52 protein-coding genes and 1 pseudogene (1 of these 53 running past the window's edge) are annotated in these 57,671 nt (G+C 35.2%); 34 read left to right on the forward strand and 19 right to left on the reverse strand.

The window, feature by feature from the left end; genetic code table 11:
- The first annotated feature begins 1,650 nt into the window (after positions 1-1,650).
- The 4 genes from AACZ41_RS11805 (at position 1,651) to AACZ41_RS11820 (ending at position 7,906) form a co-directional block, all read left to right on the forward strand.
- The gene (locus AACZ41_RS11805) at positions 1,651-2,739 is read left to right on the forward strand and encodes a DegT/DnrJ/EryC1/StrS family aminotransferase (protein ID WP_339628788.1); all 1,089 of its coding nucleotides are present in this window, start codon (positions 1,651-1,653) and stop codon (positions 2,737-2,739) included.
- A complete protein-coding gene (locus AACZ41_RS11810) occupies positions 2,736-4,673 on the forward strand; it encodes a nucleoside-diphosphate sugar epimerase/dehydratase (protein WP_339628678.1) in 1,938 nt (645 codons plus the stop codon). The genes AACZ41_RS11805 and AACZ41_RS11810 overlap by 4 nt, the downstream gene beginning before the upstream one ends.
- Positions 4,674-4,700: 27 nt before the next feature.
- The gene (locus tag AACZ41_RS11815; protein WP_339628679.1) at positions 4,701-5,471 is read left to right on the forward strand and encodes a polysaccharide biosynthesis/export family protein; all 771 of its coding nucleotides are present in this window, start codon (positions 4,701-4,703) and stop codon (positions 5,469-5,471) included.
- A gap of 65 nt (positions 5,472-5,536) precedes the next feature.
- Entirely contained in the window at positions 5,537-7,906 is a 2,370-nt protein-coding gene (locus AACZ41_RS11820) for a polysaccharide biosynthesis tyrosine autokinase (RefSeq protein ID WP_339628681.1), read from the forward strand.
- A gap of 6 nt (positions 7,907-7,912) precedes the next feature.
- Here the strand turns inward: AACZ41_RS11820 and AACZ41_RS11825 are convergent, their stop codons facing one another.
- On the reverse strand, positions 7,913-8,653 hold the full coding sequence (locus AACZ41_RS11825; RefSeq protein WP_339628682.1) for a CpsB/CapC family capsule biosynthesis tyrosine phosphatase: 741 nt from the start codon (positions 8,651-8,653) through the stop codon (positions 7,913-7,915).
- Positions 8,654-9,259: 606 nt separating this feature from the next.
- Positions 9,260-10,231, reverse strand: coding sequence for a ribose-phosphate pyrophosphokinase (locus AACZ41_RS11830; RefSeq protein WP_339628683.1), 972 nt, complete (start codon positions 10,229-10,231; stop codon positions 9,260-9,262).
- A gap of 326 nt (positions 10,232-10,557) precedes the next feature.
- On the opposite strand from AACZ41_RS11830, the gene AACZ41_RS11835 reads away from it, so the two are divergent.
- The 6 genes from AACZ41_RS11835 (at position 10,558) to AACZ41_RS11860 (ending at position 17,169) form a co-directional block, all read left to right on the forward strand.
- Positions 10,558-10,938, forward strand: a complete 381-nt coding sequence (locus tag AACZ41_RS11835) for a hypothetical protein (RefSeq protein WP_339628684.1) — start codon at positions 10,558-10,560, stop codon at positions 10,936-10,938.
- A 19-nt stretch (positions 10,939-10,957) separates the two neighbouring features.
- Entirely contained in the window at positions 10,958-12,058 is a 1,101-nt protein-coding gene (locus tag AACZ41_RS11840; RefSeq protein ID WP_339628685.1) for a CapA family protein, read from the forward strand.
- A gap of 149 nt (positions 12,059-12,207) precedes the next feature.
- Positions 12,208-12,771, forward strand: a complete 564-nt coding sequence (locus AACZ41_RS11845; protein ID WP_339628686.1) for a lipid-binding SYLF domain-containing protein — start codon at positions 12,208-12,210, stop codon at positions 12,769-12,771.
- A 366-nt stretch (positions 12,772-13,137) separates the two neighbouring features.
- Positions 13,138-13,719 (forward strand): tRNA-(ms[2]io[6]A)-hydroxylase, encoded by a 582-nt coding sequence (locus AACZ41_RS11850; RefSeq protein WP_339628687.1) that lies wholly within the window; start codon positions 13,138-13,140, stop codon positions 13,717-13,719.
- Positions 13,720-13,938: 219 nt separating this feature from the next.
- Positions 13,939-15,537, forward strand: a complete 1,599-nt coding sequence (locus AACZ41_RS11855) for a sulfatase (protein WP_339628689.1) — start codon at positions 13,939-13,941, stop codon at positions 15,535-15,537.
- A 120-nt stretch (positions 15,538-15,657) separates the two neighbouring features.
- Positions 15,658-17,169, forward strand: coding sequence for an arylsulfatase (locus AACZ41_RS11860; RefSeq protein WP_339628789.1), 1,512 nt, complete (start codon positions 15,658-15,660; stop codon positions 17,167-17,169).
- A 251-nt stretch (positions 17,170-17,420) separates the two neighbouring features.
- Here the strand turns inward: AACZ41_RS11860 and AACZ41_RS11865 are convergent, their stop codons facing one another.
- From AACZ41_RS11865 to AACZ41_RS11900, 8 genes are all read right to left on the reverse strand, one after another.
- Positions 17,421-17,570 carry a hypothetical protein gene (locus AACZ41_RS11865; protein WP_339628690.1) on the reverse strand — a complete coding sequence of 50 codons (150 nt, stop codon included), beginning with the start codon at positions 17,568-17,570 and terminating at the stop codon, positions 17,421-17,423.
- A gap of 11 nt (positions 17,571-17,581) precedes the next feature.
- Positions 17,582-17,941 (reverse strand): helix-turn-helix domain-containing protein, encoded by a 360-nt coding sequence (locus tag AACZ41_RS11870; RefSeq protein WP_339628692.1) that lies wholly within the window; start codon positions 17,939-17,941, stop codon positions 17,582-17,584.
- 4 nt (positions 17,942-17,945) lie between these two features.
- A complete protein-coding gene (locus AACZ41_RS11875; protein WP_339628693.1) occupies positions 17,946-18,242 on the reverse strand; it encodes a type II toxin-antitoxin system HigB family toxin in 297 nt (98 codons plus the stop codon).
- Positions 18,243-18,434: 192 nt separating this feature from the next.
- Entirely contained in the window at positions 18,435-18,890 is a 456-nt protein-coding gene (locus AACZ41_RS11880; protein WP_339628694.1) for a DUF6730 family protein, read from the reverse strand.
- 4 nt (positions 18,891-18,894) lie between these two features.
- Entirely contained in the window at positions 18,895-19,755 is an 861-nt protein-coding gene (locus tag AACZ41_RS11885; protein WP_339628695.1) for a relaxase/mobilization nuclease domain-containing protein, read from the reverse strand.
- Between the two features lie 5 nt (positions 19,756-19,760).
- Positions 19,761-20,057, reverse strand: coding sequence for a mobilization protein MbpA (gene mbpA, locus AACZ41_RS11890; RefSeq protein ID WP_339628697.1), 297 nt, complete (start codon positions 20,055-20,057; stop codon positions 19,761-19,763).
- 274 nt (positions 20,058-20,331) lie between these two features.
- On the reverse strand, positions 20,332-20,619 hold the full coding sequence (locus tag AACZ41_RS11895; RefSeq protein ID WP_339628698.1) for a helix-turn-helix domain-containing protein: 288 nt from the start codon (positions 20,617-20,619) through the stop codon (positions 20,332-20,334).
- A 146-nt stretch (positions 20,620-20,765) separates the two neighbouring features.
- Positions 20,766-21,479, reverse strand: coding sequence for a hypothetical protein (locus AACZ41_RS11900; RefSeq protein WP_339628699.1), 714 nt, complete (start codon positions 21,477-21,479; stop codon positions 20,766-20,768).
- A gap of 519 nt (positions 21,480-21,998) precedes the next feature.
- Here AACZ41_RS11900 and AACZ41_RS11905 point away from each other — a divergent pair.
- From AACZ41_RS11905 to AACZ41_RS11980, 16 genes and pseudogenes are all read left to right on the forward strand, one after another.
- Complete coding sequence (locus tag AACZ41_RS11905) at positions 21,999-22,418, forward strand: hypothetical protein (RefSeq protein WP_339628700.1); 420 nt, start codon at positions 21,999-22,001, stop codon at positions 22,416-22,418.
- Between the two features lie 119 nt (positions 22,419-22,537).
- Positions 22,538-26,299: an efflux RND transporter permease subunit gene (locus AACZ41_RS11910; RefSeq protein WP_339628701.1), complete on the forward strand. Its 3,762-nt coding sequence runs from the start codon at positions 22,538-22,540 to the stop codon at positions 26,297-26,299.
- Entirely contained in the window at positions 26,296-27,513 is a 1,218-nt protein-coding gene (locus AACZ41_RS11915; RefSeq protein WP_339628702.1) for a TolC family protein, read from the forward strand. The genes AACZ41_RS11910 and AACZ41_RS11915 overlap by 4 nt, the downstream gene beginning before the upstream one ends.
- A gap of 2 nt (positions 27,514-27,515) precedes the next feature.
- Positions 27,516-28,082 (forward strand): AraC family transcriptional regulator, encoded by a 567-nt coding sequence (locus tag AACZ41_RS11920; protein WP_339628704.1) that lies wholly within the window; start codon positions 27,516-27,518, stop codon positions 28,080-28,082.
- A gap of 72 nt (positions 28,083-28,154) precedes the next feature.
- Positions 28,155-30,551, forward strand: coding sequence for a multicopper oxidase domain-containing protein (locus AACZ41_RS11925; protein WP_339628705.1), 2,397 nt, complete (start codon positions 28,155-28,157; stop codon positions 30,549-30,551).
- 3 nt (positions 30,552-30,554) lie between these two features.
- Positions 30,555-31,847, forward strand: coding sequence for an APC family permease (locus AACZ41_RS11930; RefSeq protein WP_339628706.1), 1,293 nt, complete (start codon positions 30,555-30,557; stop codon positions 31,845-31,847).
- A gap of 58 nt (positions 31,848-31,905) precedes the next feature.
- Entirely contained in the window at positions 31,906-32,433 is a 528-nt protein-coding gene (locus AACZ41_RS11935; RefSeq protein ID WP_339628707.1) for a hypothetical protein, read from the forward strand.
- A gap of 58 nt (positions 32,434-32,491) precedes the next feature.
- Positions 32,492-32,680 (forward strand): SHOCT domain-containing protein, encoded by a 189-nt coding sequence (locus tag AACZ41_RS11940; RefSeq protein WP_339628708.1) that lies wholly within the window; start codon positions 32,492-32,494, stop codon positions 32,678-32,680.
- Positions 32,681-32,684: 4 nt separating this feature from the next.
- A complete protein-coding gene (locus tag AACZ41_RS11945) occupies positions 32,685-33,071 on the forward strand; it encodes a DUF302 domain-containing protein (RefSeq protein ID WP_339628709.1) in 387 nt (128 codons plus the stop codon).
- Between the two features lie 71 nt (positions 33,072-33,142).
- The gene (locus AACZ41_RS11950; protein ID WP_339628712.1) at positions 33,143-33,787 is read left to right on the forward strand and encodes a DUF3347 domain-containing protein; all 645 of its coding nucleotides are present in this window, start codon (positions 33,143-33,145) and stop codon (positions 33,785-33,787) included.
- A pseudogene (locus tag AACZ41_RS11955) lies at positions 33,788-34,244 on the forward strand (heme-binding domain-containing protein).
- Between the two features lie 138 nt (positions 34,245-34,382).
- The gene (locus tag AACZ41_RS11960) at positions 34,383-34,583 is read left to right on the forward strand and encodes a hypothetical protein (RefSeq protein ID WP_339628713.1); all 201 of its coding nucleotides are present in this window, start codon (positions 34,383-34,385) and stop codon (positions 34,581-34,583) included.
- Positions 34,580-37,081 (forward strand): heavy metal translocating P-type ATPase, encoded by a 2,502-nt coding sequence (locus AACZ41_RS11965; protein WP_339628715.1) that lies wholly within the window; start codon positions 34,580-34,582, stop codon positions 37,079-37,081. Before AACZ41_RS11960 ends, AACZ41_RS11965 begins: the two co-directional genes overlap by 4 nt.
- Before the next feature lie 22 nt (positions 37,082-37,103).
- The gene (locus AACZ41_RS11970) at positions 37,104-37,592 is read left to right on the forward strand and encodes a DUF305 domain-containing protein (RefSeq protein ID WP_339628716.1); all 489 of its coding nucleotides are present in this window, start codon (positions 37,104-37,106) and stop codon (positions 37,590-37,592) included.
- 119 nt (positions 37,593-37,711) lie between these two features.
- Positions 37,712-38,509: a hypothetical protein gene (locus AACZ41_RS11975; protein WP_339628717.1), complete on the forward strand. Its 798-nt coding sequence runs from the start codon at positions 37,712-37,714 to the stop codon at positions 38,507-38,509.
- On the forward strand, positions 38,502-40,229 hold the full coding sequence (locus tag AACZ41_RS11980; RefSeq protein ID WP_339628718.1) for an efflux RND transporter periplasmic adaptor subunit: 1,728 nt from the start codon (positions 38,502-38,504) through the stop codon (positions 40,227-40,229). Before AACZ41_RS11975 ends, AACZ41_RS11980 begins: the two co-directional genes overlap by 8 nt.
- On the opposite strand, the gene AACZ41_RS11985 is transcribed toward AACZ41_RS11980, so the two are convergent.
- Together AACZ41_RS11985 and mnmE are read right to left on the reverse strand one after the other, a co-directional pair.
- Positions 40,222-41,355, reverse strand: a complete 1,134-nt coding sequence (locus AACZ41_RS11985; protein WP_339628719.1) for a site-specific integrase — start codon at positions 41,353-41,355, stop codon at positions 40,222-40,224. The two genes, AACZ41_RS11980 and AACZ41_RS11985, sit on opposite strands and share 8 nt — an antisense overlap.
- Positions 41,356-41,538: 183 nt before the next feature.
- Positions 41,539-42,936: a tRNA uridine-5-carboxymethylaminomethyl(34) synthesis GTPase MnmE gene (gene mnmE, locus AACZ41_RS11990; RefSeq protein WP_339628720.1), complete on the reverse strand. Its 1,398-nt coding sequence runs from the start codon at positions 42,934-42,936 to the stop codon at positions 41,539-41,541.
- A gap of 110 nt (positions 42,937-43,046) precedes the next feature.
- Between mnmE and AACZ41_RS11995 the strand changes: the two genes are divergently transcribed.
- Both AACZ41_RS11995 and AACZ41_RS12000 read left to right on the forward strand, forming a co-directional pair.
- Positions 43,047-43,454 carry a hypothetical protein gene (locus tag AACZ41_RS11995; RefSeq protein WP_339628722.1) on the forward strand — a complete coding sequence of 136 codons (408 nt, stop codon included), beginning with the start codon at positions 43,047-43,049 and terminating at the stop codon, positions 43,452-43,454.
- Positions 43,455-43,525: 71 nt separating this feature from the next.
- Positions 43,526-43,891 (forward strand): DUF4870 domain-containing protein, encoded by a 366-nt coding sequence (locus AACZ41_RS12000; protein WP_339628723.1) that lies wholly within the window; start codon positions 43,526-43,528, stop codon positions 43,889-43,891.
- 76 nt (positions 43,892-43,967) lie between these two features.
- Here the strand turns inward: AACZ41_RS12000 and dnaN are convergent, their stop codons facing one another.
- Together dnaN and AACZ41_RS12010 are read right to left on the reverse strand one after the other, a co-directional pair.
- Positions 43,968-45,086: a DNA polymerase III subunit beta gene (gene dnaN, locus AACZ41_RS12005; RefSeq protein WP_079512085.1), complete on the reverse strand. Its 1,119-nt coding sequence runs from the start codon at positions 45,084-45,086 to the stop codon at positions 43,968-43,970.
- Between the two features lie 278 nt (positions 45,087-45,364).
- Positions 45,365-46,195: an SAM-dependent chlorinase/fluorinase gene (locus tag AACZ41_RS12010; RefSeq protein ID WP_339628725.1), complete on the reverse strand. Its 831-nt coding sequence runs from the start codon at positions 46,193-46,195 to the stop codon at positions 45,365-45,367.
- Positions 46,196-46,325: 130 nt separating this feature from the next.
- Between AACZ41_RS12010 and AACZ41_RS12015 the strand changes: the two genes are divergently transcribed.
- Both AACZ41_RS12015 and AACZ41_RS12020 read left to right on the forward strand, forming a co-directional pair.
- Complete coding sequence (locus AACZ41_RS12015) at positions 46,326-47,279, forward strand: PhoH family protein (RefSeq protein ID WP_339628726.1); 954 nt, start codon at positions 46,326-46,328, stop codon at positions 47,277-47,279.
- Between the two features lie 8 nt (positions 47,280-47,287).
- Entirely contained in the window at positions 47,288-48,244 is a 957-nt protein-coding gene (locus AACZ41_RS12020) for a phosphoribosylaminoimidazolesuccinocarboxamide synthase (protein ID WP_339628727.1), read from the forward strand.
- A 2-nt stretch (positions 48,245-48,246) separates the two neighbouring features.
- Here AACZ41_RS12020 and AACZ41_RS12025 read toward each other — a convergent pair whose 3' ends face one another.
- The 3 genes from AACZ41_RS12025 to AACZ41_RS12035 all read right to left on the reverse strand — a co-directional run bounded on the left by AACZ41_RS12025 (position 48,247) and on the right by AACZ41_RS12035 (position 52,338).
- Entirely contained in the window at positions 48,247-48,903 is a 657-nt protein-coding gene (locus AACZ41_RS12025) for a 3'-5' exonuclease (RefSeq protein ID WP_339628728.1), read from the reverse strand.
- A complete protein-coding gene (locus AACZ41_RS12030; RefSeq protein ID WP_339628730.1) occupies positions 48,903-50,822 on the reverse strand; it encodes a DUF294 nucleotidyltransferase-like domain-containing protein in 1,920 nt (639 codons plus the stop codon). Before AACZ41_RS12030 ends, AACZ41_RS12025 begins: the two co-directional genes overlap by 1 nt.
- A gap of 91 nt (positions 50,823-50,913) precedes the next feature.
- Positions 50,914-52,338, reverse strand: coding sequence for an L-serine ammonia-lyase (locus tag AACZ41_RS12035; RefSeq protein ID WP_339628790.1), 1,425 nt, complete (start codon positions 52,336-52,338; stop codon positions 50,914-50,916).
- A 187-nt stretch (positions 52,339-52,525) separates the two neighbouring features.
- Here AACZ41_RS12035 and dnaK point away from each other — a divergent pair, with 187 nt between their 5' ends.
- Complete coding sequence (gene dnaK, locus AACZ41_RS12040) at positions 52,526-54,430, forward strand: molecular chaperone DnaK (RefSeq protein WP_339628731.1); 1,905 nt, start codon at positions 52,526-52,528, stop codon at positions 54,428-54,430.
- A 101-nt stretch (positions 54,431-54,531) separates the two neighbouring features.
- Complete coding sequence (locus AACZ41_RS12045; RefSeq protein ID WP_339628732.1) at positions 54,532-55,458, forward strand: hypothetical protein; 927 nt, start codon at positions 54,532-54,534, stop codon at positions 55,456-55,458.
- Between the two features lie 9 nt (positions 55,459-55,467).
- On the opposite strand, the gene AACZ41_RS12050 is transcribed toward AACZ41_RS12045, so the two are convergent.
- Both AACZ41_RS12050 and AACZ41_RS12055 read right to left on the reverse strand, forming a co-directional pair.
- A complete protein-coding gene (locus AACZ41_RS12050; protein ID WP_339628733.1) occupies positions 55,468-56,025 on the reverse strand; it encodes a GNAT family protein in 558 nt (185 codons plus the stop codon).
- Positions 56,022-56,663 carry an esterase gene (locus AACZ41_RS12055; RefSeq protein ID WP_339628734.1) on the reverse strand — a complete coding sequence of 214 codons (642 nt, stop codon included), beginning with the start codon at positions 56,661-56,663 and terminating at the stop codon, positions 56,022-56,024. The genes AACZ41_RS12050 and AACZ41_RS12055 overlap by 4 nt, the downstream gene beginning before the upstream one ends.
- 66 nt (positions 56,664-56,729) lie before the next feature.
- Here AACZ41_RS12055 and AACZ41_RS12060 point away from each other — a divergent pair, with 66 nt between their 5' ends.
- Together AACZ41_RS12060 and AACZ41_RS12065 are read left to right on the forward strand one after the other, a co-directional pair.
- Complete coding sequence (locus AACZ41_RS12060; protein WP_339628735.1) at positions 56,730-57,152, forward strand: hotdog fold thioesterase; 423 nt, start codon at positions 56,730-56,732, stop codon at positions 57,150-57,152.
- A 1-nt stretch (position 57,153) separates the two neighbouring features.
- Positions 57,154-57,671: the start of a chorismate-binding protein gene (locus AACZ41_RS12065; protein ID WP_339628736.1), read on the forward strand. It continues 595 nt past the right edge of the window; only the first 518 of its 1,113 coding nucleotides appear in the window; the start codon lies at positions 57,154-57,156; the stop codon falls past the right edge of the window.

Below are 57,671 nucleotides of genomic sequence, written 5' to 3' on the forward strand. Positions count from 1 at the left end.
ATTAAGAACAGGGCTCCATTCGCCATCGGTAGATGGAGTTTGGGCGAAAACTAAAGTTGTAAAAGCCGTTATAAGTATCGTTATAAAATAAGATGAAGGGGTAAACGTTTTCATTTTCAAATATTTAATAACAAAGGTAACTTGAAAAGCATTTTAATTATAAAATATTACGTTGAAATTAGACAATTAGTCGTTCTATAGCATTGAAGAAATATTTGGTTTATTGTAGCAGAAATTGGAGGCTTTCATATTTAGGATTTAGCAATTTTCCAACAATTTTAATATTTAAAATGTCATTATTTAAGGTGTTTTGTGGAAATCTTAATTTATTAGGATAATCAGTAGAAAATCATGAAAATCGTGTTGTTGTGATGCTGAATTCATAAATATGTTAAATAGTAGTTGAATTTGATTGAGAGATTTAATTATTTTAAAAAGGCTATTTATTCAATAGCCTTTTTAAGCTATAGGTATACTGTTTTTATTGCATTTTTTTCTGATCAGTCTTCTAAATAAAAATCTAAATAGCATAGATTTTCTATTATTTTCATTGTATTGAAAGTGTATGATCTTGTGGAAAAAAATATTCATTTTTTCTTTAACTAGCAGGAAAATTCTTTACTATTATCAAAAGCTATAGTTTTGACCTGTTCAGTTATTGAAATTCAATATTTAATCGATATTTTTTGATTGATATACTGCTTGTTTGTCAGTACATATTTTTTACATGATTACTTGGGTTTTTATAACTTTACATCATCAAATCTACCTTGACGGCAAAAACTTATAAAAATTATGGGTTGGACTTTTTTAGTGTATTTGCATGATAGCACCCAACATAGTTCGTTAGATTAACTTTTTTTAAGCAAGTAATTGTAAATCAATTACTTGAGAATTTTTTTATTTAGGGTATTTGGCTTCAATTCTAACTGTACTGTATAAATTAAATGTATAATTATTTTTGGATTTAAAGCATAAAAATTTCATCCAACCTTTTTATATTTTACAAGGGAAGGATTTAATTACTTCGTTTACAAGTGTTAATAGGTTGGTTAAATATGTGTATAATGAATATTGAAAACTATTCATTAAGTTTTGTTCAAATTTCTTAAGGCTACTTTCTTTAAAAGTTGAAGAGGTTTGATATCTATAGGTAGAATTGAATTTGAGTTCATTTTTATGGTTACCATTGTACGCTCTTCTAATAAAACTATTTGTTTTTGAGTGGTTTCAACTTAAAAAAACTAGAAATAGAACTTTATGTAAAAGATAAGTTGTATTTTTTTCTATGCTAAACATAAAATTCATTTGAACACGTAAGAAGAATCAAGAATTTGATTTTTTAATTCTCCTATTACATTATCTTTACTTGGCGTAAATAGATAAATTTCAAAAATTAGATTATTGACCTTATTTTTGATTACACATCGTTTAATGTAAAAGGCCATTAGGATTTCAATGATTATAAATTTTTTGAATGTGCAATTATTTGTAGTTAAACGAGTTTTTTAATGATTAAACGAATTAAACTCTTGTTAGGAATAACAATCAATAATCTATGGCTAGTTTAGCCGTAACAATTTAACTTTATATAATATTTTGGGCGTAGAAATTATTCATAAAAATAAAGTTTGGCTATCCTCTCCTCACATGGGAGGTGAGGAACAATCCTTTGTTGCAGAAGCATTTGAGCAAAATTGGATAGCTCCTTTAGGACCTAATGTAGATTCGTTTGAGCATGATTTAGAATCATACCTAGGTAGTGAATCTAAAGTAGCGCTCTTGAGTTCAGGAACAGCAGCAATTCACTTGGGATTGAAATTACTAGGGGTTGAAAGAGGTGATGATGTAATCTGTCAAAGTTTTACGTTTTCTGCATCAGCTAATCCAATCCAATATTTAGGTGCAAACCCTATTTTTGTAGATAGTGAAAAAGATACCTGGAATATTTGCCCAAGTTTATTGGAGAAATGTATTTTGGAAAGAATCGCTTTTGGAAAAAAACCAAAGGCAATTATAGCGGTTCATTTATATGGAATGCCCTATAAAGTGGATTTGATTAACTCGATATCACAAAAGTATAACATACCAATTTTAGAAGATAGTGCAGAAGCCTTAGGAAGCATGTTTAATGGTCAGAATTGTGGGACTTTTGCAGATATTTCAATTCTTTCATTCAATGGCAATAAAATTATAACGACCTCTGGAGGTGGAGCTTTGGTTACAAAAAATGTAGATATTAAATCAAAAGCGGTCTATTTAGCAACTCAAGCGCGAGATAATGCTCCTCATTATCAGCATTCTCAAATTGGTTATAATTACAGAATGAGCAATGTACTGGCAGGTATTGGTAGAGGGCAAATGAAAGTACTTAAGGACAGGGTTGAAGGACGAAGAAAAAACTACTCTACATATACCGAACAATTATCATCATTGACTAATATTGAATTTTTATCTGAACCAAAAGGATATTTTTCTAACAGATGGCTAACGTGTATCTTAACTAAATCTTTTGAAGTAAGAGAAGGTATTCGAAAAGCGTTGGAAGATGAAAATATTGAATCACGCCCATTATGGAAACCAATGCATATGCAGCCTGTTTTTGCTGAAGAATTGAATTATGTTAATGGTGTTTCAGAAGATTTATTTAATAGAGGTTTATGTTTACCTAGTGGAACTAATATTCCCAAGGAGGAATTGTTAAGAACTTCCGATATAATTAAAAAAATAGTAAAATGATACAAAACTATCTAAATAGCAGTTCACAAAGATTTGCATCTAAATGGTTTATTTTAACTATTGATGTTATTCTGTCTTGTATAGCTTTTTTAATTGCCTATTGTATACGTTTTAATTTGTCATTCAATTTTGACGTGTCACGGTTGAAATATCAGATACCTTTAGTCCTAGTTATTTCTATTATTTCATTTTTATTGACAGGTTCATATAAAGGTGTAATAAGACATACAGGTATAAGAGACGTTTATAATATTTTTAACGCCGTTTGCCTTTCGAGTATATTGGTGATTTCTACAATTCTGCTTAATAAAGAATTGAACTTTGTTAGTAATTTAACAATTCCTATATCAATAATCATCATTTATAGTTTATTGAGTTTTATTCAATTAATAGCAGCTAGATACGTTTTTAAGTCTCTATATAATAATCTTACTAATCGTAATTTTAAAACCACTAAGAACATAATGATATATGGAGCAGGTGATGCTGGTATATTAACTTATAATGCAATAACAAATCATACAAAAAGTAAAGTTAGGGTTCTTGGCTACATTGATGATGATATTCAAAAAGCAGGTAAGAACATAAATGGTGTAAAGGTATTTAGTAAGGCAACTTTAGATAAAACCTTTATTTCTAGAAATGGTTTGGATGAAATTATTTTTTCAATTCAAAATATTGAGCAAAAAAAATTAAAAAATTTAGTTGAAAGCTTTGTGGAATTGGATGTTAAAGTAAAAATCGTTCCACCAGTTGAAGATTGGATTAATGGAGAATTGAAGGCTTCTCAAATAAAACAGGTGCAAATTGAAGATCTTTTGGATAGAGCTCCAATTTCTATAAAGAATAGTAAGATTTCTTCTGAATTGACTGATAAGGTAATTATGGTTACTGGTGGGGCTGGTTCTATCGGTAGTGAAATTGTACGTCAAATATGCTCCTATTCTTATAAATCTTTAATTATTATTGACCAAGCAGAGTCAGCTTTATATGATTTGCAACAAGATTTAAAAAGAAATGGCTTTCATAATTTTATTCCTATAGTAGGCGATGTGAGAGATAAAAATAGATTGAATGCCATATTTGAGGAACATAAGCCAAATATAGTTTTTCATGCAGCGGCTTATAAGCATGTGCCATTAATGGAATATAACTCTTATGAAGCAATCAAGGTAAATATTGCAGGTACTAAAACTGTAGCTGATTTATCACTTGTGCATAAAGTTGAGAAATTTGTTTTTGTGTCTACCGATAAAGCTGTAAACCCTACCAATGTTATGGGGGCAAGTAAGCGGATTGCCGAAATGTATATTAGTTGTATGCAGCAGGAAAATAAAACTAAATTTATAATTACTCGTTTTGGAAATGTTTTGGGTTCAAATGGTTCTGTAATTCCTTTATTCAGAAAACAAATTGAGAACGGAGGACCTTTGACGTTAACTCATAAGGATATTACAAGATATTTTATGACTATACCTGAAGCATCTCAACTGGTGTTGGAAGCAGGAGCGATGGGTAAAGGGGGTGAAATATTCATTTTTGACATGGGTGAATCGGTTAAGATATTTGACTTAGCAAAGAATATGATTAAATTATCAGGTCTTAGATATCCAGAGGATATTGATATTAAAATTACAGGACTAAGACCAGGGGAAAAATTATATGAAGAATTATTAGCTAATGGTGAAAATACACTTCCTACTTATCATAAGAAAATAAAAATAAGTAAAGTGAGAGATTTAGAATATTCTTTAGTTCGTTCTAAAATAGATGAGTTATGTATTACCAATATGTTTTTTAATGGAAATACTGTAAAATTAATGAAATTCATAGTGCCAGAATATGTTTCTAAAAATTCAGAGTTATGTGAATTTGATAAGAAATCGCCTGATGGAGAACAAGAAAAAATAAAATTAAAAGTCGTTGAATCTTAAAAATGAGTACATCAAATAATTTTAAATATGTTTAAACTTAAAAGACTTAAATCAATAGTACTAGCTTTAATAGGTATAGTGGTTATTTCGTCATGTGGTTCGAAAAAAGAAGTAGTTTATTTTCAAAATGCTTCGGATTATGAAACTATTGTCAGTGATAACTCCCATAATAATAAATTTAAAATTGACGATGTAATAGGAATTCATGTTTCAACTCTTGATCCAGAACCTAGTATTCCTTTTAACCTATATAGCGGGGCCACCGAAGGTGGAATAAGACCTGAACAGATAGATTACATAATTGATAAGAACGGTGAAATTGATTTTCCTGTTATTGGTAATATTAAATTAGTAGGATTGTCACCAGAGGAAACTAAATCCTTGTTAGTAGAGAAATTGGTGCCATACTTAAAGGATCCTATAATCAATATTAGATTGAGGAATTTTTCTGTTACTGTATTAGGGGAAGTAAGTAGACCGGGAACCTATTTTGTTAATGGTGAACAAATTACAGTTTTAGAAGCATTAGGCCTAGCAAACGATCTTACTATAAAAGGGAAGAGAGACAATGTTTTAGTTATAAGAGATTTTAACGGTACAAAGGTGTATACACGAATAGATTTAACAAAAAAAGAGTCTTTAAATTCACCTGTGTATTATTTAACACAAAATGATGTGGTTTATGTTGAGCCTAATAAATCTGCTATCACAGCATCTGCATTAGATAATAGAGCGTCAATATTAGTTTCCATTGCATCACTTTTAATAACTTCCACTGTTTTAATTCTTACTAGATAATAAATGTAATTTTTGTTAGTTTTCATTATTGCATATACTAATAGAATATAAATTTTAAGTGAGCTATGAAATCACAAGAATCCCTTAATACAAATATTGACTTAAATGATATTATTAAGTCTTATACACGACATACTAAATGGTTTGTTATTTCTGTAATTATTGCCATAATAACTGCATTTATATATATTAGATACGCTACACCAGAATATGCTGTTAAGGCCAAAATACATATTTTAGAAGATAAAAATTCAGGTTCGGAACTTTCTGCTTTTAGTGATTTGGGTCTTTTAGGCGGTGGTAAAAATAATGTAGAAGATGAAATTGAAATTTTCAATTCACGGGCAAATTTTATTGAGATATCAGAAAAATTAAAGCTTAATTTGACTATTACTGAATTGGGTAATGTTAAAAATAGCGAGGTTTATTCTAATAGACCAATTAATATTAGTTTTTTAGAGAGCGATTCTATTATAAATAGAGCAACACTTGATTTTTTTATTGATTTAAATTCGGAAAGCACTTTTGGTTACAGTCTTGAATCGGATGGGGCTGTTAAAATGTTTTCTTTTGGTGAAAATATACCTACAGAAGCGGGGGATATAGTGATTACACCAAATTTAAAGTATCTTAAAAATTATACTAACCAAAAATTTCAAGTTAGCTTAAGACCTATCGTTGCAGTTGCGGAAACATATCAGAAAAAAGTTGTAGCTATTCCAGCTATGGAATTTTCAAATATTATAAATTTATCTTTGAATACGGCTATTAAGCAAAAAGGTATTGATATTCTGAATGAATTAATTTTTGTATATAATCAAAACGCGATTAATGATAAAAAAATAATTGCAGATCGTACTTCTAATTTTATAGATGATAGGATTGACGAAATTTCATCTAATTTGACTTCTGTTGATCAATCAGCCGAGGAATTTAAAACTGAAAAGGGTTTAACCGATATAGCAAGCGAGTCAAACATAGCCCTTAATGTTGGTGCGGCGAATAGGCAAGAATTGGAAAATGCCAGAACCCAAATGAATATTGCGGCAGGTATGAACAGTTATTTGTCGGAAGAGAATGGTTACGAAGTATTACCTTCTAATGTTGGATTAACTGATGGCACTATAGCTAGTACTACTGCAAAATACAATGAATTAGTTCTAGAGAGACAGCGACTTTTAAAGAGTGCAGATGAACAAAATCCGATGATAGTTAATTTGGACCAACAATTGACTGGTCTTAAATCTACCATTAAATCTAGTTTAACTGGTGTAGAAAGAAATCTTGGTATGCAGGTTAATAATCTATCAAGTCAAATGGCTAGGATCAATTCTAAAATATATTCTGCTCCAAAGAATTCTAGGGCTTTAAGAGATATAACTCGAAAACAAGAGACTACCGAATCATTGTATCTTTATCTATTACAAAAAAGAGAAGAGTCTCAAATTACTTTAGCATCTAGTACTGCTAAATCTAAGGTTATAGATAATGCGCACTTAGTTCAGTTAAATCCAATTAGCCCTAAAAAACCCTTAATATATTTAGCTTCTATAATACTTGGGTTTTTGTTACCTTTTTCAGTTATCTATGGAAGGCAGGTTTTGGATAATACTATTTCTAGTAAGACAGAATTAGAAAAAATAATAAGTAATGTGCCAGTTTTAGCGGAATTACCACAAGTTGGTAAAAATGAAGAAAAGTTGGTAATGAAGGATGATAGGTCTGTTCTTAGCGAATCAATGCGAATTTTGAGAACTAATTTAGATTACATTATGAAATCTAAAAAAGGTAGTAAAAATAACGTAATTTTTGTAAGTTCTAGTGTGCCAGGCGAAGGTAAAACATTTGTTGCATCAAACTTATCAATGATTCTTTCTAGCACTGATAAAAAAGTGTTACTTATAGGTGCAGATGTTAGAAACCCAAAGCTTTATACTTTTTTTACGGGTAAGAATGTTGATCAATTAGGAAAGTCTAAGAGGAATATAGACATAGGTCTGACAGAATATTTAATTGATGATTCAATCGATACTAAAAGTATAATTAATACTTTATTAGTACATACGAATACAATTGATTTGATTTATTCAGGTAAAATACCACCTAATCCTTCAGAACTTTTGATGAATGATAGATTTGGGAAATTAATTGAAGAAGTTTCTCTAGATTATGATTATGTAGTAGTGGATACAGCCCCTTTAATGGTTGTTACAGATACTTTATTACTGACAAAGTATTCACATCATCTGCTTTATGTTGTTAGAGCAGGTAGTACTGAGAAAAAAGTTTTAGAATTTCCTATGCAATTAAAAGAAGAAGGGAAAATAAATGGTCTGGCTTTTATTGTAAATGGGGTAAAAGATTCTGATTTAGGTTACGGAGGAAAATATGGTTATGGTTACAGCAAAACCAGTCAAAAATGGTGGAAGTTTTAAGCCATTTTATTTGAAATTATAAATAGTTTTTTCAATTATAGGTTTAATAAGCATCAGTGTTTTTTCATTGATGCTTATTTTTTTTAAAGAATTCAGCTGAGAAATTTTGTGAACATCACTAGCCATAAAATCTATTAAATTATTCTTTAATAACCAATTGGCTGCCTGATTTACTTCTTTACCATAATAATCACTCAAGGACAACATGTTTAATTGAAATAGTAATCCTTTTCCTTTTAGTTTCTTATATTGCTTTACGTGATTATGCAAATACGCATACCTTTCAGGATGAGCAAAAATAGGGAATAGACCAATGTCTGAAATTAATTTTACGGACTCGTTAAAATTAATCGAAGCTTGTAAATAAGACATTTCTATAAGGAGGTAGCTTTTTGAAAGCGGCATAAATTTATGGTCTTCAAGAAGTTTTTCGAACCCAGAATCTATCATATGCTCGGCTGCAACATCAATGTTTACATGGTCTAAATCATTCATTTTCAGCCCGTTTTTAAGTAAAATAAGAGAACTATTTATTGTTGTAGGATTATTAGGATAATAATTTTCCATTATATGCGGCGTACATATAAAATCAGCAACTCCAAATTCACCAAAACATTTTATAAGTTCGATAGACTCATCTACAGTTTTTGCACCATCATCTATACCGGGTAATATATGATTATGAATATCAATGAAACCGTCAAGATGGTCAATTAAAAAATGTTTTTTACTAAAAAAGCTGAACATAAAGTTGATGTGATTTTTATTATTTGCCGATACAGGAATTTTAATCCTATATAAATAAGTAGCTACCGTGATTTGAGGTACAATAAGTCCCGGAAAGTGCACGGAAATTATCAGTACCTAATATTTATGCAAATATAGTGTATAGCTATGGGTTAATTTTTATGGCTATCAAATGAATCTGAACTTAATCTGCACTTCAAATAATTTTGAATCCGTGCTTTAAGCTAACGTTTTTTTATTTTCAATTCCGCCCTGCATCTATCCTAACTCTGACCATACATTCTAAAAATATCTATGTAATTGGTCATAGCCGAAATAGGATACCTAAGGAATCTTAACCTATCGATTATTAAGATTTTATTACAAAATAACGCTTTAGCTTAATTATTGATTTCTAGAAGAATATTAAATAATTCGCTAATGTTCAACATTTTTAAACCTGAACCACTTGAAAGGAAGATTACTTGAAACTAAACAGTTAGCTATAGATATTATAAAAATATGAATCTGTTGACGGTATCATTTGTATTAAACGATTAAATACCTTTTTAATATGATTCATTCGTTCCTTATTGAACTTTATTTTTTATTTAAGGCTCATGACATTTAAAGGGCATTATCCTCCATCAGGTCACTGATAGCTTCTGCGACCAAGGGGGTGACATTGATGATATCGACCTTCTTTTCCATGAGTTCTTTACTCAGTCGTTGCGGAGGAATACTGTTCGTTATCACAATATTATCCAAGGCTGGATTTTTCAGCGTTTCATTAGCTGCAACTGAAAAAATGCCATGTGTGGCCACCGCATAGACTTTTTTAGCCCCGGCTTGTTTACATGCCTTGGCGGCCCTTAGCAGGGTAGTTCCAGTACTAATGAGGTCATCTATAATGATGACGGTTTTGGCACGGACCTCTCCAAAGATCTGTGCTGTTCCCCCAACGACGCCTTCACTACGGGTTTTGTGCATTACGGCCACAGGAATTGGTATTTTTTGTTCTTTTTCGAGGGTTTTCGCAAATGCCATGGCACGTTTTATACCTCCGCTATCTGGGGATAATACCACGGTTTCGGTTTTTTTAAGCAATGGTGTAAAATAGGTCGCAATAAAACCCTTGGCTTCTAGGTGGGTTGTAGGTATCCGGAACGCATTTTCAAAGGCCTGTACATTATGTACATCTAGGGTCACCAACCTATCCGTTCCTAGGGCCTCGAATAAACGGGCAATATATTGGGTGGTAATCGGGTCATGGCTCTTGGTTTTTTTATCTTTTCGGGAATAGCACAAATATGGAGCGATTACCGTAACCGTGGTTGCCCCCGCATCTTTTAACGAACCGATAAAAAACAATACCCGGCACAGTTTGTCATTGACCGTTAGTTGGGGGTCTCCATAGAGGCTGTATATGATAAAGATGTCCTTGTTCCTCACATCTACCAATGACCGTATCTTATGTTCCCCTTCCGAAAAGTCCCGCTCCTCGTGGGCGCTCAAAGTGCCCCCTATAGCTTCTGCGACCATACTGCCAAAAGCTTTACTGGGTTCCAATGCAAAAATCAGGTTTTTGGTAGTGTTCATTAGATTTTATTTGATGTAGTAGCCATGTTTTCCGTGAAATTGAAAAAAACAAAAACACAATACAATGATATTAGTCAGCCGCAATCGATGATCTACATCATTGTAAAAGGGGAATAGGCCTTATAATTTTATTGACATCGTGGTAGGATGGTAAAACACGGTACATGCACAAAAAAAGTCAATTTAAAACAGGGTATTATGGCACACTCCAATACATTTAATTTTAAATATGTACTGACATTATTTTTGGGCATGGGCATAGCGCTTGTACTTTTCTCCCGTAAAAGGGTTGCGGAAAAGACCGGTGAAAAAACATTGAAGAGTCCATGGGTGATGAAGACAAAGTAGCTATAGAAGATGAGAAAATAGTTATTGAAACCGATGAAGGTACCTTTACCACAAATGCAACGGTACATAGTTGGCCCAAGAAAATTTCTGGGGAAGTACCCAAATTTACATACGGTGAAATAACGGCGGTTACTACGCAAGAAATGGAAGGAGACAAGAACCGGGTACTCATTTTTGAAGAGGTGCCCCAAACTGCCCTGAAGCAATATAAGGAGCAGCTGGAGAGCAAAGGTTTTGAAATCAAGTACACGGCCACTGCCGGAACCGGCGGCCATCCCACCTGTGAAAAAGGGAAACTCACCGTGATGGTTATGGTGGGGGATGGGAGTGTTACGCTTACCATTGGTTCACAACAGTGAGAAACTTTAAGAATAGATAATGGCACAAAAAATCACCTTATGTTTCTCTGGCGATGTAATGACGGGGCGTGGTGTTGATCAGATACTGCCGCATCCGAGCAGTCCCGTACTGTATGAATCCTATGTAAAAGATGCACGCCACTATGTGGAACTGGCCGAAAAAGTGAACGGACCCATACCACGCCCCGTAACGTACGACTACCCCTGGGGAGATACGCTAAAGCATATGAAAGATGCGGATGTGCGTATTATAAACCTGGAAACAAGTATCACCTATAGTGAAGCGTATGTGGACAAGGGGATTAACTATCGTATGCACCCCAAAAACATCCCTTGCCTTACCGAAGCAGATATCGATTGTTGTGTATTGGCGAACAACCATGTTATGGATTGGGGTACAGCGGGATTATTGGAGACTCTTGAAACCTTAAAAATGGTCGGAATCGGGTATTCTGGAGCAGGTAGGGACCGTACGGAAGCCAGCGCACCTGCAATTATTGAAATGGGAGGCAATGGCCGCGTGTTGGTGTTTTCCTTCGGTTGTACCTCCAGTGGTATTCTACAGTACTGGAAGGCAACAGAGAACAGCTCTGGGGTCAATGTACTCGATGATTTTTCCATGGAAACCGTGGAGCGCATCAACCAATTGGTCACTACCTACAAACAACCAAATGATGTGGTCGTTGCCTCCATCCACTGGGGCGGTAACTGGGGGTATGAAATTCCGCTTACACATCGGTATTTTGCATATCACCTGATCGACCAGGCACAGATTGATATTATCCACGGACATTCTTCCCATCACTTTTTGGGCATTGAGGTGTATAAACAAAAACCTATACTCTTTGGTTGTGGCGACCTATTGAACGACTATGAGGGCATTAGCGGACACGAATCCTACAAGGCCCAACTGGGGTTCCTATATTTTGTGGAAGTTACCACTACTGGGGAGCTCACTAGCTTGCAACTGGTACCTACGGAAATAAAAAAGCTTCATTTAAAATGGCCCAATAAAAAAGACCGCCGTTGGATGCAAAAGGTCTTGAAGAGGGAGTGTAAGCAGTTTGGTGCCCAGGTGAATTTAGTGGACAATGGTTCTTTCTTTTTAGGCTGGACCTGAAGAATTGGTTACAGTGCTCGACTTTCCGCATGATTTGTATCATTGTGTATTTGCCAAGATGTCCACACATTGCTTTGATTAGACATAACCGACCAGAAAAGGGGGGAACCTAACAAATGCATTATAGGACCACTTATAAAAATACCATTATGAAAACTAAAAAAGCTAAGAGACTTATTTTAAAATATTTGGGTCTCGCCGTATTCCTTTTATACACCGGTAGTTATGCCCAAGAACAGATTGGGGGCTGGGACCCAGAGCTTGAGACAAAGGCATTGGAAACCATAATCCTGTTCAAGGAAAAAGATCCTGGATTGGTGCGTTTTTTTGAGGAAGCCTATGGGTATGCTGTTTTTCCTGGGGTGGGAAAAGGTGCAGTAGGTTTTGGTGGTGCACATGGCTCAGGGGTGGTTTTTGAGTCGGGCGAGCCTATCGGAAAGGCTACTATGACCCAGATTACGGTTGGGTTTCAGTTTGGCGGACAAGCCTATAGCGAGCTTATATTTTTTGAGGATGAAAAGGCAATGAAACGGTTTAAGCGTGGAAAATTCAAATTTGCCGGGCAGGTCTCCGCCGTAGCGATAACTTTAGGTGCCTCCGCAGATGTGGCCTACCAAAACGGTGTTGCAGTAGTTACCATGACTAAGGCTGGCCTAATGTATGAGGCTTCATTAGGGGGACAAAAATTTACCTTCCGACCTAAAAAAGAATAAAACCGAAGCAAGGGATACGCATCGTTCGAGTTTAGTTTTATTTGTAACGATACAGGAATTTTAATCCTATATAAATAAGTAGCTACCCTGATTTGAGGTAAAAAAAAGTCCCGGAAAGTGAACGGAAATAAGCGATACATTAATAATGATTTATGAAATTAACTATTAGACGGTAATTTCTCATAGATATAACTAAATATTATCATCATAATTGTTTTCTGTTAATAATAGAATATATTCATTATACTTTTTATAGATTATGTGACTTTAATTTATAGGGTTTATTTAGATACATGGGCTCTTGATAATAAACTACAAGATTAAGGTTTTACATGGTTGTAACTCTGACTTATTAATAAAATAGCCATGCTGCATTTAAAATTAGCTACAGATCCACGTTGGGTTACTATTGTTGAAAAAAACATAGAAGAAATACTAACGGATCATGCATGGTGTGAACAAAAGGCTGCTACCAATGCGATTACTATTATTACACTTAATTCTGAATACCCCGATTTGGTGACGGATTTGCTTCTTTTAGCTCAAGAAGAATTGGTACACTTTCAAATGGTTCATGATATTATTAAAAAGCGTGGTTACACTTTAGGTAGAGAGCGCAGAGACAGCTACGTTAACGAGCTTTACAAGTTTATGAGCAAAGGTGGCAACAGGCTGCAATCGATGGTAGATAGGCTCTTATTTTCTGCTATGATCGAGGCAAGAAGCTGCGAACGTTTTAAGCTACTTTCAAAAGAAATTAAAGACCCAGAGCTTTCTAAATTTTACAATGATTTAATGATTAGCGAAGCGGGGCATTATACAACCTTTATTGGTTTTGCTCGTAAATACGGTCAACATATAGATGTAGAAAAACGCTGGCAAGAATTGGTGGAATTTGAGGCTGAAGTGATTAAAAATTATGGGAAAGAAGTAACCATACACGGTTGAAAATAAAGTGCTTTTATAATCCGTAAGTTTATAACGATTATGCATTCCTTAAAGAATTTAGTATTGTTATTTGATAGTTATTATTTAATTGGTAACTGAATAGGTTCGGTTGGCTAATCGGGCAGGTAAGGTTAGGAAAGGAAATATGCAAATTTTAATTGAATACTAGAATTTTTTTCCTAGCCAAATCTGTACATATTATCATCAAAATCATAAAGTATGAAATTGTCCTATATCTTTTTAATTACAGTTTTTCTTATTTTTTCATCTTGCCAAACTAAAAAAGAGGAAGATTCTAAAACAGAACAAAAACAAATACCAAATATCGTATTCATTCTAGCAGATGATTTCGGCTTAGAGGATATGAGCTTTGTGGGTAGTCCATATTATGAAACGCCGAATATTGATAAGTTAGCCTCTAGAAGTATGGTATTTACCCAGGGCTATGCAGGAAGTAGGGTATGTAGTCCTTCTAGAGCAACTATTATGACCGGTAAATTTACGGCCCGTCATGGTATTACTAATTGGATTGGAGAGAAGGTTGGAGAAGATTGGCGTACTATGGGAAGGCATGATAAATTATTGCCTGCAGATTATGTACATAATTTATCAAAGGAAGACATTACGCTTGCAGAGGCACTTAAAGATAATGGGTACACAACTTTCTTTGCGGGCAAATGGCATTTAGGTGATGAAGGTTCTTATCCAGAGGATCATGGGTTTCAATTCAACAAAGGAGGATGGGATAAAGGTAGTCCAATGGGGGGCTATTATTCTCCGTTTAATAATCCAAAATTAGAAGACAAGTACGATGGCGAAAATCTTTCTATGCGCCTGTCAAAAGAAACTAATGATTTTATAACAACTCATAAGGATACTCCTTTTTTTGCATTTTTATCTTTTTATGCAGTTCACGGACCCATAGAGACCACGCAAGAAAAATGGAATAAGTATCGGCAAAAAGCCATAGTTAACGGTATTGCCAATGATGGATTTACCATGGAAAAGAAATTACCAATTCGAGTTACACAAGATAACCCTGTATATGCAGGATTGGTTGAAACTATGGATGATGCCATAGGGTTGGTATTAGATAACCTTGAAAATCTTGGATTGGATAAAAATACAATTATCATATTTACATCGGATAATGGTGGTGTTTCTTCAGGCGATGCCTTTTCGACTTCCAACTTACCTTACAGAGGTGGAAAAGGATATCATTGGGAAGGTGGTATTCGTGAACCTTACCTAATTTATGTTCCCAACCAAACATCCAATGGTAAAACAAGTGAATATCCTGTAACTGGCGCAGATTTTTATCCAACAATTTTAGACTATGCGAATATTGAATTAAAGCCTGGGCAACACCAAGATGGAATCAGTTTAAAATCTTTGATAAATGAAGGAACGCAACTACCGGAACGACCTTTATTTTGGCATTACCCACATTATGGAAATCAAGGCGGAGATCCTTCCTCGGTTATTAGGAAAGGAGATTGGAAATTGATTCATTATTATGAAGAAGATATGAATGAATTATATAATTTGATAACAGACCCATATGAAAGCCAAAATCTGGTAGATAGTAATTCTGAATTAACGGAAATTCTATATCTAGAATTGAAGAACTGGCTTATGGAAGTTGGAGCTCAATACCCAGAAAAGGATGAAAAATTTAATGCTGAAAAACGCAAGGAGTACGATAATAAAATAAAAAACGGACTTTTGCCTAAACTGGAAAAAGAACGATTAAAATTTTTAGAAAAAGATTACGAACCCAATAAAAATTGGTGGGGTAGTAAAACTACCAAAGATTAGTTCTTTGTATTGGAACCAATTATTAGAGCTATACATTTACCATACTTATATAAAGATATGAAGCGAATATGTTTGCATTTTAGATTTTTCGTAACTCCTATACTACTGATACTTTTAGTTATGGTAATAGGTTGTAAAAAAACAGATAAAAAGGAAGGGGCATCATTAGAAATGAAAAGACCAAATATCATTATAATCTACGCGGATGATTTAGGCTATGGTGATTTGAGTTCCTACGGTGCTACTGAAATTAGCACTCCAAATATGGATAAACTGGTAAATGAAGGAATAAAGTTTACTAATGGATATGCATCGTCTGCTACTTGCACTCCAAGCAGATATGCTCTTCTAACAGGTGTCTATCCTTGGAGGAACAAAAATGCTAAAATCCTTCCGGGTACTGCCCCGTTATTAATAGACACGACCCAGATGACGGTAGCTAAATTATTAAAGCAAAATGGCTACAAAACAGGTATTGTTGGTAAGTGGCATTTAGGCCTAGGTAATGGTCAAGTAGATTGGAACGGTCATATAACACCCGGCCCTAATGAAGTAGGATTTGACTACAGCTATATTATGGCTGCTACACAGGATCGTGTACCCACAGTATATATTCAGAATGGGAGAGTTGAGAATCTTGATCCCAATGACTCAATTGAAGTTAATTATGATGAAAATTATGATGGACAACCAACTGGTAAGGACAGTCCTGAACTTTTAAGGATGAATTGGCATCATGGGCATAACAATACAATTGTAAATGGTATTCCCCGTATAGGTTTTATGAAAGGTGGAGATTCAGCCAAATGGATAGATGAGGAAATGGCGCCACAATTTTTAGAAAAGGCCAAAAATTTTGTAACCACCAATAAAGACCAGCCCTTCTTTTTATATTATGCTTTACAACAGCCTCATGTGCCACGAACGCCAGCACCAGAGTTTTTCGGGAAGTCTGGAATGGGGCCAAGAGGTGACGTAATTTTAGAAGCGGATTGGTGTATTGGTCAACTTTATGCTACGTTAGAGGAACAAGGTCTTCTAAAAAATACACTAATCATTTTTACAAGTGATAATGGTCCGGTATTAAATGACGGATACTACGATGATGCCGTAGAGAAAATTGGAAATCACACACCATCGGGACCTTTAAGAGGTGGTAAATACAGTCTTTTTGAAGCTGGGACAAGGGTGCCTTTTGCTACCTACTGGAAGGGAACTATAACGCCAAAGATTAGTGAAGCATTAGTTTCACAATTAGATTTTTTAAGTTCTATAGCATCATTAGTAGGTGATGATTATAAGGGTGAGGACAGTGAAAATTTCATGGATGTCTTTTTAGGCAAAAAGAATATCGGTAGGGAAAATCTAATGCTGGAAGCTACCTCAAGAACGGCATTACGCTCTAATGATTGGATGTTTATTCCGCCATATAAAGGCGCTCCTATAGCCGAACAGGTTAATATAGAATTGGGGAATAGTTTAAATTACCAACTTTATAATCTTTCCGATGATATTGGGCAAACTACAAATCTTGCCAATACAGAACCTGAAAAATTACTTGAGATGATTAAAATTTATAAAACCATAAGAGGAACTGTGAATTCTAATACAGAAACTTTAGAATTGAAATAATTGTTGAGTGGAAAGTTGGATGCTTTTTAGTAAAGATTAATTTGACGTACCCATAGACCAAAGGATTTATAAATTTAAAAATCCATTTATATTCTATCTTTTATTAGGTTTAAGTAGTAAGCGTTATTTTGTAATTTGCTACTTCCCGATACAGTATTTTCTTTTCCCCGTATTCATAGGGGTAGGGGCGTTCGAGGTGGAAAATAGGTGAACACTTTTGCTTTCTTTTGGTAGGATAATGATTTCCATCATTATTTGATATTGTTTTGAGTACGCTGTTTCGATGCTATAATATCCTTTACAGAACGTTTGCTAACTCCACTAGTCCAGCCTTTTTCAATTTCTTCTCTTAGTTTTTGAAGTGCCTTTTTTTCAGTATTTGCAGCTTTTCTATCTTCCATTGTTTTAGAATCTATTGCAGTATAATATCGCTATCAATATTTAATTTTTGATGTAAAGCTTTAGCAACATTCAAGGTGATTTCCCTTTTTCCGTTCAAATAATCGCTAATTCTTGAGGCACTTGTATTTAATAGTGCAGCCAAATCTTTTCGCTTTAGCCCCATTTCAAACATACGTAGCTCAATCATTTCCTGTAAGGTTGGTAAACCGATGGGAAAATGGATTTCTTCGTACTGTTCGATGATGTCGCTTACCTCCAAAAGTTCTATCATTTGCGGAGAATCTTCAGGAGTATCATTGCTTACCACTTTAAGAAGTTCTTCTAACCGAAGATTGGCTTTAACGTATGCTGTATGAGTTGCTGTTTTCATAATATTATAATGTATCGATATTTTTAATTCTATTGTAATCTTTATGGTTTCCTACCCACCTTATATAAACCCTGCCTACTTGGAAAAGGACTATGGCCACGATTCTATAATGGTTTCCTTTTATATTAAATACAAATCTGTCATTGCCGACACTATCGGCTGAATTGAAAGTGTTTCTTAAATCCCCAAAATTTTCCCATTCTGCTTTCTTAGTTGTTTTATACCAATCTCGCAAAGCAGTCTGCGCATTGGTTTCTTTCGAAAAATACTCACTTAATTTTTTAAATGATATGACGTGCACTTGACGGATGGTGTTTATTAGAACGTAAAGATAATTAAAAAATAACATATATGGTAATATGTTTCCATAAAATGGAATAATTTGATCTTGGACCCTCCCAAATCTTACCCAAAAACTTTGCGCGTGGATCCTGTCCGGTTTTTGTAGTGTTCCGGCAGATAAGCGTTAAGCAAAAACCGGATAGGGCGCATCTTACTTTTTGCTTTTGGGTTCGCGCCATTCTTGATAAAGCTCGCTTGCCTTTGGGCTGGCCTCAAAGAATGCTCTAAAATGTGCAACTGCTTTTTCTTCTCCCTGCCCATAAGCTGTTTGCTCTAGATTTGAGATTTGGGAAACTTTATAAACAGAGAAGCCCAGAACTAAAATGATGCAAACCAATAGCCCCCAGAATAGCTTAATCGCCCATTTCGGAAATGTAATGGATTTTTTAATGTAGTAGACCACATTTGCCATTAGCTTATGTTGGTCTTCAATGGCTTTCTTTTGATGGTCATTATATCGTTTTAAAATAAAGTCGATATCCGAGGTATCTGTTTGTACTTTATAGGTCATTAAAAAGGTTTTCAATTCTTCCATTCGATTGACCGAGTTTTCGAAGCCTTTGATTTCTTCCGTCAGTAATTCTGCTATTTCATCTAACTTTGCCATAATCTTAAATTTCCATTCCCAAACCAATTGTTTTCTTAAAACCTATTTTAATAACCCTTTTAGCAATTGTGGCTGCGATGTTCGGCGATATCCCAACAGTCTTGCCTAACAATTCTAAGCTATTATCCTTCACTATCTTTTGGGAAGCGATTTTAGCAAAATCAATGTGTTCAGCGATTCTTCCCATGGACATGGAGCGGTGTACTTCACTTCCCTTTAGATTTTGACCTTTGTATGCAATGCGAAAGCCTTGCAACTGATTTGCTTTGTTGATGCTTGGAATAACTTCAATATCTTTTTGTTTCATGTACCGTATATACTGGTCAAAATCTTTGGGTTTCATTTCGGTTAGAACCTTTTCGTGAATTTGTCTTAGTTCTTGTCGCACGTTTTGAATTTGATTCAACCTTTCTTGCTGCACCTCCCGAACTGTTGTCAATCCCATTTGCTGTGCCACTTTTTCTGCGGCTTGTTGGCTTCTTTTACCTATAAAGTTGTCTTTATAAGCCTTGCCATCAAAACCGATACGGTTCACGTATAAATGAATGTGCAAATGATTTTTATTCCGATGCACAAATGCAATCGCCTGTAGTTCTTGTAGTTTCATTTCCTTTACGAACCGTTGTGTGATTTCTGTAAGTTGTTTGTCCTTCAATTCTTGTCCGTCTTTTATGGTGGGACTCAGCACAAAACTCATAGTGTTCTTTTTACATCTTTGGTTCTGTGATTGAATTATTTTAAACTCTTCGGTAATCTCTTTAGGATTGTCGCCCGCCAGATGTTCTCGATAAACTACTTTGGCCTCCTTTTCCTCATCCCAACCATAACCCATAGAAGCACCTGTATGCGATATGGATTTTCCCATTCCTATCATTTCTTAAAATTGTAAAGATGTTTCCGTATTTCATTAGCCAACTGTACCACCTCTTCTGATAATTTTGGATTCCGTTTTTTGTACATATTTCCAATACGTTTAAAATTGACCTGATACTGAACCAGTAATTTGTAAACATTGATTTGTTCATCGGAAAACCGTTCAACAATCCTATGGCCAAAAGCGGCACGACGACAATATTCACTTATGGAAAGTCCGCTCTTTTTTGCCTTTATTTTTAAGAGCTTCTTTTCATAAATAGAACATCGAAATTGTATAAACTCCTTTTTCAATTTAGGTTTTAAAATCTTTATTCATCAAAATACTTTTTGCTAAATCACACATCGAAAATTCAATTACCAGTTCCTATCCTTTTGCGACCTTCGGGAGCAAAAGCAAGATTTGTCATGACAATGACACATCTTGAATTCTTACTCAGATGTAATTATCAGTACTGTTTTCATCTTTCTTACTTCTCCCTATCCATAAAAATTTAATCACGTATTTTCATCAAAATATTTAGTTTTGAAGAGTATTACATTATGATTTAGAAAGTCATTTACTAATCTAAACCTGTTTATTTTTAAAGGTGTATTCCAACGCTTCTTTCTCAATTTCAGCTTTTGATTTTCTACGATTTTGCAGCAACCAAATATTCAGTTTTGCCTTTTCAAAAAACAACATTTTACCGTTGGGTTTGGAGTGGGGGATTTCCCTTGCTGCCGTTAACTTATAGAGGTAGCTCCTTGATATACTCGTGTATTCGCAAGCTTCCTCAAATGTGAGTACTTCTTTATTTGCCACCAATAAGCGTTCGATACGGTCGAGCCGTTCTTCTAATTCCAGATAGTCCATTTCTTTCTAATTTTGGATTAAACAAGAGACAAAAGCTTTTGTTCTTATTAATAGAATTCTGGTGCTAAACTAGCATAGGAAGTAAAGGGAAATGTGTGCAATTCATGCAATGCACGCGGAATTAGGAAAAATGCAAGCAAACGAAATTAAAGGCGAGAAAAGATGGTTTTGAGTTCTTCACTTTTTTTAGAAATGGGAGTTCTTGATTTGGCATCTTTTACCGTAGAGTATTTATAAGGTTTACCATCTTCCCTTCGGATAGTGTCCGACCTTTTGAAAAAGTCAATGACACTCATCGTGTTTTTCGGGAAAGCAACTTTAAACAATTCGTAGAATTCTCGACAACTTGGGGCATCAAGTTTGAAATATATTTTAGATTTGTGGGTATACCAATCTTCTTTAAAAACCCTGATAAAATCATCTTTATCCGTTTGCTCGATAATAATCATATCGTAGTTAACCAGTCCACGGTATAGTTCTTTCAATTGGTCGTTTGTGGCTGAGAGGCTAAAGTTGTTCTTCTTTTTTAGTTTCTCCTGAATTTTTGGGATAAAGACTTTTTTAAATCTTTTTGACCAAGTTATCTGGCTCATTGCAATACCACCCATAAACATAAGGCAATTGGCATAAAAGAAAAACCCTCGTAATGGTTCCGAATATTCCAGTATAGCCGAATAACTTGAATGCATCAATAGGAGTCCAATGCCATAAAAAACCAATCTTGGTTTTTCAATGTATTTATCCCATAGTGTAGATTCATTGAACATATAACGAGCAAAGAAACCGACATACGGAATTAGCAATCGCACATAAACATATGCGAAAGATGCCAATAGTAGATATTTAATGAAATCAGGCATACTTCTAAGTTACTATTTTATGAGGGTAATAACATGAATCATAGATATACTGATGGTTTTTTGGGGTAGAAGCGATATTGTAGATGATTAATTATTATCGAGATATTTCATTGCGAGGTATTGAAGACAATTTGAAAAGTCATTGAAGATTCCATTTAGTTTACTACAACTATTTGTGGGTAGGGGGAGGAAAGGTCAAGCGGCCTTTTCGCCGCTTGTGCTTTCGTGCGGCTCTGAGGATGTCTGGGAAAACTGGAACGGAAAGACTTTACTGGCGCACCGGCGTAGAGTGTGCGATAGGAGAGGGTTGGAGAGGAAGGTTTGCCTGACTTCCGCAGGTATGGGTTCATCGACGATATGTTTTTACAAAGCCTGATTTTGTAGCACTAAAAAGCATTGAGCTTATTTTAATAACCATATTTTGACGATTCTAAAATATTCCGATTCTTTCGATTGAGTTAACCAAACTTTCTTTAATGCAGAAAACCGGTCTTTAAATTTTGTACATTTGTGTTACAAATGAAAGAGACTTTTCGCAAAATAGTATCTTCAGCAATGGCACTAATCGTGTTATTATCCACAATGTCATTTTCAGTGGATATGCATTATTGTGGAGATACTATGGTAGATTACTCTTTCTTTCATAAGGCAGAAACTTGTGGAATGGAAAAAGAGCAGGTAGCATCAACTTGTGAAAATCCAGAAATGAAAAAGAAATCTTGTTGTTCAGATGAGCAAATCATCGTTGAAGGACAAGAAGATTTAAAAAATAACTTCACTACACTCACATTTGACCAACAAGTTTTTGTTGCATCATTTGTTTATTCGTACATCAATCTTTTTGAAGCAATTGCATCTAAAGAAGTTTCATATAAAGATTATCCACCGCCGTTTGTCAAACGGGATGTGCAAGTCTTGCACCAGACCTTCTTAATTTGATTTATTAAACATTCGTGATTCGCCCTTCGATAACTATCGACCAGGGCTCAATTTGTTGTATTTGCTTTTCTGTATTTCAGAATTCCAAAACATTCATAAATGTTTAATTATCAAACTATATGCTTAATAAAGCTATCAAATTTCTTATCGAGAACAAGCTCGTTGCAGTTCTAATGTTAGTCCTGTTTGTAGGTTGGGGTATCGTAAATGCACCATTTGGTTGGGATACGGGTTTTCTGCCTTCTAATCCTGTAGCGGTTGACGCTATTCCGGATATTGGCGAGAACCAACAAATCGTATTTACTAAATGGGATGGACGTTCGCCGCAAGATATTGAAGACCAAATTACCTATCCGTTAACAACTTCCTTGTTAGGTATTCCTGGTGTAAAAACTATTCGTAGTTCATCGATGTTTGGCTTTTCTAGTATTTATATCATTTTTGAAGAAGACATCGAATTCTACTGGTCACGAAGTCGTATTCTGGAAAAACTCAATTCACTTCCTGCTAATTTGTTACCCCAAGGGGTGAATCCTGCTTTGGGTCCAGATGCCACGGGATTAGGACAAATATATTGGTACACCTTAGAAGGTCGTGATGAAAAAGGTAATGTCACTGGAGGTTGGGATTTGCAGGAATTACGCAGTATTCAAGATTACTATGTGAAATATGCCTTGTCTGGTGCAAGTGGTGTTTCAGAAGTTGCTTCCATTGGTGGATTTGTTCAAGAATATCAGGTAGATGTTGACCCAGAAAAAATGCGTCAGTACAATATCAATCTTGGCCAAGTTGTACAAGCTGTAAAAGAAAGCAATCAAGATATTGGTGCACAGACGTTGGAAATCAATCAAGCTGAGTATTTGGTACGTGGTTTGGGTTATGTGAAATCTATATCCGATTTGGAAAATGCCGTAGTCTCTTCTGAAAATTTCACGTCGCTACGGATTAAGGATATAGCAAATGTTACACTCGGACCAGCAACGAGACGTGGTATTCTTGACAAAGAAGGTGCCGAAGTGGTTGGCGGTGTGGTTGTAGCTCGTTATGGTGCAAATCCTATGGAAGTCATCAATAATGTAAAAGCGAAGATTGATGAACTTAAAGGTGGACTACCTTCAAAAGTATTGGCTGATGGTCGCACTTCTCAATTGACCGTAGTTCCATTCTATGACCGTACAGAACTTATTGAAGAAACACTAGATACCCTTAACGAAGCATTAACGCTGGAAATCTTGATAACCATTTTGGTCATCATTATAATGGTCTTCAATTTAAGGGCTTCCATCCTAATATCTGGATTATTACCTGTTGCCGTATTAATGGTTTTTATCACAATGAAGCTATTCAATGTTGATGCAAATATTGTTGCACTTTCAGGTATTGCTATTGCTATTGGTACAATGGTAGATGTAGGTGTCATACTAGCCGAAAATATGATACGGCATATGGATGATTCAGAATTACGCTTTAGCGAAAGTGGAAAAGAATACACTTCAAATGAAATTATCTACAATGCTACCGCTGAAGTTTCTGGAGCAATATTAACGGCTGTTTTAACAACGATTATAAGTTTTGTACCTGTATTTACTATGGTCGGTGCTGAGGGAAAACTATTCCGTCCACTAGCTTTTACCAAAACGATGGCACTTTCAGCATCATTGGTTATCGCTTTATTTATAATTCCGCCATTAGCGGCATATCTCTTCAGAAAGAAAAATATAAAATCTTCCTTTAACTATGTACTTCAAATCTCGCTTTTAGTACTGGGAACAATCGCTATGATTTCAGGCTATTGGCTAGGGATTGTCTTAATTGCTTTTGGGATAACCGGACTCTTAAATTTAAGGGACATTCTTGATAAAAAGAAAGTCAACCTAATAAACATCATCATATCATCGACTGCGATTGTTTTCCTACTCGCAGCGTATTGGAGACCGTTAGGTTTCGATAGAAGTGTCTTTATCAACTTAATTTTTGTTGCAGTTATTTGCTTTGGGGTTTTAGGAATATTCTCTGTTCTAAGAAAATACTACGACCAGATTTTAACTTGGGCATTGGCAAACAAACTATTGTTTCTAATCATTCCCGCCACGGTACTGATTTCTGGTGCGTGGATAATGAACAACACAGGAAAGGAATTTATGCCATCGCTAAACGAAGGTTCATTTCTTTTGATGCCTACATCACTTCCACACGCTGGTGTTGAAGAAAATAAAAGAGTGCTACAGCAATTGGATATGGCGGTTGCCACCATTCCAGAAATAGAAACGGTGGTTGGAAAATCCGGTAGAACAGAATCTGCACTCGACCCAGCCCCTTTATCAATGTATGAAAATATGATTCAGTACAAATCTGAATATATGCACAATGCAAATGGAAAAAAGCAACGCTATCAAGTTAATGATGATGGCCTTTTTGTGTTGAAAGATGGTAAGCTTACCATTAACCCAAATTCTGAAATAGACACGAAAAATTTAAATTATGATGCTTCACAACTAAAAGACCCGTTCTACGTTCATCGGGAGCTATTAGTTGAAGATGATGACGGAGAGTTTTTTAGAAATTGGCGACCCGACATTAATAGTCCTGACGATATCTGGAATGAAATTGTAAAAGTAACGAAGCTACCTGGAGTTACGTCCGCACCAAAACTGCAACCTATCGAAACTCGATTAGTGATGCTACAAACGGGTATGCGTGCACCAATGGGAATCAAGGTAAAAGGTCAAGATTTGAAACAAATCGAAGCCTTTGGCTTAGCCCTTGAAACTATTTTAAAGCAAGCGGAAGGTGTTAAAGAGCAAGCCGTATTTGCCGACCGAATAGTGGGTAAACCTTATCTGTTAATTGATATCAAGCGTGAACAATTAGCCCGATATGGGATTTCGATTATGGATGTTCAAGAAATACTTCAAGTAGCTGTGGGCGGTATGCAACTTACCCAAACGGTGGAAGGTCGAGAGCGTTATGGAGTGCGTGTACGCTATCCAAGAGAATTACGAGCCAATCCGGATGACCTGAAAAAGATTTATGTTCCGGTTGAAAAAGGCAGTCCAGTTCCCTTAGGCGAGTTAGTAGAGATACGTTACGAGCAAGGTCCACAAGTGATTAAAAGTGAAGATACATTCCTTATAGGCTATGTACTATTCGATAAACTCGATGGATTTGCCGAAGTAGAGGTGGTTGAAAATACACAGGCTTTAATCAAAGAAAAAATAGATACGGGAGAACTAAGTGTTCCAAAAGGAATCAGCTATCAATTTACGGGTACGTATGAAAATCAGTTACGAGCCGAGAAAACACTTTCGGTTGTTGTGCCTTTGGCTTTAGTTATCATTTTCCTGATACTGTACTTCCAGTTCAAATCGGTTTCAACCTCGCTTATGGTGTTTACAGGAATCACAGTTGCCTTTGCAGGTGGTTTTATTATGATATGGTTATATGGTCAAGATTGGTTCTTCAACTTCAGCTTTTTCGGGGAAAATATGCGAGACCTTTTCAATATGAAAACCATTAATTTGAGTGTCGCTGTTTGGGTTGGGTTCATTGCTCTATTTGGTATTGCTACGGATGATGGCGTTGTAATGGCAACCTACCTCACACAATCTTTTGACCGTGAAAAACCAATCAACAAAAAGGAAATTAGGCTCACAGCTCTGAGTGCAGCAGGTAAAAGAATACGTCCGTGTTTAATGACCACAGTAACCACAATTCTAGCATTGCTACCAGTACTGACATCCACAGGAAAAGGTAGCGATATTATGATACCTATGGCCATCCCAATTTTTGGCGGAATGGTCATCGACGTTACATCCTATTTTATTGTTCCTGTACTATATAGTTGGAGAGAAGAATTTAAACTAAAAAGAGCAAGCAAATGAAAAATATAAAATTGACAATCTGCATTTTGCTTGTATCGGCTTTCGCGAAAGCGCAACAATTGCAATCCTTTATACAGGAAGCTGAAAGTAACAGCCCAGAGATACAAGCCTACAATCTTCGCCATAACATTGCTGAAGAAAAAGTGAACGAAGCTAATTGGCTTCCGAATACCGAATTTAGCGCTGGCTATTTTGTAAGCGAGCCAGAAACTAGAACGGGAGCTCAACGAGCACGTTTTTCAGCAAAACAAATGTTGCCTTGGTTTGGCACCATCACAGCTAGAGAAAACTACGCAAGTTCAATAGCGGATGCCGAATATGTAGAAATCGTTATCGCCAAGAGTAAAGTAGCACTTTCCGTATCTCAATCGTACTACAGCTTATATACAATTAAGGCAAGACAAAAAGTGCTTGACGAGAATATAGAGCTACTAAAAACCTATGAAAAACTAGCATTAACCTCGGTGGAAGTTGGCAAAGCTTCCGCAGTAGATGTGTTGCGATTACAGATTAGACAAAACGAATTGCAGCAACAAAAAGAGGTGCTAGAGGAAACCTATTTGGGAGAGCAAACCGCTTTCAACAAGTTGCTGAATAGAGATGGAAATACTAGTATAACCATTCTCGAAGCATTGATGTTGCCCAGCGAAGACATCTTTTACGATGAAAATAACTTATCGCTTAATCCAGAGTTGCTTAAATATGACAAACTCTATGAATCCATAGCACAATCAGAATTACTGAATCAAGCTGAAAGCAATCCTATGATTGGTTTTGGACTGGATTATTTGCCAGTATCTGACCGTCCCGATATGAATTTTAGTGATAACGGAAAAGATATTCTAATGCCGATGGTTTCGGCCTCAATTCCAATTTTCAATAATAAATACGATTCGAGAAGCAAGCAAAACGAACTTAAACAGTTAGAAATCAATGCTCAAAAAGAAAATCGATTGAATGTTTTAGTGTCCGCTTTCGCGAGAGCGATATCACAACGCAATCAAGCTAGGATTAAATACAAAACACAAGAGAAAAACTTGAAGCAGGCAGACAATGCCGAAGAAATTCTTATCAAAAATTACGAGACGGGAACCATCGATTTTAATGATGTACTTGATATTCAGGAATTACAATTAAAATTTCAGACCAACCAGATTGAGTCAGTCAAAATGTATTACGTGCAATCGGCTATAATCAATTACTTAATCAACTAATTATGGTCAAGAATTATTATGTAAAAAATATGGTCTGTGACCGATGTATTAAAGTCATTAGTGACGAACTGGGCGATAAAAATATAGTGTTGCTTGAAATAGAATTGGGCAGGTTGAAACTAGATATCGATGATGCCTTAGAAAAGAATGTATTGATACCTATTCTCGAAGACAATGGCTTTTCCCTTATTAAAAGTCCTGAAAAACAATTAGTGGAACAGATAAAAATCGAATTGATAAAACTGTTGAAAGAACTTCCTCTAAATATGCAGCGAAATCTGTCAACTTATCTTGAAGAAAAACTAAATATCGACTATTCGAAAATAAGCAAGTTGTTCTCACTCAACGAACATATCACCATTGAGAAATACTTTATCAAGCTAAAAATTGAAAAGGCAAAAGAATTAGTTCAAACTAATAAACAAAACTTTACTGAGATTGGACAATTGTTAGGTTATAGTAGTTTGACACATTTAAGCAATCAATTTAAAACGGAGACGGGTATGAGTTTGTCAAATTATAAGGCGAATAACAGAAACTTTAGGAGACCATTAGACGGAATTTTATAAATATCATCCATAATTATAAAACAAGTTGTTGATAATCAGTACTAATTTTATAAATCATAGATAAAACTTAAAATGAAGACAAAGAAAACACTTAACACAATACTTCTATTATTATTTACCTCATTCATATTTGCTCAAGTCGGAACAAATGGTGAGGACAGAAAAGAAGAGGGACGACCTGTTAAGGAGTATAATCTTACCATAGAAAAAAATGAAATAACCCTAGGTGGTGTAACCGCCAACGCAATGACTATAAATGGCAGTATTCCAGGACCTACAATAGAGCTTACAGAAGGTGACCTTGCTATCATTAATGTTACCAATAAAATGGATGAAGAAACCTCAGTACATTGGCACGGTTTAATACTTCCTAACTTTTACGATGGCGTTCCATATTTAACCACACCACCAATAAAACCTGGCACTACATTTCAGTATAGAATTCCTATCAACCAATCAGGTACGTATTGGTATCATTCGCATACTATGCTCCAAGAGCAAAAAGGAGTTTATGGTTCCATAGTCATTCAACCAAAAGAAAGAACATTGGAATATGATAAGGATTTAGTCGTAGTTCTTTCTGATTGGACTAATGAAAAACCAATGAATGTATTACGTAACCTTAAAAGAGGAAACGAATGGTATCAAGTTAAAAAAGGTACGGCAGTACCATTAAGTAGAGTTTTAAAAGAAGGAGCGTTGGGTGCGCAATTTAAGTTTTGGCGTGATAGAATGGAAGGTGCAGACATTGCAGACATCTATTATCCTGCGTTTTTGTCCAATGGTAAAAACCTTGCAAAATATCCAGAATTTATACCCGGCGAAAAAGTAAGGCTTCGTTTTATCAATGCATCTGCATCATCCTATTATTGGATAGATTTTGGAGGAGGTAACCCAATGGTAGTTTCAAGTGATGGTGTTGATGTTACACCTGTGAATAAAAATCGATTTCTTTTTGCAATTGCCGAGACCTATGATGTTATTGTAACCCTACCAGTAGGGACTCTAGAAGTTACCGCTACAGCCCAAGATGGCTCTGGAAACACATCAATTCATTTGGGAAGTGGAAAACTTTATCCAGCAAACATTATAGACAGACCAGATAAAGTTGCAATGATGAAGCAAATGGCATCAATGGATATGAAGATGGGTGCGCCTGCGCTTGTTGGAAATCAACAGAAAAATACTCCAGAAGTATTAATGCAGAAATACGGAATGAAGATGGATATGAAAGATGGACAGATGAGTATGAAAATGCCCAATAAGATGCCGGTGAAAGAGAAAATGAATATGACGATGGATAAGAAACAGTCGATGAATGATGGCAATATGAATATGGGCAATGCGATGCAAATGAAAAAGGACTCGATGCCAATGAACTATAATGGAGCATCAACTAACATGAATCACGATATGCCCATGATGCAAAAAGACACAATTTCATTTGATTATGCTACGCGTAAAACTTATTTCAATTATGATTTTTTAAAGGCTAAGGAAAACACCACTTATAAGGCAGATTTGCCAGTAAATGAAATCTTGCTCAACCTGACTGGGAATATGCAGCGCTATATCTGGAGTATGAATGGAGTGCCTTTGTCAGAAACCGATAAGATTAAAATAAAAGGTGGAGAAGTAACAAGAATTACTTTGAATAACCTAACCATGATGCACCACCCTATGCATTTGCACGGCCACTACTTTAGAGTTATTAACGAAAATGGGGAGCGTTCACCACTAAAACATACCGTGAATGTACCACCTATGCAAAAAGTGGTCATCGAATTTTATAATGAAGAGTATGGCGATTGGTTCTTTCATTGTCACATTTTGTACCATATGATGGGTGGTATGGCAAGGGTGTTTAGTTATGATACACCAAGAGATGAAAGGATGGCTAATTTTCCAGTTCAAAAACTTGTAGATGAAACAGACCATTATTTCTCTTGGGGATTGGCTCGTGCAAGTTCAAATTTTAATGAACTTTTTTTAACCTCGAGCAATATCAGAAACGAATATAGTTTTCGTGCTGAATTTGACTACAATCAAAATGCCGAAATAGAAGTGAATTATAATCGATATCTGAATGATTGGGTACGTGTTTATGCAGGGATAAATACCGAATCTTCAACACCAGATTCTTATGATACATTCAATACGGTAGGATTGGTTGGTGTTAAATATTTTACCCCTTATAGATTTAATGTAGATGTGAGTATGGATCATCAACTGCGTCCAAGAATACGCCTTGACAGAGAACTATTGATTTTTCCTAGAATTTTTCTGGAAGGCGAATATGAGTATAGAGCTGATTTTGGATGGGTAAATGAATTGGATAATAATAATTCTTATCAAGGAGAAACCCAATGGCTAGTTGGTCTCTCATACATCCTTTCACGTAATTTTTCTATACAAGGAAACTATAATAATAAGTATGGCTGGGGAGGCGGACTTTTAATTCGATTTTAATATATGGCACAATACAAAAAAAATAGCCTGAGCTTGACCGGAGCCGTATCCTTGGGTACAGGTGTAATGATCGGTGCAGGAATTTTTGCGCTGTTGGGCCAAGTGGCCGAGCTATCCGGGCAATGGTTTCCCATCGCATTTTTGGTCGGTGCAATTATCTCGGGTTTTAGTGCCTATTCCTATGTTAAAATGTCTAATGCCTATCCTTCGGCCGGTGGAATTACAAATTATTTGAAAAAAATCTATGGCAAGAGTGCATTAACTGCTTCTGGAGCACTATTGATGGCGTTTTCAATGGTCATCAACGAAAGCCTCGTGGCACGTACTTTTGGCTCGTACACATTACAATTGTTCGATGTGGGAGACAATAGCATATGGGTTCCGGTATTAGGGGTTTTACTCTTGATTGTTGCATTCCTAATAAATATATCGGGTAACAATGTTATCGGCAAATCGTCATTGGTTATGGCGATACTGAAGATTGGTGGAATCTCCATTTTCGCCATAGGCGGACTTTGGGCCGCGGGATTTTCTTTTGGGGAAGTAATTCCATCCAGCGATTTGAGCGAATATCCCATCACAAGTTGTTTTGGGGCTTTGGCATTATCCATATTGGCGTACAAAGGTTTTACCACTATAACCAATAGTGGGGGCGAGATTGTAAATCCGAAAAAGAATGTGGGCAGGGCAATTATCATTTCGTTGGCTATTTGCACGTTGATATATCTTTTGGTTGCTTTTGCAGTATCCTCGAACCTGTCGATAACTGAAATCATACAGGCTAAAGATTACTCCTTAGCTGAGGCCTCTAAACCTGCATTTGGTAAATATGGTCTTTGGTTTACGGTAGGCATTGCCATTGTCGCTACAATTTCTGGAGTCGTGGCAAGCGTTTTTGCGGTTTCCAGAATGACGGCCATGCTCACGGATATGGGCCTTATACCACATAATCATTTTGGTATGTCAGGCGATTTACAAAGGCATATGCTAGTGTACACCATAGTTTTGGCGATTACGTTGACTGTTTTGTTCGACTTGTCGAGAATCGCTTCTTTGGGAGCAATCCTTTATTTAGTTATGGATATCGGAATCCATTTTGGCATATTAAAAAATCTTAAAAAGGATATAAAGGTAAAGTCCTGGGTAATTGGAACCGCTATTTTTCTCGACCTTATTGTACTAGGAGCCTTCTTGTGGATCAAGGCATCTAGCGATATACTAGTGGTTATTGTGGCGGCAGTATTGATGGTACTCATATTTACAGGGGAAAAATGGTTTTTGAAAAATAAAGATTAATGTGAAAGAAAAGATTGGACTCAGTATGAATAATTTATTTAACTAAAAATTAAAAAACATGAAAACAACAGTAAAAATTTTAATGGTAATCGGATTCTTAGGAACGATTACGGGATGCAAATCAACTTTCAATGCCACGGAGACCTTGCAAGTTGAAGAAAATAGAAATGCCATATATCAGGAAATCATTTCAAACCCTGTTCAGTTGACGAATTTCATTAGTGCGGCACGAAAGAATGAAGCTGCCATAAAGATATTGATGAAAACCCATATGGAACAGATGGAATCGGGAAATATGAAAATGATGATGCAGAAAAATCCTGAAATGAAAGAAAAAATGCAATCCCATATGCAGCAAATGATGGAAAAAAATCCTGAAATGATGGAGAAAATGCAGGATAAGATGCTCAATAAAATGATAGAGAGCAAAAAAGGCCGAAAGCTATTGATGGATAAAATCCACCACAATGATGAAATGAAAAGTGAAATGATGAAAAGAATGTCTCAAATGATGGATGAAAACCCCGAAATGATGAAAGAAATGATGCAGAAAATGAAAGAAAAAATGAAGAATAAAGAGCAGTAAATTCAAGAATTTCATTGGCAATGTGAACACTTAATTTAACAATCAAAATGATACAGATATGATGATGTGGTGGTGGATACTAATACCGGTTATCTTGATATTGGCATTCCTTTTTAGAGGGGGTGGCATTCGAAACGATAGAAGAAAGGAAAATCCTTTGGATATCCTTGACAATCGTTTCGCAAAGGGCGAAATATCGAAAGACGAATACGAAGAACAAAAACGAGCTATTAATTCTAAAAACTAAGAAGATGAAATATTATTTCAATAAAACGCTGAACGAGGATTTTGATAGTGTAATCGAAAGGGTTACCGAAGAATTAAAAAAGGAAGGATTTGGGATTTTGACCGAAATAGATATAAAGGAAACCTTGAAAAAGAAACTGGATGTGGATTTCAAGAAATATAGGATACTGGGTGCCTGTAATGCACCCTATGCCCATAAAGCATTGAAAGCCGAGGATAAAATTGGAACCATGTTGCCGTGTAATGTAATCGTACAAGAAATTTCAAAAGGAGTTGTTGAAGTTGCAGCCGTTAACCCTATGGCATCCATGAAATCGGTCGAAAACGAATCATTGAAGAAAATAGCTCATGAAATAACCGCAAAATTAGAAAAGGTAATTGAAAGACTTTAGGAATTCAACTTATATCAAATAACAAGGACTAATAGTAATAAGTATAAATATAAATTCAAAAATTAAATAAAATGAGAAAACTGAATATATCAACTGGAATATTGGCAATGACAGTGGCTGTTCTTAGTGCTACATCATGTAAGAACATTCAAAAGGATGCAAATACTGAAGATGGGCACCAATCCGAATATATGGATGACAATGGGCACATGGACGATGAAATGGAGGGTCATTTAAAAATGGACCAAGACAACATGCAATCCTCTGAAAGTATGATGTCCACGGACCAGTATTCGATGATGTCCTCCCAAATTATAGGAGATTATTTAAAACTGAAAGATGCGCTAGTGGCCGATGATAAAGATGCCGCAGCGAAAGCAGGTGTAAGGATGGTTTCGGCTTTAAAGGATTTTAACGTTGGTTCTTTTCCCACTGCACAGCATGAGGAATTGAAGGACTTTATTGAGAATGTCAAGGAACATGCAGAACATATTGGCGAGAGTGATATCAAACACCAGAGAGAGCACTTTAAGCTATTGAGCAAGGATGTTACTGATATGGTCGCCATTATAGGAACAGAAATAAAACTTTACGAGCAATTTTGTCCTATGTATGATGGTGGTACAGCTTGGTTGAGTACTAAAGAAGAAATAAGAAACCCATACTATGGTAGCAAAATGTTAACCTGTGGCAAGGTAAATCGAGAAATCAATTAATTGAAGTTTTTGATAATCATTGCAATAATTGCATTGGTCTTTTCTTGTGGCGATACAATTTTTACCCAAGGAAATCAACCAAAGCGATATAACACCAGAAACTGATTTTATGTTGGTGAATTTTGTGCCGATAAAAATTAAAGAAAAGTTGCAAATTTCCTGTTAAGATTGTCACAGTAATAATTCTCAATATCCATGGTACAATAAGGTACAACCGGTTGCCTGGTTTTTGGAAGACCATGTTAAGTATGGTAAGGAAGAATTGAATTTTAACGAGTGGGATTCCTATTCTAACCGAAGAAAGATTAGTAAGCTTCAATCTATAATAAAACAGGTTGAGAATGTTGAAATGCCACTCTTTAGCTATACGCTTACCCATAGTGATGCCATTTTTTCGGAAAAGGATAAAATGATGATAATTAATTACATGATGAGTTTAAAAGATGGTATAAAATAAAGCCCTGATATAGGAAGTGGATTTCTTTTATTAATGGTTAGTGTTGAGTCACTTCCTTAATCAGGCACAAATAAATATCGAAAAGGAAAAAGATTGATAGCTGTAAAAGTTTAGAAATTTCAATTTAGTTTAAAAATAATGGAGATAAATAATTGGTTAATCGTTTTTGTATTAGTAGTCAGCGCGGTTTTACTATTCTGGTTTACTACTAGAACTGATTTTGAAGAAACCGAAATCGAAAGTACTCTTGAAATTCTTGAAAAAAGTTATGCTAAGGGCGATATTTCTATTGAGGATTATCTTGAGCTTAAGGAAAATTTAAATCAAAAAGCAGAATGAAACACACCTATCACATACACGGAATGACCTGCAACGGTTGTCGCAATCACGTAGAGCAAATACTTTCCAAAGTAGAAGGCGTGACAACGGCTTCCGTAGATTTAGAGAAAGCAGAAGCAACTATTGAAATGGAATCACATATTCCTATTGAAACGTTTCAGAAAGCGATGCAGGATGATGCTGGCTCTTACAGTATTCACAAACTTGGAGAGCATCATAAAATCGAAGAAACCAAAAAGGAAAAACCTAAAGGCAAAGAAACAGGCACGTTCTACTGCCCGATGCATTGCGAAGGCGACAAGACCTATGACAAACCCGGCGATTGTCCTGTCTGCGGAATGGATTTAGTGGAAGAACAAAATCTGTCCGCAAAAACATCAGAACAATGGACGTGCCCAATGCATCCAGAAATAATTAAAGATGGACCTGGAGCTTGTCCTATTTGTGGGATGGATTTAGTACCAATGGAAGTAAATAATTCCGCCGAAGAAAAGACGTATAAAAAGTTACTAAAGAAGTTCTGGATTGCCGTCGCTTTTACTTTGCCCATTTTCTTAATAGCAATGAGCGAGATGATTCCCGTTAATCCATTATACGATGTAATGGAACAAAAATCGTGGAACTGGATTCAGTTTGCGTTATCCATTCCTGTGGTGTTTTATGCTACGTGGATGTTCTTTGAACGTGCGTATCGTAGTATCAAAACGTGGAATCTAAATATGTTCACACTGATAGGCATCGGCGCAGGCGTGGCCTGGTTATTTAGTGTTTTCGGTATGTTGTTTCCTGATTTTTTTCCTGAGCAGTTTAAAACTGATTTTGGAGCAGTACACGTTTATTTTGAAGCTGCAACGGTCATATTGACGCTAGTACTAATGGGTCAGGTTTTAGAAGTCCGTGCACACAGTAAAACCAATTCCGCAGTTAAGGAATTGTTGAAGCTCGCACCTAACAAAGCGATTAAAGTAGTAAATGGAAACGAAGAAGAAGTTTCTATTGATACCATTGAAAAAGGAGATATTCTACGTGTGAAACCGGGCGATAAAATTCCTGTGGATGGTAGCATTACAGAGGGCAAAACAACGGTAGATGAATCAATGATTTCGGGAGAGCCGATACCTGTGGATAAGATTGAAAATGACAAAGTAAGTAGTGGAACTATTAACGGGAATCAGTCCTTTTTAATGAAAGCAGAAAAAGTGGGTAGCGACACCTTACTTTCTCAAATCATACATATGGTAAACGATGCCAGTCGCAGTCGTGCGCCTATTCAAAAGCTAGCGGACACCGTTTCAGGATATTTTGTACCTGTGGTGGTCATCATTTCATTAATCACATTTGCAGTATGGGCAATTTGGGGTCCAGAACCGGCTTACGTATATGCGCTAGTAAATGCTATTGCGGTATTGATAATTGCTTGTCCTTGTGCTTTAGGATTGGCTACGCCTATGTCCGTAATGGTAGGTGTTGGTAAAGGAGCGCAAAACGGCGTATTAATTAAAAATGCTGAAGCTTTAGAGAAAATGGACAAGGTAGACACTTTGATAGTCGATAAAACAGGTACCATTACAGAGGGGAAACCAACCGTTGAGAGAATAGGAGTTTTTGGAGACCACTTTCGCGAAAGCGAGATTCTACATTTTATTGCATCACTAAACAGTTCCAGCGAACATCCCCTTGCCGAAGCTACTGTAAAATATGGTAAGGAGCATAAAACCGAAATGTCAAAAACTGAAAACTTCAGCGCAGTAACTGGAAAAGGTGTAGAAGGAACTGTGGATGGCAAAAAGTTAGCCTTAGGAAATGATAAAATGATGGAATATGCCAAGGCCACCATTTCATCAAAAATGGAAGCCGAAGCGCAATCGTTTCAAAAACAAGGTAAAACCGTTTCTTATCTGACCATAGACGGCGAGGTGTCCGGCTATGTGGTAATCGGCGATAAAATTAAACAAACAAGTGCCCAAGCTATAAAGGAATTACAAGATAAAGGCATCGCTGTGATAATGCTAACAGGCGATAATAACGATACTGCCCAAGCTGTAGCGAGCGAACTCAATCTTGCCGATTTCAAAGCAGGTATGTTGCCAGAAGACAAACTCAAAGAAGTAACAAAATTGCAGGAACAAGGCAAAGTAGTCGCAATGGCTGGCGATGGTATCAACGATGCACCTGCACTTGCCAAGAGTGATGTAGGTATCGCAATGGGAACAGGAACAGATGTGGCAATTGAAAGTGCCATGATTACGCTTGTAAAAGGAGATTTACACGGCATTGTAAAAGCAAAGAATTTAAGCCACGCCGTAATGAAGAACATCAAGCAAAATCTATTTTTTGCCTTGATATACAATACCCTCGGTGTACCCATTGCAGCAGGAGTGTTATTCCCATTTTTTGGAATATTATTATCCCCAATGATTGCCGCGTTGGCAATGAGTTTCAGCTCGGTTTCGGTAATCGCAAATGCGCTGAGGCTTAGAACAAAATCAATAAATTAATAACTTTTTAAAAATAGAAAAGATGGATTCAGAAAATGATAAAAACCAGATGAAAGGAAAGAATAACTATACAAAATTTGTTGGTATGCTATTAGCATCCTTCATTGCAATGTATATTACGATGTACTTGAACACGTACGCCATAGACCACGTTTACTTTAGCTTAACACGTTTCTATATGAGCTGTTTGGGTATAGCAGCAATGGCTATTATAATGTTTGTAGCCATGCGAAATATGTATCAAAATAAAAAGAAAAACATAGCAATAGTTCTTGGAAGTATTGTACTATTTGTAGGTGCATTAGGATTGGTACGCGATCAGAAGTCTACGGTAGGCGATATATTATGGATGAAGGCTATGATACCGCACCACTCTATTGCCATTCTAACAAGTGAACGAGCGGACATTCAAGACCCAGAAGTGAAACAACTTGCCGACAATATTATCAAAGCACAAAAGAAGGAAATAGAAGAAATGAAGGCAATGATAAAGCGTTTGCAAGAAAATTAATTTACGATTTTACTTCCGTTTCTAATAGCAAGAATATTACTAATTATGAATGAATTTTCTTAGCCCCGTTACCTAATGATATTATTAATAAATAAATATTTTTTAAAATATAAATCACTATGAGTGAGTTTATAAAAAAAAATGAAATTTGGATATTTTTAGTACTTGGCCCAGTGGTTAATGTATTTTACGTTTACGCTAGAATCCAAGGCTTGGTTCCCAGGTTTCTATATATCCATGGTCGTTTTTGTGTTCTTTTGTTAGTATTACTTTGTATAGTAAAATTCACTAGAGGCATTGAGGGAGTAAAAGATATATTCAGACCAATGTTAAATTGGAAAGTCGATCCTAAGTGGTATTTGTTTGGTTTACTGTTCGCATTTATAGTAGGCACTTTTACAGTGTTATTAAAAGGCCTTTATTATGGAGGTGAAATTACAAGGTTTTTAAAACTAGATATTGCGGTTATAAACTTAAAGACTAGTCTTATTTTATTGGTGTGGGCCTTTCTTGGTGAAGTGGTATGGATTAGTTATTGTCTTCGAGAATTATCAAAAATTACAAAACCATTTTATGCAAGTCTAATTGTTGGTTTTTTTTGGACCTTATGGTGGATTCCGGTAATTCATCATGGCGAAGGCATTTTACCTGGCATTCCAATATTGCCTTTATCCATATTTCTGATGGGTATTGCAGGTATGTGTGCTGTCGTTTATGGACAGGTTAGAAGTGGTGTTGTTATTTTGATAATGCAATTTATGGTAAACATGACTTTAAATACATTGTCAGTCTCACCAACCAAAGGAGGTGTCCCTACATTTACAGCGTTTGCGATTATTTATTTTCTGACCATGTTAAGTTTTATGTATTATATGAATCCCATTAAAGTAAAATTAAAAAATAGAAACTATGAATAAAAATATCCTATATATCGGTATCGCAGTCCTGATAGGACTATTGGGTGGTTATTTAATATTCGGAAACGGCGCTAATACTTCTAATGAAGAAATATCTGACGTCCATAATCATTTAGAAACAACTGAGAATCAGATGTGGACGTGCTCAATGCACCCACAAATAATGCAGCCAGAGCCAGGCGACTGCCCTATATGTGGAATGGATTTGATTCCTGCTGAGACTAGTGCCGAAGGCCTTGCCTTAAATGAAATCAAAATGACGGAGAACGCAATGGCGCTTGCAAATATTCAAACAACTATTGTGGGAAGTACTCAGGCCTCCGATGAAGATGGAATAATTTCACTATCTGGAAAGATTGCCGAAAATGAAGAAAATAAAGCAGTTCAAGCAAGTTATTTTGATGGTCGTATTGAAAAATTGAACGTGAATTATGAAGGTCAAAAAGTAAATAAAGGGCAATTGTTGGCCACGATTTATGCACCCAGTCTTGTAGCGGCACAACAAGAATTAATTACAGCTGCCTCTTTAAAAGAATCACAACCAGCTTTGTATAAAGCGGTACGTAATAAATTGAAAAACTGGAAACTATCAGACAAACAAATCGACGCTATTGAAGCATCAGGAAGTGTGCGAGATAATTTTCTAGTTTATGCTACCGTTTCAGGAACTGTAGCAGTAGTTATTGCGAAAGAAGGCGATTACGTAAAACAAGGTCAGTCTATTCTCAGCGTAAGTAATCTGAATTCGGTTTGGGCAGAATTTGATGCTTATGAAAATCAGATTTCAAATGTAAACGAAGGGCAAAAAATCAAGATAGTAACCAATGCCTACCCTAACAAAGAGTTCGATGCCACGGTTTCATTCATTGATCCTATATTAAACAATGCAACCAGAACCGTGACGGTAAGAGCAACACTAAAAAATTCGGAAGGTTTATTTAAGCCTGGAATGTTTGTGAATGGAAAGCTCAAAGGATTAGCCAATACAAATAACAAGCTGGTCTCTATCCCTGCAACTGCTGTACTATGGACTGGAGAACGCTCGTTAATTTATGTAAAAACGAATCTAAACGAACCCGTTTTTGAAATGCGTGAAATCGTGATTGCGAACCGTAATGGAGAAAACTACACTATAAAAGAAGGAATAGAAAATGGCGACGAAATTGTAATCAATGGCACGTTCTCAGTCGATGCTGCAGCACAATTACAAGGCAAAAAATCAATGATGAACAAAGGTAAAAAAGAAACAACTCAAAAGCCATTGGCTCAAATGAAGATTGAATTACCAAAAAGTTTTCAGATGGACTTTAAAAAGGTAATCAAATCTTATCTTCAGATGAAAGATGCATTTGTAGCAAGCGATGTAATCCAAGTTTCTGCTTTTGGGAAAGAGACATCTGAGTCCTTACAATCAATAGATATTAGTGGTTTAGGAAAGATGGAGCAAGCACACCTAAATAAAACTATTGAAATGCTAGATGCCATTGTAGAAAATGACATTCTAGAAAATCAACGTGACCATTTTGTAAGCCTTAATGAAAATATAATTCCCATAGCAATGAACATTGAGGGTTCTGCCCCGATATTATACGTGCAAAAATGTCCTATGGCGAATAATAATAAGGGTGCGGTGTGGTTAAGCACGGATAAAGACATTCGCAATCCCTATTATGGTGATGCAATGTTGACTTGTGGTAGTGTAGTTGATTCTATTAAATAACTAAATCTAATTCAGGAATCAGATTTGCCGCTTCCTTCATTTTTTCATCGATTATCTTAGTGTAGATTTCTGTTGTTCGGATTTCTTTATGTCCTAAACGTTTCGATACAGTATAAATATCTGCACCGTTTTCTAGAAGTAGTACCGCATTGGTATGTCGAGCACTATGAAAAGTTATATGTTTGGTAATACCAGCCTTCATGCACCATCTAAGAATTTCTGTATTATATACGGCACCATATTTCAAGCCTCTAAAAACCCTATCAATTTCGTTGGCTCGTTTTCCTAGTAATTTTCTGGATTGCTCTGAAACATAGAGGTATTCGAGTCCATCTGTTTTTTTCTGTCTAAATATAATTCTAGACCCCGTATCTTCATCGCGAACCTCCGACCATTTTAATTTATCAATATCACTCCATCGTAAACCTGTAAGACAACTAAAAATAAAAGCATTTTTTAGTACAGGATACTTACATTCTGCTTTTGACATTGCCTGTAATTCGGAATAGGTAAGGTATTCCCTTGTAGACTCACCTTGCTCAAAACCTTTAACTGACCGCAATACATTTTGTTCCAAATAGTTTTCGGTATAGGCTTCTCGTAAGGCTGCTTTAAACTTATTGAAATAAGTGTACTTGGAATTTTGGGATAGGGGAGTACCACTCTTAGTTTTGGCTTTCGTGTTCAAATATCGCTTAAAGCCTTTAACAAAATCGGTGTCAATATCCTTTAATTGTTTATTGGTAGGACAATATTTTTCGATATGTTTTAGGGCTGCATCCCAATTCCCATAATTCGCTTTGGTTTCAAAGCGGTCTTCTTTAAGTTGCTCATAGTACTCTAAAAAGGTTATTTGACCTTTTTTATCATTCCTTAATTTGAACTTACCTTGATAGAATTCTGCTTGGCGTATTGCAAGAATCTTATCTGCCAGTTCGTAGATTTCCTTATTATTTTTCTTTTCCTCAGATGTGTTGGGATTTTCTAAGGGATAAAGTTTTAAGTATTCAAACTCACGGTCATATTTATTTACACCATTTTTATCGATGTGATGCCCTTTATAAAATTCAATAAATAAACTAAGCTTTTCGTTTTTAATCTTTTTGCTTCTGAGATTTATTTTCATAATGGAGGTGAAATTTTTTCACCTCGACTATTGAGAATTACGTTGAGGTGAAAATTAGATGAAATAAATGTATGAAAATAGGAGATTAAGAGAAAGAGAAAATAAAAATACTTTTCAACAACTGTTTGATATACAGATAAATGAAACCATTTAAAACCATATGAGACCAAATAAAATACTTATTTATTTCCCGATACAAAAATTAGCAAAGATATTGCCTAATAATTCATCATTGGTTACTTGACCAGTAATTTCTCCTAAGTGAAAAAGCGCTTCACGCACATCAATAGCCATGAGATCACTTGAAAGATCTTCTTTCATGCCAATTTGTACTTTTTCAATTTCTTCTAAAGCTTTAAGTAAGGAATTATAGTGACGCGTATTAGTAACTATCGTTTCATTGTTGCGTAGGGCACCGGTATTAACAAATTCTAAGAGGCTATTTTTTAATTCTTCTACTCCTTCACCAGTTTTGGCAGAGAGGTAATTAATATTGTTCAAATACTGACCTATAATTTCTTTATCCGCTTCTGAAAGCGTATCAGCTTTGTTTATTAGCAGAACTAACGGTTTTTGAGGATTTTGATTCTTAATCTTTTCGTACTCCAATACAATGTTTTTTAATTTTTGGTCGTCTGTTAAAAGCTTTGAACCATCAACTAATAATAAGATAACTTGGGCTTGCTCTATTTTTTCAAATGTTCTTTTAATACCCATGCCTTCTATAACATCTTCTGTTTCACGTATTCCTGCAGTATCTATGAATCTAAAACCAATTCCTCCAATTGCTATTTCATCTTCAATAGTATCACGAGTGGTACCAGCAATGTCTGATACTAAAGCTCGTTCTTCATTCAGAAATGCATTGAGTAGCGTAGATTTACCTACATTAGGTTCACCTACTATAGCAACCGGAATTCCGTTTTTTATCACATTTCCTACAGCAAAGGAATCAATTAGGCTTTTCAATACTTTTTGAATTCGTGATAGCAATTCTTTAAACTGTGTACGATCTGCAAATTCTACATCCTCTTCAGAAAAATCGAGTTCAAGTTCAATGAGAGAGGCAAAGTTGAGTAGTTCTGCTCGTAAATTTTTAATTTCATTACTGAATCCGCCACGCATTTGTTGCACGGCAATCTGGTGGCTTGCTGCATTATCACTAGAAATAAGATCGGCAACGGCTTCGGCCTGACTTAAATCCATTTTACCATTCAAAAACGCTCTTAAAGTGAACTCACCAGCATCTGCAGTTCTGCAACCATTTCTGAGAAATAATTGAATAATCTGCTGTTGAATATAAGGGGATCCATGACACGAAATTTCGATAATATCTTCACCTGTATACGAATGTGGATTTTTGAAGATAGAAATCAGTACTTGGTCTAAAACAGCTGAGCTGTCTTTTATATAACCTAAATGTATGGTATGACTTTTTTGTTTCCCTAGTACTTTACCAGAAATAGATTCAAAATGTCGTGATGCAATTGAAATTGCATTTGGGCCAGAAAGTCTAATAATGGCAATAGCTCCAGAACCTGAAGGAGTTGCTAACGCTATTATAGTATCTGCTTTAATCATGTTGCAAAAATAATCAATTAATAACAGGTGTTATAGTCTTATTATGAATCCAAATTGATTGCTGTATTCAATTAAATGGTAATTTTGTTTGGTATATATTTAAAAATAAGATGAAGAAAATTATTGTGTTGTTAGTATTTGCTTTTACATATTCTTTCGGGTATGCCCAAGATGATTCTAATGAATCAACTATTGAAAATACAGTAGAACAACAAAAGGAAATAGAACTAGTTAAAAGAAAGATAGATAAATCTGAGGCTAAAGCTAAGAAAGAAAAAAAACAAGCGAAAGATTTAAAAAATAAAGAGAAGATAGAAAAGCAGGTTAATTCGAAATCTAAGGCTATTGATAAACAAGAAAGGCAAATAGATAAATTACAAAACCAACTTGAAAAAGGAAAATTAAAAGGTACTTTATCACCTGTAGATATTCAGAAAATGGATGATAAAATCGTTAGAATTCAAATGAAGGTAATGAAGGAGCAAGAGAAACTTAAAAAGCTTAAACGAAAAATGTAGTAGTATATAATTTGTAACAAATTTGACTTTTACGCGTCATATTTATAGTATTCATCTAAAATCAATCAAAAATGGAACTAGTAAATAATAGTGTAGCATTACGTGAGGATCGTAATCTTTTAGTTATTACACATCTCTCACAATACTTAGATTTTATTACAGGGTTTGGCGGTTTGTTAGTGCCTTTGGTAATCTGGTTAACCACTAAAGATTCTGTTATTGGCATGGAAGAGCACGGTAAGTCTGTCATTAACTTTCAACTAACTTTAATCTTATATTTAATAATCGGTATTCCTGGTATATTGTTGTTCGGACTTGGCATCTTATTATTAATTTTCGCAGGAGTATTATCTGTAGTAATGCCAGTTGTAAATGCGGTAAAGGCAAGTAATGGTGAGTCACCAAGTTATTTTGGTACCATAAGATTTATCTCATAATAGTTCAAAGAGTAATATAAAAAAAGGTGCAGTTGATTAATCAAATGCACCTTTTTTATTTCTTGAAATTTTATAATTAGTTATTAAGCATAACTGGCATTACCAACATAGTAACATATTCACCTTCATCTAAACCATCAGATGGCGTAAGAATACCAGCACGATTTGGTAAGCTCATTTCTAAAGAAACTTCATCAGAATTCAAATTATTTAACATCTCGGTCAGGAACCTTGAGTTAAAGCCAATTTGCATATCATCACCTTGGTATGAACACGTTAATCTTTCCTCAGCCTTATTAGAGTAATCAATGTCTTCTGCAGATATATTTAATTCTGCACCAGCTATTTTTAAACGAATTTGATGGGTTGTCTTATTAGAGAAAATTGAAACCCTTTTTACCGAACTTAAAAATTGATTTCTAGCAATCGTAAGTTTATTTGGGTTCTCTTTTGGTATTACCGCTTCATAATTTGGATATTTACCATCAATTAACCTACAGATTAATTCTGTTTCTTCGAAACTGAATTTTGCATTACTATCATTATATTCAATCAATACATCAGATTCGCTACCCGCCAATATTCCTTTTAATAAGGTTAATGGTTTTTTAGGCATAATAAATTCTGCTACTTGGGTTGCAGTTACATCTGTACGTTGATATTTCACCAATTTATGTGCGTCAGTAGCAACGAAAGTTAGATTTTCAGTAGAAAATTGAAAAAACACACCGCTCATTACAGGTCTTAAATCATCATTACCTGCTGCGAAAATTGTTTTATTTATCGCAGTTGCCAATATATCTCCAAGTAAGGTTGTTGAACTAGGACTTGATAATTCTACCGCTTTTGGAAATTCAGCTCCATCAGCATATGCTAAAGCATATTTACCGTGGTTAGAACTAATTTCTACAGTATTGTTATCTTCAACCACAAAAGTAAGTGGTTGCTCAGGGAAAGTTTTCAACATTTCTAGAAGTAGTCTTGCTGGTACAGCAATAGTGCCTTCATTATCTGAATCTACTTTAATAATTGAACTCATGGTTGTTTCTAGGTCAGAAGCAGAAACAGTTAGTTTGTCCTTTTTTAAATCGAACAAAAAATTATCTAATATGGGTAACGTATTACTGTTGTTGATTACGCCTCCTAAAATTTGAAGTTGCTTTAGCAAATAGGTACTTGAAACAATAAATTTCATTCTTTAATTTTTATTGATATTATTCCTAAAGTAATTTATAACAGTAGGGTTAAACTCCTTAGTATTGGTGGTTTTATATACCAACAAAGATATTTTAATTGGTCTTTTTAAGGAAACAAACTTATTAACACTTTATATCACTTAAGGTTGAACTGCATCACTTGTTATTGCTAGATAAAGCCTGTAAATTCAAGATATGTAAAATAGTTATTAACTTTTGAATTGGTCGAAGATTAGATTAAATCGATTCAATTGTGTTTTAATCCTTCCTTGAAATATTATTCAAAATCTACCATTATTGTGTCTCTGTATTCAAGGCCTAAAAGGGTAGAGGCGCCTCCAACGGTTGTAAGGTTACTTTTGTAAATAGCTAATTCGATATAATCAGAAGAATTGAAAATTGCCAGTAAATCACCAGCACTTTTTCTTTGGTTTTTATCAATGTTATAATCTATGAAATCATTGTAAGCTTTGTGAATTTTACTGATTTTATGATTTCGCACCAAAACTTTATAGTCTCTTCCGTTACGGTAAGCATCGAAAAGATTTTTGCGAATATTGGTAATTACATTACCATAGTTGTCAATATATATAACGCTACCAATAATTTTCTTTCCATCCTCAACAATTCTTGGAGAGAATTCTCTAAGGTCGTTTAATTCGGTAAAAGGCTTACCTACAATTTCAAGAGTTCCACCACGGGCAATATGGCAAGCAACTTGAATGAAAACATTTAGAACAGGAAATGAATTAGCGATAGAATCCGGTAAATTAATTTCAACCACTTTTTCTGGAGTCATTTCAGAAGTAATGAGACCAATTACACCGGTATTTGCACTTATAAAATAATGGCCATTGACCAAGGCAACAATATGTTTATTGTCTGGAGTCTCTTCAGAGTCTACCCCAACAATATGTATAGTGCCTTTTGGAAAACTTTTATATGAATTTGAAAGGATATATGCACATTCTTGAATGTTAAATGGCATGATGTCATGTGAAATATCAACAATTTTAGCATCAGGTAGTTCACTATAAATAGAGCCTTTCAATACGGCTACGAAGTGATCTTTCAGTCCAAAATCTGTAGTTAGGGTGATAATTGCCATACAGCAATGTTGATATGTTTTTGGTTAGCCAAACTTAAAATTTGCTTAAATTTGATATACAAAATTAAACAAAAAATTAGCGATAAGAAACTAATCTTCGCTATCTATAAATCTTATTAAAACTGACTGTTTGAACGAAATAATTCTAGAACTTACCGAAATAAGCCCAAGAGAGTTTTTTGGGCAGCAAAATGAACACATAGATTTATTGAAAAAGTATTTTCCAAAGCTTAAGATTGTTGCTCGAGGCAATAAAATTAAGGTTTTCGGTGATGAAGAACTTCTAGAAGAATTTGAAAAACGTTTTGATATGCTCACCCAGCATTTTGTTAAATACAATAAGTTGGATGAAAATAGTATCGAAAGAATTCTAACTAGTTCTGAGGATGATCAAATTAAATCTTCTAAGATTAGTGGTGAAACTTTGGTTCACGGTGTAAGTGGGCGTTTAATAAAAGCCCAAACGGCCAATCAAAGAAGATTGGTAGACGCCTCGAAAAAGAATGATATGGTTTTTGCCATTGGGCCGGCAGGTACAGGTAAAACCTATACAGGTGTTGCTATTGCGGTAAAAGCGTTAAAAGAAAAACAGGTAAGAAAAATAATCTTAACTAGACCTGCTGTTGAAGCTGGTGAGAATTTAGGGTTTTTGCCTGGCGATTTAAAGGAAAAGCTTGATCCTTATATGCAACCATTGTATGATGCGCTTAGAGATATGATACCTGCGGAGAAATTGGTGCATTATATTGAAAATGGAACCATACAGATTGCACCAATGGCTTTTATGCGTGGTAGAACTCTAGATAATGCATTTGTGATTTTAGATGAAGCACAGAATACTACCCACGCACAAATGAAAATGTTTCTTACCCGTATGGGTAGAAATGCCAAATTTTTAATTACAGGAGATCCTGGACAAATAGATTTACCAAGAAGAACAATTTCGGGTCTAAAAGAGGCTCTTTTGATTTTACAGAATGTAGAGGGTATAGAGGTAATTTATTTAGATGATAAAGATGTAATTCGTCATAAGCTTGTTAAGGAAGTTATTGCTGCCTATAAAACTATTGAACACCACAATTAAAATAACACATGTCAAATAATACTATTTACGAAACCAATTTCCATTTTCCAGGTCAAAAGAAAGTCTACAAGGGCAAGGTAAGATCTGTTTACACGCTCGAAGACGATATATTGGTAATGGTCGCAACCGATAGGTTGTCTGCATTTGATGTAGTAATGCCAAAAGGAATTCCTTATAAGGGTCAGATTTTAAATCAGATTGCGACCCAAATGATGATGGCAACTAAAGATATTGTGCCTAATTGGCTCACAGCAACCCCTGACCCTAATGTGGCAGTGGGTGTCGTTTGTGAACCTTTTAAGATTGAAATGGTTATACGAGGATACTTATCAGGTCACGCTGCTAGAGAATACAAAGCTGGTAAAAGAAAAATATGCGGAGTTGATATGCCTGAAGGGATGAAGGAGAATGATAAATTCCCCACCCCAATTATTACCCCTGCTACAAAAGCTGAAATGGGTGATCATGATGAAGATATTTCGAAAGAAGATATTCTTAGTAAGGGGATAGTATCATCAGCTGATTATGCACTGCTTGAAAAGTATACTTACGCTCTTTTTGAAAGAGGTGTTGAAATTGCTGCAGAACGAGGATTGATATTAGTGGATACCAAATATGAATTTGGAAAAACTAAAGAGGGTGAAATAATTTTAATTGATGAAATTCATACACCTGATTCTTCAAGATATTTTTATTCGGAAGGATACCAGGAAAGACAGGACAATAATGAACCTCAAAAGCAGCTTTCTAAAGAATTTGTACGTCAATGGTTGATTGCCAATAACTTTCAAGGTTTAGAGGGTCAAACTGTTCCTGAAATGACCGATGAATATATTGAATCAGTATCTGACCGATATATTGAGCTATATGAGCATATAACCGGAGAACCTTTTGTGAAGGCCGATACAACTAATATTCATGACCGTATTAATAGAAATGTTCTTAAATATCTAGAAAGTCTTTAGGTCTAAGTTATTAGCATTTTAAGCGAGAAATTTTTCTTTTCCTTTAATCGAGAAATGATTTTTAAAAACGCCAATGCAGTTATGTATGCATCGCCAAGTGCAGTGTGCCTATCCTTTTTTGAGATTGAAAATTTTTCGGCTAGTTCATCAAGGGTATAGTTTGTTTTTGGTTGTACTAAGTATGATTTTATAAGGGTTTTTCTGTAAATAACACCTGTATCTATAACTTTATTTTTTAATTTAGGTAACCCATTTCGTCGTAAGGCGTTATTTAGCATGCCTAAATCAAATCCTGCATGATGTGCCACGATTATTGAATTTTCAACATAATCTAAGAACTTTTCTAATGCTGAAATTTCACTTATACAAACCCGTCGGCCATGCTTTAAAAGTCCGTGTACATGTACACTGTCTTTATTAAACTTTTCCTGTTCTAGATAGATTTCAAAAACCTCTTGCACCGAAATGGTCTCGTTTTTTATTTTTACCGCACCAATTGATAAGATACGGTCTTCATCAAAACTGAATCCTGTTGTTTCGGTGTCTAAAACAACAAATGTTAATTCATTAAAATCTTTTGAAGTTGGTTTCTTAAATTGACTTTCGTAGGTATTCCAAAATTCTGGTAAATTGATATTTGATTTTTTGAATAGTCCCATTATCCCAAAATGTTAGTGACCTTAAAACGTAACGTAATCAATTCTTGAATTTCTTTAATCGCTTTAAAAGTGCGTTTTAATTTCATCTTTTCTTGTTTGGTCAATTGCTCTAATTCAATAAACCTACCAGAATCGTGGTGCAACAAACCTTGTCGTGTTCTAAATTTTAAAAGGGCTTTTGTTGCATAAGAGCAGGCTAAATACAGCTCGTGGTTATTGGGCTCTAGTTCAGCCAATTTTTCATAACGCTCCCAAGTATTGCTAATGCCTTTTACTGAATGTGATAAAATAAGGACCCTTGCCGCATCTATTAACGGTCTCAAGGCTCTGCTCTTAAGGTCGAAGAAATCTTTGTGTTGGCCATCTTGTTCTACTACAAACTGTCTAAAAAAGCCTGTTGGGGAAGGACTTTGTAATGCACCATTTGCTAAATGTACCAAGAAAATCGGATATTTTTCAACAGTTCTAAATATATGCTCCGACATGTTGTCTAACAAACTTCGCTCGCCAAATGCTAGGCTATAATCGAAAAATATGGATGACATCAGTACTTCGTTCGGACCAGGATTACCGATCCAATATGATAATTTATTTTTCCACTCCTGTAAACTTAAACACCACTTAGGGTTAGAGGCCATCATATCTGCAGGGCAGTATTCGTATCCAATCGTATGTAAACCTTTAGTAATTTTTTTAGATAAATTTAGAAAGTATGTGGTTGTTTTTGGTAAATCTTCTTCAGGCACATCTTCAAAAACCAATGCATTATCTTGATCGGTGTGTAATAATTGTTCACTTCTACCTTGACTACCTAACGCAAGCCAGGCAAATCTAACTGGCGGTGGACTCTTCATTTTTTCCAATGAAATTTCAACAACTTGTTTAATGCACGTATCATTAAGTTCAGAGATTATTTTAGCAATTAAACCTAAGGGAATATTTTGTTCTAAATATCCATTTAAAAGTACCGTTACACTTTTTCTGAGCTGCTTTATCTTTTTGATTTTATGCGTACGCTTTATCGCTTTGACCAAGACAGCAGGATTGTCACCTAAGGAGACCATAACATCATGCTTAGATAAAATTCCGAGCGGTTTTGTATTGGTAGTACCGTCTTCTGTGATGACCAAGTGGCTTATGTTACTTTTCATCATGGCCATTTGGGCTTGTGTAATTGTCAGCTTTTTAGGGTAGGTAATTACAGGTGTGGTCATTATAGATTTAACCGTAGCCGTTATGGGTTGCTTGCCTGATATTACCTTGTTTCGTAAATCTTTATCGGTAATGATACCTACAGCTAAACCCTTACTGATTACCAGAATGGAACCTATGTGCCTTTCAGTCATTAATTCGGCTGCCTTCTGTATTGTTGTTCTCGGGGAACAGGTAATTAGCTTTTTGGAATAACTTGCCAATTGTAAATCCGGAATTTTTATTTCCTTTTTTAATTCGTCTTCACCTTCAATGCCATAAAGTTGGCCTTTTTGATTTTTTGAATATGGATTTCTTGTATTCGAAGCAAAACTTTCCATCAGAAAAACAGAAACTTCTTCGTTCTTTTTAGCCATAGGTCTAAAAACATCAATAGGTATTCCGTAAAGAATACTTTCTTCGTGAGCTCTAGCTTCTAATTTGTAGTTTTCGTTTGCAATAAGCGGTCTAAGTCCGAATACATCTCCTTCGTCACAATAGTCAATAATAGTATTGGTGGTAAGATTATTGAGCGTTACAGCACCTTTATGAACTAAATAAAAGTATGAATGTGGATTTTCATCAACCGTAAAAATGATACTATTTTTTTCTTTATACACAATAAGAACCTGTTCTGCCAGTAGATAAAGTGACTTGGTATCCAGGATATTAAAAGGTGGGAAATTTTTAATGAAATCAGCAACTCTTTCTGAAATTAGATTTTTCATAAATTAAAGTTAGTAGAATTAATTTTGTTTAACAGCAAAAAAAAAATCCATCCATTCAAATAAGAATTTGATGTAAAATGTAGAACTATTTTTAGCAATCACTAAGGAATACCCCAACTGCTAAACCACCTTCTGATGTTTCTTTATATTTTGAGCTCATATCCTTGGCAGTTTCCCACATGGTCTGTACTACTTTGTCCAATGGTACTTTTGCAGCAGAAGGGTCTGAGCCTAAGGCAAGTTCTGCTGCGTTAATCGCTTTTATTGCTCCCATTGAATTTCTTTCAATACATGGTATTTGAACCAAGCCGCCTATTGGGTCACAAGTAAGACCTAAATGGTGTTCCATAGCTATTTCGGCTGCCATTAACACTTGTTCAGGGCTACCTCCTAATAATTCAGTAAGAGCACCTGCGGCCATTGCCGAAGAAACTCCGATTTCTGCTTGACAACCACCCATGGCCGCAGATATAGTTGCTCCTTTTTTGAAAATGCTTCCAATTTCTCCTGCAACCAAAAGAAACTGTTTAATATGTTCGTAATTACCTGCGTGGTTTTCAATAATCATATAATACATTAATACAGAAGGGATTACACCGGCACTACCATTCGTAGGCGCTGTAACCACACGACCAAGGGAAGCATTGACCTCATTTACGCTAAGTGCGAAGCAACTGACCCATTGTAATATCTGTCTAAATTTCACTTCAGTTTGGCGTAAAGTTTGCAACCATTCTTCAGGGTTATTGTAGGGTAGGTCGCTTTTGAGTTTTTTATGCATCTCATAGGCCCTTCGTTTAACATTTAGTCCACCAGGCAAAATTCCTTCCGTATGACATCCAATATACATACACTCTAACATGGTATCCCAAATTCGATGCAATTGATGGTCAATTTCTTCATCGTTGCGCAACGAACGCTCGTTTTCTAGAACAAGATCTGAAATTTTTAACCTTTCATTTTTGCAAAATTCAAGTAGTTCTGTCCCTTTTTGAACCGGAAATGGGAATTTATTGAACATATCAACCTTCAGTTTGGCATTTTTCCTTTCTTCACTAATTACAAAGCCTCCACCAATGGAATAATACGTTTTAGATATTATCTTTCCCGAGTTTAGTGTTGCTTTAAATTTTAATCCATTGGCATGAAAGGGTAGAAACTTTTTGTTGAATATTATATGTTGTTTTGGGTCGAATGGAATTTTTTGAATGCCATTAAGTAGTAATACATTTTCCTTTTTAATACCTTCTATTAAAAGGTGAATATCTTCAATAGGTATCGTTTCGGGATCTTTGCCAAGTAAACCTAGCATTATAGCATAGTCAGTGGCATGGCCCTTTCCTGTTAATGACAGTGAGCCATATAGGTGAACTTCGACTTCTTTAACCTTTTCAATATTGCCTCTTGAATCAAGACGGGCCAGCCATCGTTCGGCTGCACGCCAAGGCCCAAGTGTATGGGAGCTAGAAGGGCCAACACCAATTTTTAACATGTCAAAAACACTTATGCTTTCTATTTCCAAAACGTACTAATTATATAGGCTAAGGTACAATGTTTCCTAAACCTTTTAGGTATACAAAAATGGCATAATTATTATTTAATAAATTGAATTAATGACATCGTGTCAGTTTTTCTTGCTTGGCATATTGTTTGTCCTTTAGTAAACGATTGTAAAATAAAGCACTTAATTTAAAACATATAAAATGAGTAAGATTATAGGAATAGATTTGGGTACTACCAACTCCTGTGTATCCGTAATGGAAGGAAATGAAGCCGTAGTAATACCGAATGCAGAAGGAAAAAGAACAACACCGTCTGTTATCGCTTTTGTTGAAGGTGGTGAAATTAAAGTTGGTGATCCGGCTAAAAGACAGGCAGTAACCAACCCTAACAAAACCATTTATTCTATTAAAAGGTTTATGGGTAATAAATTTTCAGAATCTAGTAAAGAAGCTGGAAGAGTACCTTATAAAGTTGTAAAAGGTGATAATGATACACCGAGAGTTGATATAGACGGACGTTTATATTCTCCACAAGAATTATCTGCTATGATTCTTCAAAAAATGAAGAAAACAGCAGAAGACTATTTGGGTCAAGAAGTGACACGTGCAGTAATTACTGTGCCTGCATACTTTAATGATGCGCAAAGACAAGCTACGAAAGAAGCTGGTGAAATTGCGGGATTAACTGTAGAACGTATTATCAACGAACCAACAGCTGCATCTTTGGCTTACGGTATGGATAAAAAAAATGTTGACCAGAAAATAGTTGTTTTTGACTTTGGTGGTGGTACACATGATGTTTCTATATTAGAATTGGGTGATGGAGTATTTGAAGTACTAGCTACAGATGGTGATACTCACTTAGGTGGTGATGATGTAGATCAAAAAATTATTGATTGGTTAGCTGAGGAGTTCAAGTCTGAAGAAGATATGGACTTAAGAAAAGATTCTATGGCTTTACAACGTTTACGTGAAGCAGCTGAAAAAGCTAAGATAGAGTTGTCTTCTTCTGCACAGACAGAGATTAATTTACCTTATGTTACAGCAACAGCTTCAGGACCAAAGCACTTAGTTAGAACTTTGACAAGATCAAAATTCGAACAATTAATTGCTGATTTGGTAAAAAGAACAATTGAGCCATGTGAAACTGCAATGAAAGCAGCAGGACTTTCTAAGAGCGATATCGATGAGATTATCTTAGTTGGTGGTTCTACTAGAATACCAGCTGTACAAGAAGCGGTTGAAAAATTCTTCGGTAAAAAACCTTCTAAAGGTGTAAACCCAGATGAGGTAGTTGCAATCGGTGCAGCTATACAAGGTGGTGTTTTAACAGGTGATGTAAAAGATGTATTGCTGTTAGATGTTACTCCACTTTCTTTAGGTATAGAAACTATGGGTAGTGTAATGACTAAATTGATTGAGTCTAATACAACGATACCAACTAAAAAGTCTCAAGTTTTCTCTACTGCAGCTGATAATCAACCTTCTGTTGAAATTCACGTATTGCAAGGAGAAAGACCAATGGCAAATGATAACAAGACTATTGGTAGATTCCATTTAGATGGTATTCCACCTGCGAAAAGGGGAACACCTCAAATCGAAGTTACTTTTGATATAGATGCAAATGGTATAATTAAGGTATCTGCAACAGATAAGGCTACAAATAAAACTCAGGATATTCGTATTGAAGCTTCTTCAGGATTAACAGAAGAGGAAATCAAGAAGATGAAAGCAGAAGCAGAAGCTAATGCAGAGTCGGACAAAAAAGCGAAAGAAACTGCAGATAAGTTGAATGAAGCAGATGGAATGATTTTTCAAACTGAATCTCAATTAGCTGAATTTGGAGATAAATTATCTGATGATAAGAAAAAACCAATTGAAGATGCCTTGACAGAGTTGAAAGCGGCTTATGAAACTAAAGATGTAGCATTGATTACACCTGCTTTAGATAAAATCAATGAAGCTTGGAAAGTAGCATCTGAAGAAATGTACAAAGCACAGGCTGATGCGCAAGGTGGTGGTGCTCCTCAAGGAGAACCAACTGCTAGCGATGCAGGTTCAGAAAGTGATAATGTTGAAGACGTAGATTTCGAAGAGGTTAAGTAATATAACATTTAGATATTATAGAAAAGGGACGGTTAATGCCGTCCCTTTTTAATTTTACACTTTATTTTTTTTGCCAATTATTAATAAAGTAATTTTGTTGTATGATCAATAGATATCTCCAAACATTTATTCTTGTTGCGTACACTTTCTTTTGCAATGCACAAGGGCAAGAAATTCAAATTTTCACCCTTGCGGATTTTGATTTAAAAGAGAATGTGAAATTTTGTTTGGTAAGTACCGATTATGGTAAAGAAGAATATGATTTCAATAAAAAAGGTTTATTGACCAAAGCGGTAACTAGATACAATGACACCGATTACGATGTTGTTTATTATAAATATAAGGCTGGTGAATTAGTTGAGAAGCGTTCAGAATCTTACCGTAATAATAACTTTGATCCCAGTACGTCAATTGCTCATTTCTATCAAATAGATTCTACCGATAATATTAAAATACAAGAACGAATTTTCTCGTACGACAAAGAATTTTTAGACGAATATGTTTATGAATATGATGAATCTGGAGATTTATCTAGTATTAGAAGAACAAACAATGACGGTACTGACGTAACTCAAGTTGAACATAAAAAATTTAAAGGAGAATATACGGTAACGTATTTACTTAATGGAGTTCCATTAAAGACTGTTCGTACTTCAACGCAGAAACCTAAAAATAGACCTGAACAAAAAATTGTTTTAACTAAAGAGTTCATAAAAGGGGAGGCTGATTATGCTTTTGAAGAAGTTTTTAGCTTAGATGGTCATTTAATGGCACAGCAAGAGTTTGAGTATAACTTATCTGCTAAAAAGTTCGAGCCAATGGTTAGAACAACTTATACTTATGATGAAAATGGTATGTTAATCACCGAAGTTGCTAAATCGGGAGCAGAAACTACTAAAAAGGAATATATATATCAATACGATAAAGCCGATAAAGGTAATTGGATAAAGCAAATCGTAACGCCTGATAATACATATACTACAAGAAAAATCACGTATTACGTTACTGAGCCAAAGGTAGAAGAATAAATAATTGTTTTACGATTTAAGCTCGAGCCATTCTTCGCGAAGTAGTCCATAACAACAGGTATTTCTCTTAAACCCATCGAGCAGGTATACATCTTTTCTTAAAATACCTTCTAAGGCGCATCCTAGTTTTTCTAATGCTTTTCTTGATTTAATGTTTCGTTCGTCTACTCGAAACTCAACTTTTTCAAAATTCATTTTTATAAAGGCATGCTCCAACATTAAAGATTTCATTCGGCCATTTAATCCGCTGCCATGAAATTCTCTACCAATCCATGTAGAACCTATATGTAGAACTTTATTTTTAAAATTTATGTTCATATACCTGGTACTACCGGCATATGCTTTTTTCTGTTTATCATAGATTATAAACGGAATACTAGTGCCATTATTAAATTGTTTTATGGCTGTTTCTACATAATTTTTTAATGAAATAGGTGTTGAAATATTTGAAGGTGAATATTGCACTAAATTATTTTGTGAAGCAATTGAAATTAGTTCTTCAAAATTATCAAGTGTTAGGGGCTGTAATAGCACTCTATCATTTTCTAAAACAAATGACTTATTCATTTTGCTAAGTTATTAATGATTTCTTTTTTGACTTCATGTCCGCCATTAAAATTTATGTAGCGAACGTTTTTATCAAATAATTCTATTAATTTATTCTTTTCTTCAATGATTCTTTTTGGAGTTAAATATTCATCACTATTACCTAATATTGATATGATTTTGGTATTATTTAAATATTCGAAATCGTTCTTTTTAAGTTCGGCAGGAATTCCGCCAGCATACAGCACTAATTTTTTGCACTTTAATTTTGAGTGTGCCAAGTACCGCATAGCAATTGAAACTCCTTGAGAAAACCCGAACATGATCAATTCGCAACTCTTAGGAATATCTTCATTGGCCAAAACAGCATCTAAATAATTGAAGAGATTAATTTTTTCTTGCTCGGTATTTTCCTTTGTCAACCAGCTTGCGCCTACATGTTTGTATTCTCCGTTTAAATAATATTTTGAAGGGGCTTGAGGAGCTATTATGTAATTCTCATTTTCTGGTAGTTCATTAAAATATTTTAGAAAAAACCGACTTAAAAAACCGATTCCATGAAAAACTATCCAAATTCTTTTCGTGTCTTTATTCAAAACATTTAATGTTTCATAAGTATTAGACGATTTATAGGTGATATTTTTTATTTGATTATTCATATAAGGTGCAATTCTTTTAAGCTTTTCAGTTGGTAATGTAATGCTTAATTTTACAAAAAAAATGGTATGAACGACCACAAAGAAAAAATTCTGAAGATTTGTAATGATACCTCTAAGAATACCTTAATGGAAACCTTGGATATTGAATACATAGATGTAGGCGAAGATTTTTTGTTGGCTAAAATGCCTGTTACGCCAAAAGTTCATCAACCTGACGGTGTACTTCATGGTGGAGCAACTGCAGCATTAGCTGAAAGTGTGGGTAGCGCAGCATCATATATATTTTTAGATGGCAGTAAATACTTTGTTAGAGGTATAGAAATTTCGGCAAACCATGTAAAAAGTGTTAAGGAGGGTTTTGTTTACGCCAGGGCCATAATTTTACATAAGGGAAGAACAACCCAGTTATGGGAAATTAAGATTACAAACGAAGCTGGTCAGCTGATTTCACTTTGTAAATTGACTACAATCGCTTTACCTAGAAGCTAGTATGGTTCAAGAACTTTTTGATAGGGCTTCTGCTAGTTTAAATAATGAATTGCCTTTTGTTTTATACAGAAAGCCCAATGAAACTATATTAAATGGTGTTTTTCAAAAGGATAATCAAGTGTATTCGGTAGTTGATTTTTCAGAAACCGGATTTGTCTTTGCTCCATTCGATTTAGATTCTCATCCTATTCTATTAAAAACAGATGATATACTTAAAGCCCCAATAGAACATAACGATATTTCGTCATCGATTAAAGATGAAAACGCTTTTTCGAATGAAATGGAGAAGGCGTATTATATTAAGTTAATAGCAAAGGCCTTAAAAGTAATTAATGATGGTGAATTAGATAAGGTAGTTTTATCTAGAAAAATTGAAATTAAAGATAAGGTTTCACCAGTAAACCTGTTTCGAAACCTTCTAGATACTTATTCAAAAGTATTTTGTTATCTATGGTACCACCCAAAAGTAGGTACTTGGACAGGAGCAACACCTGAAATATTAGTAAAAAGTAGAGGAAC

This window comes from uncultured Maribacter sp. (assembly GCF_963974015.1).
In the GTDB taxonomy this organism is placed as follows: Bacteria; Bacteroidota; Bacteroidia; order Flavobacteriales; family Flavobacteriaceae; genus Maribacter.

Bases quoted from the DNA above. Each gene is read 5' to 3' on its own strand.
- AACZ41_RS11820 (WP_339628681.1), top strand. From the start codon at position 5,537: ATGAAATCACAAGAATCCCTTAATACAAATATTGACTTAAATGATATT.
- AACZ41_RS11970 (WP_339628716.1), top strand. From the start codon at position 37,104: ATGGATTCAGAAAATGATAAAAACCAGATGAAAGGAAAGAATAACTAT.
- AACZ41_RS11825 (WP_339628682.1), bottom strand. From the start codon at position 8,653: ATGTTCAGCTTTTTTAGTAAAAAACATTTTTTAATTGACCATCTTGAC.
- AACZ41_RS11960 (WP_339628713.1), top strand. From the start codon at position 34,383: ATGGAGATAAATAATTGGTTAATCGTTTTTGTATTAGTAGTCAGCGCG.
- AACZ41_RS11985 (WP_339628719.1), bottom strand. From the start codon at position 41,355: ATGAAAATAAATCTCAGAAGCAAAAAGATTAAAAACGAAAAGCTTAGT.
- AACZ41_RS11930 (WP_339628706.1), top strand. From the start codon at position 30,555: ATGGCACAATACAAAAAAAATAGCCTGAGCTTGACCGGAGCCGTATCC.
- AACZ41_RS12020 (WP_339628727.1), top strand. From the start codon at position 47,288: ATGTCAAATAATACTATTTACGAAACCAATTTCCATTTTCCAGGTCAA.
- dnaK (WP_339628731.1), top strand. From the start codon at position 52,526: ATGAGTAAGATTATAGGAATAGATTTGGGTACTACCAACTCCTGTGTA.
- AACZ41_RS11900 (WP_339628699.1), bottom strand. From the start codon at position 21,479: ATGCCTGATTTCATTAAATATCTACTATTGGCATCTTTCGCATATGTT.
- AACZ41_RS11850 (WP_339628687.1), top strand. From the start codon at position 13,138: ATGCTGCATTTAAAATTAGCTACAGATCCACGTTGGGTTACTATTGTT.
- mnmE (WP_339628720.1), bottom strand. From the start codon at position 42,936: ATGATTAAAGCAGATACTATAATAGCGTTAGCAACTCCTTCAGGTTCT.
- AACZ41_RS12050 (WP_339628733.1), bottom strand. From the start codon at position 56,025: ATGAATAAGTCATTTGTTTTAGAAAATGATAGAGTGCTATTACAGCCC.
- AACZ41_RS11935 (WP_339628707.1), top strand. From the start codon at position 31,906: ATGAAAACAACAGTAAAAATTTTAATGGTAATCGGATTCTTAGGAACG.
- AACZ41_RS11940 (WP_339628708.1), top strand. From the start codon at position 32,492: ATGATGATGTGGTGGTGGATACTAATACCGGTTATCTTGATATTGGCA.
- AACZ41_RS11865 (WP_339628690.1), bottom strand. From the start codon at position 17,570: ATGGAAGATAGAAAAGCTGCAAATACTGAAAAAAAGGCACTTCAAAAA.
- AACZ41_RS12055 (WP_339628734.1), bottom strand. From the start codon at position 56,663: ATGAATAATCAAATAAAAAATATCACCTATAAATCGTCTAATACTTAT.
- AACZ41_RS11905 (WP_339628700.1), top strand. From the start codon at position 21,999: ATGAAAGAGACTTTTCGCAAAATAGTATCTTCAGCAATGGCACTAATC.
- AACZ41_RS11845 (WP_339628686.1), top strand. From the start codon at position 12,208: ATGAAAACTAAAAAAGCTAAGAGACTTATTTTAAAATATTTGGGTCTC.
- AACZ41_RS11915 (WP_339628702.1), top strand. From the start codon at position 26,296: ATGAAAAATATAAAATTGACAATCTGCATTTTGCTTGTATCGGCTTTC.
- AACZ41_RS12010 (WP_339628725.1), bottom strand. From the start codon at position 46,195: ATGGCAATTATCACCCTAACTACAGATTTTGGACTGAAAGATCACTTC.
- dnaN (WP_079512085.1), bottom strand. From the start codon at position 45,086: ATGAAATTTATTGTTTCAAGTACCTATTTGCTAAAGCAACTTCAAATT.
- AACZ41_RS11975 (WP_339628717.1), top strand. From the start codon at position 37,712: ATGAGTGAGTTTATAAAAAAAAATGAAATTTGGATATTTTTAGTACTT.
- AACZ41_RS11885 (WP_339628695.1), bottom strand. From the start codon at position 19,755: ATGGGAAAATCCATATCGCATACAGGTGCTTCTATGGGTTATGGTTGG.
- AACZ41_RS11855 (WP_339628689.1), top strand. From the start codon at position 13,939: ATGAAATTGTCCTATATCTTTTTAATTACAGTTTTTCTTATTTTTTCA.
- AACZ41_RS11950 (WP_339628712.1), top strand. From the start codon at position 33,143: ATGAGAAAACTGAATATATCAACTGGAATATTGGCAATGACAGTGGCT.
- AACZ41_RS11860 (WP_339628789.1), top strand. From the start codon at position 15,658: ATGGTAATAGGTTGTAAAAAAACAGATAAAAAGGAAGGGGCATCATTA.
- AACZ41_RS12045 (WP_339628732.1), top strand. From the start codon at position 54,532: ATGATCAATAGATATCTCCAAACATTTATTCTTGTTGCGTACACTTTC.
- AACZ41_RS11925 (WP_339628705.1), top strand. From the start codon at position 28,155: ATGAAGACAAAGAAAACACTTAACACAATACTTCTATTATTATTTACC.
- AACZ41_RS11995 (WP_339628722.1), top strand. From the start codon at position 43,047: ATGAAGAAAATTATTGTGTTGTTAGTATTTGCTTTTACATATTCTTTC.
- AACZ41_RS11965 (WP_339628715.1), top strand. From the start codon at position 34,580: ATGAAACACACCTATCACATACACGGAATGACCTGCAACGGTTGTCGC.
- AACZ41_RS11920 (WP_339628704.1), top strand. From the start codon at position 27,516: ATGGTCAAGAATTATTATGTAAAAAATATGGTCTGTGACCGATGTATT.
- AACZ41_RS11805 (WP_339628788.1), top strand. From the start codon at position 1,651: ATGGGAGGTGAGGAACAATCCTTTGTTGCAGAAGCATTTGAGCAAAAT.
- AACZ41_RS11810 (WP_339628678.1), top strand. From the start codon at position 2,736: ATGATACAAAACTATCTAAATAGCAGTTCACAAAGATTTGCATCTAAA.
- AACZ41_RS11980 (WP_339628718.1), top strand. From the start codon at position 38,502: ATGAATAAAAATATCCTATATATCGGTATCGCAGTCCTGATAGGACTA.
- AACZ41_RS11870 (WP_339628692.1), bottom strand. From the start codon at position 17,941: ATGAAAACAGCAACTCATACAGCATACGTTAAAGCCAATCTTCGGTTA.
- AACZ41_RS12060 (WP_339628735.1), top strand. From the start codon at position 56,730: ATGAACGACCACAAAGAAAAAATTCTGAAGATTTGTAATGATACCTCT.
- AACZ41_RS11835 (WP_339628684.1), top strand. From the start codon at position 10,558: ATGGGTGATGAAGACAAAGTAGCTATAGAAGATGAGAAAATAGTTATT.
- AACZ41_RS11880 (WP_339628694.1), bottom strand. From the start codon at position 18,890: ATGGCAAAGTTAGATGAAATAGCAGAATTACTGACGGAAGAAATCAAA.
- AACZ41_RS12030 (WP_339628730.1), bottom strand. From the start codon at position 50,822: ATGAAAAATCTAATTTCAGAAAGAGTTGCTGATTTCATTAAAAATTTC.
- AACZ41_RS11910 (WP_339628701.1), top strand. From the start codon at position 22,538: ATGCTTAATAAAGCTATCAAATTTCTTATCGAGAACAAGCTCGTTGCA.
- AACZ41_RS11840 (WP_339628685.1), top strand. From the start codon at position 10,958: ATGGCACAAAAAATCACCTTATGTTTCTCTGGCGATGTAATGACGGGG.
- AACZ41_RS12000 (WP_339628723.1), top strand. From the start codon at position 43,526: ATGGAACTAGTAAATAATAGTGTAGCATTACGTGAGGATCGTAATCTT.
- AACZ41_RS11830 (WP_339628683.1), bottom strand. From the start codon at position 10,231: ATGAACACTACCAAAAACCTGATTTTTGCATTGGAACCCAGTAAAGCT.
- AACZ41_RS12025 (WP_339628728.1), bottom strand. From the start codon at position 48,903: ATGGGACTATTCAAAAAATCAAATATCAATTTACCAGAATTTTGGAAT.
- AACZ41_RS11895 (WP_339628698.1), bottom strand. From the start codon at position 20,619: ATGGACTATCTGGAATTAGAAGAACGGCTCGACCGTATCGAACGCTTA.
- AACZ41_RS11945 (WP_339628709.1), top strand. From the start codon at position 32,685: ATGAAATATTATTTCAATAAAACGCTGAACGAGGATTTTGATAGTGTA.
- AACZ41_RS11815 (WP_339628679.1), top strand. From the start codon at position 4,701: ATGTTTAAACTTAAAAGACTTAAATCAATAGTACTAGCTTTAATAGGT.